Origin of the sequence: Streptomyces sp. NPDC019531 (assembly GCF_044903305.1) — a bacterium.
In the GTDB taxonomy this organism is placed as follows: Bacteria; Actinomycetota; Actinomycetes; order Streptomycetales; family Streptomycetaceae; genus Streptomyces.
On record NZ_JBJDQL010000001.1, the window covers coordinates 119,085 to 175,098 of the forward strand.

General features: G+C 69.5%; 54 protein-coding genes, 2 tRNA genes, 4 pseudogenes and 1 riboswitch (2 of these 61 only partly in view). Of the genes and pseudogenes, 30 read left to right on the forward strand and 30 right to left on the reverse strand.

The genetic code is table 11. The features are described 5' to 3' along the window. On the forward strand, nt 1-572 hold the 3' portion of the coding sequence (locus tag ACI2L1_RS00610) for an N-acetylmuramoyl-L-alanine amidase (RefSeq protein ID WP_404737117.1). Its footprint begins 19 nt before the window's first position; the window shows 572 of its 591 coding nt (coding positions 20-591); the start codon falls outside the window, past its left edge; its stop codon occupies nt 570-572. A gap of 22 nt (nt 573-594) precedes the next feature. Then, nucleotides 595-1,491, forward strand: a complete 897-nt coding sequence (locus ACI2L1_RS00615; protein WP_404737118.1) for a 1-aminocyclopropane-1-carboxylate deaminase/D-cysteine desulfhydrase — start codon at nt 595-597, stop codon at nt 1,489-1,491. 8 nt (nt 1,492-1,499) lie between these two features. On the opposite strand, the gene ACI2L1_RS00620 is transcribed toward ACI2L1_RS00615, so the two are convergent. Further along, a complete protein-coding gene (locus ACI2L1_RS00620) occupies nt 1,500-3,095 on the reverse strand; it encodes a Na+/H+ antiporter (protein WP_404737119.1) in 1,596 nt (531 codons plus the stop codon). Nucleotides 3,096-3,182: 87 nt separating this feature from the next. Between ACI2L1_RS00620 and ACI2L1_RS00625 the strand changes: the two genes are divergently transcribed. The 3 genes from ACI2L1_RS00625 (at nt 3,183) to ACI2L1_RS00635 (ending at nt 5,280) form a co-directional block, all read left to right on the forward strand. Then, nucleotides 3,183-3,443, forward strand: a complete 261-nt coding sequence (locus ACI2L1_RS00625) for a UBP-type zinc finger domain-containing protein (RefSeq protein ID WP_404737120.1) — start codon at nt 3,183-3,185, stop codon at nt 3,441-3,443. Nucleotides 3,444-3,703: 260 nt separating this feature from the next. Further along, on the forward strand, nt 3,704-4,117 hold the full coding sequence (locus ACI2L1_RS00630; protein WP_404737121.1) for an anti-sigma regulatory factor: 414 nt from the start codon (nt 3,704-3,706) through the stop codon (nt 4,115-4,117). Between the two features lie 17 nt (nt 4,118-4,134). Next, nucleotides 4,135-5,280, forward strand: coding sequence for an RNA polymerase sigma factor SigF (locus ACI2L1_RS00635; protein WP_404737122.1), 1,146 nt, complete (start codon nt 4,135-4,137; stop codon nt 5,278-5,280). Nucleotides 5,281-5,825: 545 nt separating this feature from the next. Here ACI2L1_RS00635 and ACI2L1_RS00640 read toward each other — a convergent pair. After that, nucleotides 5,826-6,275, reverse strand: coding sequence for a hypothetical protein (locus ACI2L1_RS00640; protein ID WP_404737123.1), 450 nt, complete (start codon nt 6,273-6,275; stop codon nt 5,826-5,828). Nucleotides 6,276-6,445: 170 nt separating this feature from the next. On the opposite strand from ACI2L1_RS00640, the gene ACI2L1_RS00645 reads away from it, so the two are divergent. Both ACI2L1_RS00645 and ACI2L1_RS00650 read left to right on the forward strand, forming a co-directional pair. Then, nucleotides 6,446-7,414 (forward strand): diacylglycerol/lipid kinase family protein, encoded by a 969-nt coding sequence (locus ACI2L1_RS00645; RefSeq protein WP_404737124.1) that lies wholly within the window; start codon nt 6,446-6,448, stop codon nt 7,412-7,414. A 321-nt stretch (nt 7,415-7,735) separates the two neighbouring features. Beyond that, complete coding sequence (locus ACI2L1_RS00650) at nt 7,736-7,993, forward strand: WhiB family transcriptional regulator (protein ID WP_006142322.1); 258 nt, start codon at nt 7,736-7,738, stop codon at nt 7,991-7,993. 179 nt (nt 7,994-8,172) lie between these two features. On the opposite strand, the gene ACI2L1_RS00655 is transcribed toward ACI2L1_RS00650, so the two are convergent. Together ACI2L1_RS00655 and ACI2L1_RS00660 are read right to left on the reverse strand one after the other, a co-directional pair. Next, complete coding sequence (locus ACI2L1_RS00655; RefSeq protein ID WP_404737403.1) at nt 8,173-9,639, reverse strand: sensor histidine kinase; 1,467 nt, start codon at nt 9,637-9,639, stop codon at nt 8,173-8,175. A gap of 390 nt (nt 9,640-10,029) precedes the next feature. Continuing rightward, nucleotides 10,030-10,224: pseudogene (locus ACI2L1_RS00660) on the reverse strand (TetR/AcrR family transcriptional regulator); the annotation flags it as partial. Nucleotides 10,225-10,507: 283 nt separating this feature from the next. Here ACI2L1_RS00660 and nagB point away from each other — a divergent pair. Further along, on the forward strand, nt 10,508-11,293 hold the full coding sequence (nagB, locus tag ACI2L1_RS00665; protein ID WP_404737125.1) for a glucosamine-6-phosphate deaminase: 786 nt from the start codon (nt 10,508-10,510) through the stop codon (nt 11,291-11,293). A 137-nt stretch (nt 11,294-11,430) separates the two neighbouring features. Here nagB and ACI2L1_RS00670 read toward each other — a convergent pair whose 3' ends face one another. The 4 genes from ACI2L1_RS00670 to ACI2L1_RS00685 all read right to left on the reverse strand — a co-directional run bounded on the left by ACI2L1_RS00670 (nt 11,431) and on the right by ACI2L1_RS00685 (nt 16,228). Continuing rightward, nucleotides 11,431-12,915, reverse strand: coding sequence for a glycoside hydrolase family 3 protein (locus ACI2L1_RS00670; RefSeq protein ID WP_404737126.1), 1,485 nt, complete (start codon nt 12,913-12,915; stop codon nt 11,431-11,433). An 8-nt stretch (nt 12,916-12,923) separates the two neighbouring features. Next, entirely contained in the window at nt 12,924-13,763 is an 840-nt protein-coding gene (locus ACI2L1_RS00675; RefSeq protein ID WP_404737127.1) for a carbohydrate ABC transporter permease, read from the reverse strand. After that, nucleotides 13,760-14,740 (reverse strand): carbohydrate ABC transporter permease, encoded by a 981-nt coding sequence (locus tag ACI2L1_RS00680; RefSeq protein ID WP_404737128.1) that lies wholly within the window; start codon nt 14,738-14,740, stop codon nt 13,760-13,762. Before ACI2L1_RS00680 ends, ACI2L1_RS00675 begins: the two co-directional genes overlap by 4 nt. A 204-nt stretch (nt 14,741-14,944) precedes the next feature. Continuing rightward, nucleotides 14,945-16,228, reverse strand: coding sequence for an extracellular solute-binding protein (locus ACI2L1_RS00685; RefSeq protein WP_404737129.1), 1,284 nt, complete (start codon nt 16,226-16,228; stop codon nt 14,945-14,947). Between the two features lie 306 nt (nt 16,229-16,534). Between ACI2L1_RS00685 and ACI2L1_RS00690 the strand changes: the two genes are divergently transcribed. From ACI2L1_RS00690 to ACI2L1_RS00730, 9 genes and pseudogenes are all read left to right on the forward strand, one after another. Continuing rightward, nucleotides 16,535-17,299, forward strand: a complete 765-nt coding sequence (locus ACI2L1_RS00690; RefSeq protein WP_404737130.1) for a GntR family transcriptional regulator — start codon at nt 16,535-16,537, stop codon at nt 17,297-17,299. 90 nt (nt 17,300-17,389) lie between these two features. Beyond that, nucleotides 17,390-17,602 (forward strand): annotated as a pseudogene (locus ACI2L1_RS00695) (hypothetical protein); the annotation flags it as partial. Beyond that, a pseudogene (locus tag ACI2L1_RS00700) lies at nt 17,550-17,747 on the forward strand (YbdD/YjiX family protein); the annotation flags it as partial. The pseudogenes ACI2L1_RS00695 and ACI2L1_RS00700, both read left to right, overlap by 53 nt. Nucleotides 17,748-17,880: 133 nt before the next feature. Next, on the forward strand, nt 17,881-18,132 hold the full coding sequence (locus tag ACI2L1_RS00705) for a DUF3311 domain-containing protein (protein ID WP_404737131.1): 252 nt from the start codon (nt 17,881-17,883) through the stop codon (nt 18,130-18,132). Beyond that, nucleotides 18,129-19,754 carry a monocarboxylate uptake permease MctP gene (gene mctP, locus ACI2L1_RS00710; RefSeq protein ID WP_404737132.1) on the forward strand — a complete coding sequence of 542 codons (1,626 nt, stop codon included), beginning with the start codon at nt 18,129-18,131 and terminating at the stop codon, nt 19,752-19,754. Before ACI2L1_RS00705 ends, mctP begins: the two co-directional genes overlap by 4 nt. A 120-nt stretch (nt 19,755-19,874) precedes the next feature. Next, nucleotides 19,875-19,955: pseudogene (locus tag ACI2L1_RS00715) on the forward strand (GNAT family N-acetyltransferase); the annotation flags it as partial. Between the two features lie 46 nt (nt 19,956-20,001). Next, nucleotides 20,002-20,161: riboswitch (cobalamin riboswitch) on the forward strand. Between the two features lie 120 nt (nt 20,162-20,281). Continuing rightward, complete coding sequence (locus ACI2L1_RS00720) at nt 20,282-22,675, forward strand: ribonucleoside-diphosphate reductase subunit alpha (protein WP_404737133.1); 2,394 nt, start codon at nt 20,282-20,284, stop codon at nt 22,673-22,675. Beyond that, nucleotides 22,675-23,688 (forward strand): ribonucleotide-diphosphate reductase subunit beta, encoded by a 1,014-nt coding sequence (locus ACI2L1_RS00725; protein WP_404737134.1) that lies wholly within the window; start codon nt 22,675-22,677, stop codon nt 23,686-23,688. The genes ACI2L1_RS00720 and ACI2L1_RS00725 overlap by 1 nt, the downstream gene beginning before the upstream one ends. A gap of 70 nt (nt 23,689-23,758) precedes the next feature. Further along, complete coding sequence (locus ACI2L1_RS00730) at nt 23,759-24,232, forward strand: hypothetical protein (RefSeq protein WP_404737135.1); 474 nt, start codon at nt 23,759-23,761, stop codon at nt 24,230-24,232. Here the strand turns inward: ACI2L1_RS00730 and ACI2L1_RS00735 are convergent. Then, nucleotides 24,225-25,001 (reverse strand): hypothetical protein, encoded by a 777-nt coding sequence (locus ACI2L1_RS00735; protein WP_404737136.1) that lies wholly within the window; start codon nt 24,999-25,001, stop codon nt 24,225-24,227. The genes ACI2L1_RS00730 and ACI2L1_RS00735 overlap by 8 nt on opposite strands. 27 nt (nt 25,002-25,028) lie before the next feature. Then, the gene (locus tag ACI2L1_RS00740) at nt 25,029-25,199 is read right to left on the reverse strand and encodes a hypothetical protein (RefSeq protein WP_404737137.1); all 171 of its coding nucleotides are present in this window, start codon (nt 25,197-25,199) and stop codon (nt 25,029-25,031) included. A gap of 92 nt (nt 25,200-25,291) precedes the next feature. Between ACI2L1_RS00740 and ACI2L1_RS00745 the strand changes: the two genes are divergently transcribed. Further along, nucleotides 25,292-26,257: a GlxA family transcriptional regulator gene (locus ACI2L1_RS00745; RefSeq protein ID WP_404737138.1), complete on the forward strand. Its 966-nt coding sequence runs from the start codon at nt 25,292-25,294 to the stop codon at nt 26,255-26,257. Nucleotides 26,258-26,261: 4 nt separating this feature from the next. Here ACI2L1_RS00745 and ACI2L1_RS00750 read toward each other — a convergent pair whose 3' ends face one another. From ACI2L1_RS00750 to ACI2L1_RS00795, 10 genes are all read right to left on the reverse strand, one after another. Then, the gene (locus tag ACI2L1_RS00750; RefSeq protein WP_404737139.1) at nt 26,262-27,641 is read right to left on the reverse strand and encodes a cytochrome P450; all 1,380 of its coding nucleotides are present in this window, start codon (nt 27,639-27,641) and stop codon (nt 26,262-26,264) included. Further along, entirely contained in the window at nt 27,638-28,723 is a 1,086-nt protein-coding gene (gene cyc1, locus ACI2L1_RS00755) for an epi-isozizaene synthase (protein WP_404737140.1), read from the reverse strand. The genes ACI2L1_RS00750 and cyc1 overlap by 4 nt, the downstream gene beginning before the upstream one ends. A gap of 279 nt (nt 28,724-29,002) precedes the next feature. Next, nucleotides 29,003-29,653, reverse strand: a complete 651-nt coding sequence (gene def / locus ACI2L1_RS00760; protein WP_404737141.1) for a peptide deformylase — start codon at nt 29,651-29,653, stop codon at nt 29,003-29,005. A gap of 148 nt (nt 29,654-29,801) precedes the next feature. Then, entirely contained in the window at nt 29,802-30,782 is a 981-nt protein-coding gene (locus ACI2L1_RS00765) for a tetratricopeptide repeat protein (RefSeq protein ID WP_404737142.1), read from the reverse strand. A gap of 104 nt (nt 30,783-30,886) precedes the next feature. Then, complete coding sequence (locus tag ACI2L1_RS00770; protein ID WP_404737143.1) at nt 30,887-32,164, reverse strand: HD-GYP domain-containing protein; 1,278 nt, start codon at nt 32,162-32,164, stop codon at nt 30,887-30,889. After that, entirely contained in the window at nt 32,161-33,468 is a 1,308-nt protein-coding gene (locus ACI2L1_RS00775) for an HD-GYP domain-containing protein (protein WP_404737144.1), read from the reverse strand. Before ACI2L1_RS00775 ends, ACI2L1_RS00770 begins: the two co-directional genes overlap by 4 nt. Nucleotides 33,469-33,713: 245 nt before the next feature. Then, the gene (rsrA, locus tag ACI2L1_RS00780; protein ID WP_404737145.1) at nt 33,714-34,025 is read right to left on the reverse strand and encodes a mycothiol system anti-sigma-R factor; all 312 of its coding nucleotides are present in this window, start codon (nt 34,023-34,025) and stop codon (nt 33,714-33,716) included. Further along, nucleotides 34,022-34,705, reverse strand: coding sequence for an RNA polymerase sigma factor SigR (sigR, locus tag ACI2L1_RS00785; RefSeq protein WP_404737146.1), 684 nt, complete (start codon nt 34,703-34,705; stop codon nt 34,022-34,024). The genes rsrA and sigR overlap by 4 nt, the downstream gene beginning before the upstream one ends. 257 nt (nt 34,706-34,962) lie before the next feature. Beyond that, the gene (locus tag ACI2L1_RS00790; RefSeq protein ID WP_404737147.1) at nt 34,963-35,592 is read right to left on the reverse strand and encodes an alpha/beta family hydrolase; all 630 of its coding nucleotides are present in this window, start codon (nt 35,590-35,592) and stop codon (nt 34,963-34,965) included. Between the two features lies 1 nt (nt 35,593). Further along, complete coding sequence (locus ACI2L1_RS00795) at nt 35,594-36,409, reverse strand: SOS response-associated peptidase (protein ID WP_404737148.1); 816 nt, start codon at nt 36,407-36,409, stop codon at nt 35,594-35,596. A 50-nt stretch (nt 36,410-36,459) separates the two neighbouring features. Here ACI2L1_RS00795 and ACI2L1_RS00800 point away from each other — a divergent pair, with 50 nt between their 5' ends. The 4 genes from ACI2L1_RS00800 to ACI2L1_RS00815 all read left to right on the forward strand — a co-directional run bounded on the left by ACI2L1_RS00800 (nt 36,460) and on the right by ACI2L1_RS00815 (nt 40,045). Beyond that, nucleotides 36,460-37,173, forward strand: coding sequence for a M50 family metallopeptidase (locus ACI2L1_RS00800; protein WP_404737149.1), 714 nt, complete (start codon nt 36,460-36,462; stop codon nt 37,171-37,173). A gap of 123 nt (nt 37,174-37,296) precedes the next feature. Continuing rightward, nucleotides 37,297-38,622 (forward strand): 3-phosphoshikimate 1-carboxyvinyltransferase, encoded by a 1,326-nt coding sequence (gene aroA, locus ACI2L1_RS00805; RefSeq protein WP_404737150.1) that lies wholly within the window; start codon nt 37,297-37,299, stop codon nt 38,620-38,622. Nucleotides 38,623-38,634: 12 nt separating this feature from the next. Beyond that, complete coding sequence (gene rsgA, locus ACI2L1_RS00810) at nt 38,635-39,645, forward strand: ribosome small subunit-dependent GTPase A (RefSeq protein WP_404737151.1); 1,011 nt, start codon at nt 38,635-38,637, stop codon at nt 39,643-39,645. 76 nt (nt 39,646-39,721) lie between these two features. After that, nucleotides 39,722-40,045, forward strand: coding sequence for a multidrug efflux SMR transporter (locus ACI2L1_RS00815; protein ID WP_007384590.1), 324 nt, complete (start codon nt 39,722-39,724; stop codon nt 40,043-40,045). An 18-nt stretch (nt 40,046-40,063) separates the two neighbouring features. Here ACI2L1_RS00815 and ACI2L1_RS00820 read toward each other — a convergent pair whose 3' ends face one another. Both ACI2L1_RS00820 and ACI2L1_RS00825 read right to left on the reverse strand, forming a co-directional pair. Continuing rightward, nucleotides 40,064-40,315, reverse strand: a complete 252-nt coding sequence (locus ACI2L1_RS00820) for a hypothetical protein (protein ID WP_404737152.1) — start codon at nt 40,313-40,315, stop codon at nt 40,064-40,066. Between the two features lie 10 nt (nt 40,316-40,325). Beyond that, nucleotides 40,326-40,934: a TetR/AcrR family transcriptional regulator gene (locus ACI2L1_RS00825; RefSeq protein ID WP_404737153.1), complete on the reverse strand. Its 609-nt coding sequence runs from the start codon at nt 40,932-40,934 to the stop codon at nt 40,326-40,328. Between the two features lie 280 nt (nt 40,935-41,214). Between ACI2L1_RS00825 and hisN the strand changes: the two genes are divergently transcribed. The 6 genes from hisN to ACI2L1_RS00855 all read left to right on the forward strand — a co-directional run bounded on the left by hisN (nt 41,215) and on the right by ACI2L1_RS00855 (nt 46,220). After that, nucleotides 41,215-42,015: a histidinol-phosphatase gene (gene hisN, locus ACI2L1_RS00830; protein ID WP_404737154.1), complete on the forward strand. Its 801-nt coding sequence runs from the start codon at nt 41,215-41,217 to the stop codon at nt 42,013-42,015. 213 nt (nt 42,016-42,228) lie between these two features. Next, nucleotides 42,229-42,621, forward strand: a complete 393-nt coding sequence (locus tag ACI2L1_RS00835) for a cyclic nucleotide-binding/CBS domain-containing protein (RefSeq protein WP_404737155.1) — start codon at nt 42,229-42,231, stop codon at nt 42,619-42,621. A 206-nt stretch (nt 42,622-42,827) separates the two neighbouring features. Next, on the forward strand, nt 42,828-43,244 hold the full coding sequence (locus tag ACI2L1_RS00840; protein ID WP_404737156.1) for a Fur family transcriptional regulator: 417 nt from the start codon (nt 42,828-42,830) through the stop codon (nt 43,242-43,244). Nucleotides 43,245-43,489: 245 nt separating this feature from the next. Further along, entirely contained in the window at nt 43,490-44,221 is a 732-nt protein-coding gene (locus ACI2L1_RS00845; RefSeq protein ID WP_404737404.1) for an ABC transporter ATP-binding protein, read from the forward strand. Further along, the gene (locus tag ACI2L1_RS00850; RefSeq protein WP_404737157.1) at nt 44,218-45,078 is read left to right on the forward strand and encodes an ABC transporter permease; all 861 of its coding nucleotides are present in this window, start codon (nt 44,218-44,220) and stop codon (nt 45,076-45,078) included. The genes ACI2L1_RS00845 and ACI2L1_RS00850 overlap by 4 nt, the downstream gene beginning before the upstream one ends. After that, nucleotides 45,075-46,220 carry an ABC transporter substrate-binding protein gene (locus tag ACI2L1_RS00855; RefSeq protein WP_404737158.1) on the forward strand — a complete coding sequence of 382 codons (1,146 nt, stop codon included), beginning with the start codon at nt 45,075-45,077 and terminating at the stop codon, nt 46,218-46,220. Before ACI2L1_RS00850 ends, ACI2L1_RS00855 begins: the two co-directional genes overlap by 4 nt. Before the next feature lie 50 nt (nt 46,221-46,270). Here the strand turns inward: ACI2L1_RS00855 and ACI2L1_RS00860 are convergent. The 4 genes from ACI2L1_RS00860 to ACI2L1_RS00875 form a co-directional block, all read right to left on the reverse strand. After that, a tRNA-Met gene (locus ACI2L1_RS00860) sits at nt 46,271-46,344 on the reverse strand. 167 nt (nt 46,345-46,511) lie between these two features. Then, nucleotides 46,512-48,347 (reverse strand): tetratricopeptide repeat protein, encoded by a 1,836-nt coding sequence (locus ACI2L1_RS00865; protein WP_404737159.1) that lies wholly within the window; start codon nt 48,345-48,347, stop codon nt 46,512-46,514. 206 nt (nt 48,348-48,553) lie between these two features. Continuing rightward, nucleotides 48,554-48,627 (reverse strand) — tRNA-Met (locus ACI2L1_RS00870). 41 nt (nt 48,628-48,668) lie between these two features. Next, on the reverse strand, nt 48,669-51,578 hold the full coding sequence (locus ACI2L1_RS00875) for a UPF0182 family protein (protein WP_404737160.1): 2,910 nt from the start codon (nt 51,576-51,578) through the stop codon (nt 48,669-48,671). Between the two features lie 201 nt (nt 51,579-51,779). On the opposite strand from ACI2L1_RS00875, the gene ACI2L1_RS00880 reads away from it, so the two are divergent. Beyond that, the gene (locus tag ACI2L1_RS00880; RefSeq protein WP_404737161.1) at nt 51,780-52,322 is read left to right on the forward strand and encodes a PPA1309 family protein; all 543 of its coding nucleotides are present in this window, start codon (nt 51,780-51,782) and stop codon (nt 52,320-52,322) included. Nucleotides 52,323-52,331: 9 nt separating this feature from the next. Here ACI2L1_RS00880 and ACI2L1_RS00885 read toward each other — a convergent pair whose 3' ends face one another. The 4 genes from ACI2L1_RS00885 to ACI2L1_RS00900 form a co-directional block, all read right to left on the reverse strand. Then, a complete protein-coding gene (locus tag ACI2L1_RS00885; protein WP_404737162.1) occupies nt 52,332-53,426 on the reverse strand; it encodes a PDZ domain-containing protein in 1,095 nt (364 codons plus the stop codon). Nucleotides 53,427-53,462: 36 nt separating this feature from the next. Beyond that, entirely contained in the window at nt 53,463-53,705 is a 243-nt protein-coding gene (locus tag ACI2L1_RS00890) for a hypothetical protein (RefSeq protein ID WP_404737425.1), read from the reverse strand. A 55-nt stretch (nt 53,706-53,760) separates the two neighbouring features. After that, the gene (locus ACI2L1_RS00895) at nt 53,761-54,222 is read right to left on the reverse strand and encodes a molybdenum cofactor biosynthesis protein MoaE (RefSeq protein WP_404737163.1); all 462 of its coding nucleotides are present in this window, start codon (nt 54,220-54,222) and stop codon (nt 53,761-53,763) included. Nucleotides 54,223-54,441: 219 nt separating this feature from the next. Beyond that, the gene (locus tag ACI2L1_RS00900; protein WP_404737164.1) at nt 54,442-55,557 is read right to left on the reverse strand and encodes an SDR family oxidoreductase; all 1,116 of its coding nucleotides are present in this window, start codon (nt 55,555-55,557) and stop codon (nt 54,442-54,444) included. Between the two features lie 193 nt (nt 55,558-55,750). Between ACI2L1_RS00900 and ACI2L1_RS00905 the strand changes: the two genes are divergently transcribed. Beyond that, nucleotides 55,751-56,014 carry the 5' portion of a zinc-dependent metalloprotease gene (locus ACI2L1_RS00905; RefSeq protein ID WP_404737165.1) on the forward strand. It continues 1,164 nt past the right edge of the window, so the window shows 264 of its 1,428 coding nt (coding positions 1-264); the start codon lies at nt 55,751-55,753; its stop codon lies beyond the right edge, outside the window.

The following is a 56,014-nucleotide window of genomic DNA, read 5'->3' on the forward strand; positions in this document are numbered from 1 at the left end:
CGGGCAGATTCCTGGCCGTTCTGCGGGCGGAGGGTGCCACCGTCGTCGAGGTCGGCGACTGGGAGCACCACAACCGCAACCACGTCGGCGCCTGGGGGCCGGTGCACGGCGTGATGATCCATCACACGGTGACCAAGGGAAGCGCCGCGACGGTGGAACTGTGCCGCAAGGGCTACACCGGTCTGCCCGGCCCCCTGTGCCACGGTGTCATCACCAAGGACGGCACCGTCCACCTGGTCGGCTACGGCCGCGCCAACCACGCCGGCCTCGGCGACGACGACGTCCTGCGCGCCGTGATCGCGGAGAAGGCCCTCCCTCTCGACAACGAGGCCAACACCGACGGCAACCGCCACTTCTACGGCTTCGAGTGCGAGAACCTCGGCGACGGCGAGGACCCCTGGCCCGCGGCCCAGCTGGCGGCGATCGAGAAGGTCTCCGCGGCGGTGTGCCGCCACCACGGCTGGACGGAACGGTCGGTCATCGGCCACCTGGAGTGGCAACCGGGGAAGGTGGATCCCCGGGGCTTCACCATGGCGTGGCTGCGGGGCCGGATCCGGGCGCGTCTGAAGTGACACCTCGGGCCACAATGGGGGCGTGACCGGCCTCGACACCCTGCACCCCCGCCTCCCCTCACCCCTGCAGGAGCTGTCGGACCCCCGCTTCGCCCGTCACGGCCTGCGCCTTCTCCTCAAGCGCGACGACCTGATCCACCCCGAACTCATCGGCAACAAGTGGCGCAAACTCGCGCCGAACCTCACCGCCGCGGCCGGCCGTACCGTCCTCACCTTCGGCGGCGCCTACTCCAACCACCTGCGCGCCACGGCGGCCGCCGGACGCCTCCTCGGCCTGTCCACGGTCGGTGTGGTCCGCGGCCAGGAACTGGCCGACCGCCCCCTCAACCCCTCGCTGGCCCGGTGCGCGGCCGACGGCATGCGACTGCACTTCGTCGACAGGTCGACGTACCGCCACAAGACCGAACCGGACACCCTCGCGCGCGTGCTGCGCGCGGCACACGCCGAGGACGCGTACGTCCTCCCGGAGGGCGGCAGCAACACGCTCGCCGTACGGGGGTGCCGCGTGCTCGGCGAGGAGTTGTCCGGCCGGGCCGACGTGGTCGCGATCGCCTGCGGCACCGGCGGCACGCTGGCGGGCCTTGCGGCCGGACTGGCCCCGGGCCAGCGCTGCCTGGGCGTCCCCGTCCTCAAGGGCGGCTTCCTGACCGCCGACATAGAGTCCCTGCAACGCCGTGCCTTCGGTGTCCGCCGCGGCGACTGGACGCTCGACGACCGCTTCCACTTCGGCGGCTACGCCCGCAGCACGGCCGAACTGGACGCCTTCGCCGAGGGCTTCGAGGACCGCCACGGACTGCCCGTGGAACGTCTCTATGTCGCCAAGTTGCTGTACGGACTCAGCACCCTCGCGGACGAGGGCGCGTTCACCCCTGGGACGAGGGTCGCGGCGGTGATCACCGGCGCACCCCTCGTGGAGTGACGCCGCGGTCAGGCCGCCTCCCGGTAAGCCGCCGCCTCCTCCAGGTCCAGCCTGCGCAGCAGGGTGCGCAGCATCTCGTCGTCGATGTACCGCCCGTCCCGCAGCTTCACGAACACCGTGCGTTCGGCGCCGATCATCTCCCGGGACAGCCTGCGGTAGGTGTCGTCGACGGTCTCGCCGGTGAGCGGGTTGGCCTGGCCGAGGCGCTCCCAGACGGCGTTGCGGCGGCGCTCCAGGACCATACGCAGGCGGTCGGCGAGAGGGGGCGGGAGGGCGTTGCGTTCATCGGAGAGGAGTTCGTCCAGGCGTCGTTCGGCGGCCCGGGAGGCCTGTGCCTGGGCGTTGGCCTCGGCGAGCGTCTCGGCCTGCTGGTCACGGCCGGGGAGCCTCAGCATGCGGATCAGCGGGGGCAGGGTGACGCCCTGGACGACGAGGGTGCCGATGACCGTGGTGAAGGTGAGGAACAGGATCAGGTTGCGGCCGGGAAAGGGCTCGCCGCCGTGCAGGTGCTCGGGGATCGAGAAGGCGATGGCCAGCGAGACCACGCCCCGCATCCCGGCCCAGGCGATGACGAACGGCCCCTTCCAGGTGGGGTTGTCCTCACGCGCGCGGATCCGCGCGGAGAAGATGCGCGGCAGGAAGGTCGCCGGATAGACCCACACGAACCTCGACACGACGACCACGAGGAAGACGGCGACCGCGTACCAGGCGGCGCGGGCGCCCTCGTACTCCCCGAGGCCCTTCAGTACGACGGGCAGTTGCAGCCCGATGAGGGCGAACACCGACGACTCCAGGACGAAGGCAACCATTTTCCACACGGCATCCTCCTGGAGGCGCGTCGCGAAGTCGACCTCCCACGCGCGGTGTCCGAGGAAGAGCGCCACCACGACGACCGCGAGCACCCCGGACGCGTGGAACTGCTCGGCCGCCGCGTAGGCGACGAAGGGGATCAGCAGGGAGAGCGTGTTCTGGAGCAGCGGCTCCTTGAGGTGTGTGCGCAGCCAGTGGAGCGGCACCATCAGCACCAGGCCGACCGCGACCCCGCCCACCGCCGCGAGCAGGAACTCGCCGATGCCGCCCGCCCAGGTGGCGCCCTCCCCGACCGCGGCCGCGAGCGCGACCCGGTAGGCGGTGATCGCGGTCGCGTCGTTCACCAGGGACTCGCCCTGGAGGATGGTGGTGACCCGGGAGGGCAGCCCCACGCGGCGTGCCACAGCCGTCGCCGCGACCGCGTCCGGCGGCGCCACCACCGCGCCCAGCACGAGCGCCCCGGTCAGCGAGAGCCCGGGCACGATCCGGTACGCCGCCCAGCCGACGACGAAGGTCGCGAAGAGCACGTATCCCACCGACAGCAGCGCCACGGGCCGCATTTGGGCCCGCAGGTCGAGATAGGAGCTGTCGGTCGCCGCGGAGTGCAGCAACGGCGGCAGGATGATCGGCAGCACCACGTCCGGGTCCAGTGTGTACTCCGGGACCCCGGGCAGGTACGAGATCACGAGCCCGGCCGCGACCAGCAGCAGCGGGGCCGGCACCGGGGTGCGCCGGGCGGCCGCGGCGATCGCCGCGCTCCCCGCCACCAGCAACACCAGTGGCATCACGTCCATGGTCCTCGCCCGCCCTCGCTCATCGTCGTGCGCCCGCCCTCGGTTTTTCCGCGCCGCCTGCGGCGCGCCCGTCGTAACCTGGCAATCATGAAACAGTGCACGCACGCCGACGCGCTGCCGCACCCGGAGCCCGAGCCTCTCAGCGAGACGTGTCCGGAGTGCCTGAGAGACGGCACCCACCCGGTACAACTGCGTCTGTGTCTCGCCTGCGGTCACGTCGGCTGCTGCGACTCCTCGCCGGGACAGCACGCGACGAAGCACCACAAGGACACCGACCACCCGATCATGCGGACCCATGAACCGGGTGAGAACTGGCGTTGGTGCTTCGTGGACCACGTCCTTGTGTGACCCTTGACCCTCGGGTTCCCAGGACGGTTCGACCGTCTGACGTCTGGGTACGTCAACCCGGCGCGCGTTCTTCCCAATTGGAGCCGCAAACCCCTAGACACGGAGCGTGTCCACAGTTTTACTGTGAGTGACGGCAAGGGGTTGGGGTCCCGGGGACAGGAAAGTCGAGAGCGCGATAGCGTCACCGCTGAACCACACGTCGCGTTACTCCGGGGGGCGACCCTCGGCCCCGAAAAGCTTGTACCACCTTGGAGGTGAGGGTGTCCCAGATCGCAGGCGAGCCCGCGACCCAGGACTTCGTGGAAGTCCGGCTGCCGGCCGCGGGTGCCTACCTGTCGGTGCTGCGGACGGCCACGGCCGGCCTCGCGGCCCGTTTGGACTTCACCCTCGACGAGATCGAGGACCTGCGCATCGCGGTGGACGAGGCCTGCGCGATCCTGCTCCAGCAGGCCGTGCCCGGCTCGGTGCTCAGCTGTGTCTTCCGACTCGTCGACGACTCCCTGGAGGTCACCGTCTCGGCCCCGACCACGGACGGTCACGCACCGGCGCGGGACACCTTCGCCTGGACCGTCCTGTCGGCCCTCGCGGGCAAGGTCTCGTCGGCCGTGGACAAGGACAAGACCGTTTCGATCAGCCTCTACAAACAGCGCGGCGCGGGACCCGGGCCGGCGTGAGGAACGGGGACGGGCCGGTGCGGGACGAAGAGCGCGGCACACGGGAGCTGCCGGCCGAGGGTGGACACCGCCCTCCGTGCCCGAGCGGCGCCGACAGCCTGGGCGACGACGGCCCCGGCGGTTCCCGACGCATGGCGGACGGCATCGACGGCATCCCCGAGCAGGCCCGGCCGCACCCGGAGGAGGACGCCGGCGACACGACGGCGGCCGACCTCCTGGACGACGGCCGGCATGATCGGAAAGGTGCCGCGCAGGGCGCGCCTCCGACAGGGCGGACCGGGGTCTTCCCGGTGCGGACGGAGGCGAAGGCTCGTGGAAGGGCGACGGGCGGGACGATGAGCGAGCACGAGCGAAACGCAGAGGACGGCGCGGCGGGCGCGAACAACACTCCCGTCCCGCAGCACGATCCACAGGACCGCAGCGGGGCACGCGCGCTGTTCGTCGAGCTGCGCACGCTGAAGGACGGCAGCCCGGAGTACGCGGAGCTGCGCAACAGGCTGGTCCGGATGCACCTGCCGCTCGTCGAGCACCTCGCGCGCCGCTTCCGCAACCGCGGCGAGCCGCTGGACGACCTCACCCAGGTCGCCACGATCGGCCTGATCAAGTCGGTCGACCGCTTCGACCCGGACCGCGGCGTCGAGTTCTCGACCTACGCGACCCCGACGGTCGTCGGCGAGATCAAGCGCCACTTCCGCGACAAGGGCTGGGCCGTGCGCGTCCCCCGCCGCCTGCAGGAGCTGCGCCTGGCTCTTACGACGGCCACGGCGGAGCTCTCCCAGCAGCACGGGCGTTCCCCCACGGTCCATGAGCTGGCCGAGAAGCTGGCCATCTCGGAGGAAGAGGTCCTGGAGGGCCTGGAGTCCGCCAACGCGTACTCCACGCTGTCCCTGGACGTCCCCGACACGGACGACGAGTCCCCGGCGGTGGCGGACACCCTCGGCGCGGAGGACGAGGCGCTGGAGGGCGTCGAGTACCGGGAGTCCCTGAAGCCGCTCCTGGAGGACCTCCCGCCCCGCGAGAAGCGAATCCTTCTGCTCCGCTTCTTCGGCAACATGACCCAGTCGCAGATCGCGCAGGAGGTCGGCATCTCCCAGATGCACGTCTCCCGCCTGCTGGCCCGCACCCTGGCCCAGCTCCGCGAGAAGCTCCTGGTGGAGGAGTAGGCCTCGGGCCCGGTCCGAGCGATGGTCCCGAGGTCCACGACGGCAGCTTCGGCCCTACGGCCCCTGGTTGCCGCCGGGAAACCCCGGGGCCTGGGCCGAAGACCAGACCGGAAGCGGCGATCCGCACGTCCGGCCCAGCAGTCGCCACCTCCCACCCGCCCGCAGCTGCAACCGCGCAGCGGGTTCGCCGAGGGCCACCCGGCCTCCGGCTGTCACCAGCCGTTCGACTTTGCGGCCACCAGGGCCTGCCATACGGTTGCCGCCCAATCGGCCTCCCGAGAGCGACCCCGACCTCGGGCCATACGGCTATCGCCGGCCGCGCACCCCCAAAGCCCCGGAACCCCTGCCATACCGCTACTCCCCGCCGGCCCCCCGAGAGCCACCCCGGCATCCGCCCATACGGCTACCGCCAGCCCCACGCCCGCGGAACCCCTGCCCTGCCGTCACTCCCCCACCGGCCCCCGAAAGCCACCCCCGCCTCCGGCCATACGGCTACCGCCGCCCCGGCGGCCCGGGTGTCGCTGCTTCTCTCGGCCCCTACGGCTCTACTGCTTGCCGTCCTGTGTGCGGCCCGGTCCCCTGATGCCGAGGGCCTGGGTCGTCGCCGGGTTGATCAGGAGGATCAGCGCGGCCACCGCGACGACTGCGAGGGCGATGCCCGCCGGGATCGCCACGCTGTCGGCCTGGAGCAGGTTGTAGGCGACGGGCAGGGCCATGATCTGCGTGATGACGGCCGGGCCACGGCTCCAGCTGCGCAGGCCGAGCAACCCGCGCGCGGCGAGCAGCGGCAGCAGCGCGAGGACGATCAGTGTGATGCCCCCGGTGACTGCCGACTGGCGGTCGTCGGGCTCACCGGCGAGGCCCTCCACGAGCATCCAGGCGCCCCCCACGACGAGCGCGAGCCCTTCCAGTCCGGTCAGGGCGGCGGCGTACATCAGGCGCCTCGGGCGCGGACCGACGGTCTCGGGGGTGGAGGGGATCTGCTCGCTGCTCACCCCTGAAGCGTAGCCCTCGCCCCCGGCCGCCCAGGCGGCGAGGAGCGGGCAACGCACATCGCCCCTCGCGGGTTGACTCCCGCCCCCGTGGCGAGGTTCACGCACCGAAGTCTTACGTGATCCCTACCTCGATCTGTGCCCGGTACCACCCAGTAGGTACGCTGCAACCCATGCGTGCACTTCTCGTGGTCAATCCGGCGGCAACCACCACAAGCGCACGTACGCGCGATGTCCTGATCCACGCGCTCGCGAGCGAGATGAAACTGGAAGCGGTCACCACCGAGTACCGCGGCCACGCGCGCGACCTGGGCCGGCAGGCGGCGGAGAGCAAGGACATCGACCTCGTCGTGGCCCTGGGCGGCGACGGCACGGTCAACGAGGTCGTCAACGGCCTCCTGCACGCCGGCCCCGCCCCCGAGCACCTCCCCGGCCTCGCCGTGGTCCCGGGCGGCTCCACCAACGTCTTCGCCCGCGCCCTGGGTCTACCCAACGACGCCGTGGAGGCCACCGGCGCACTCCTGGACGCCCTGCGCGAGGGCAGTGAGCGCACCGTCGGTCTGGGTCTGACCACGGGCACACCCGGCACCGAGGACGAGGCCGTGCCGGGACGCTGGTTCACCTTCAACGCGGGTCTCGGATTCGACGCCGGCGTGGTCGGCCGGGTCGAGCAGCAGCGTGAGCGCGGCAGGAAATCCACACACGCTCTCTACGTGCGCCAGGCACTGCGCCAGTTCCTCGGCGAGGCGCACCGCCGCCACGGGACGATCACCCTGGAGCGTCCGGACGCTGAGCCGGTGACCGATCTGGTCCTTTCCATAGTCTCGAACACCTCTCCGTGGACCTTCCTCGGCAATCACCCGATGTACGCGTCACCTAAGGCCTCGTTCGATAAAGGCCTCGACGTACTCGGCCTCAGCCGTATGACGACGCCCGCGATCACCCGATATGGCACCCAGTTGCTCACTTCGTCCCCCGAACGTGGCCCTCATGGCAAGCACGCCGTGTCCTTGCACGACCTGGACCAGTTCACCTTGCATTCGAAGGCGCCCCTGCCCCTTCAGATGGACGGCGACCACCTCGGACTGCGTACGAGCGTGACGTTCACAGGCGTACGCCGTGCACTGCGTGTGATTGTGTGAGCAGAAGGGGCTAAAGTCCTTTCACTCGAACGTTTAGACCAGGGTCCACCCCATGGAAGTACGGCTGTGACCTAGTCGACACCGAGGAATCAAAAAAAACTTTCCGGAAGGGGTTGTATCCGCCGCTGAGGTTTGCGAGTCTCTACGTGGCGGTCGGGACAGCCCGCAACACCAGCGTCCACAGACCACCGGAACCCCTCTTCAATCCACAGGACCACGCCGGGGAAGACTCGGCGGGCGGCCCTTCACTTGTTGAGGGATTCGTGAAAGCGTTCACATTCACAAGCAACTTGCAAGTAATACCAAGGAGAGGTAGCAGCCATGGACTGGCGTCACAACGCCGTTTGCCGCGAGGAAGACCCCGAGCTCTTCTTCCCCATCGGCAACACCGGTCCTGCGCTGCTGCAGATCGAGGAAGCCAAGGCCGTCTGCCGTCGCTGCCCCGTTATGGATCAGTGTCTGCAGTGGGCGCTCGAGTCCGGCCAGGACTCCGGCGTCTGGGGTGGTCTCAGCGAGGACGAGCGTCGCGCCATGAAGCGCCGTGCCGCCCGCAACCGGGCCCGTCAGGCTTCTGCCTGACACACCCGCCCCGCAAAACAGCCTGAGCTTGGCGGCGCGTACACCGCGTACGCTTCTCCCGCCCCCGAGCCGCAGCGCGCAGTACCCCCGATGCGCAGCAAACGCTGGCAACGAGCACTTGAGCCCCGGACCCCTGAACGGTCCGGGGCTTTTTGCTGTCCACAACCCCTGCGCACGGCCTACTTGTGCGCCTGCACCGGCACATCCAGGATCACCCGGGTCCCGCCCCCCGGTGCCGGGACCATGTCGAACGTACCGCCCAACTCGCCCTCCACCAGGGTCCGTACGATCTGCAGGCCCAGGTTGCCTGCGGTGTGCGGGTCGAAGCCCTCGGGCAGTCCGGCGCCGTCGTCCTGGACGGTGACGAGGAGACGGGCCTCCTTGGTGGTGCCGCCGCGGACAGCGGAGACCTCGACCGTGCCGGTGTCACCCTCGCGGAAGCCGTGTTCCAGGGCGTTCTGGAGGATCTCGGTCAGGACCATCGACAGCGGGGTGGCGACCTCGGCGTCCAGGATGCCGAAGCGCCCGCTGCGCCGTCCGGTGACCTTGCCCGGCGAGATCTCCGCGACCATCGCGAGCACCCGGTCGGCGATCTCGTCGAACTCCACGCGCTCGTCCAGGTTCTGGGACAGCGTCTCGTGCACGATCGCGATCGAACCGACCCGTCGTACCGCCTCCTCCAGCGCCTCTCGGCCGCGGTCCGACTCGATGCGCCGGGCCTGGAGACGGAGCAGGGCGGCGACCGTCTGGAGGTTGTTCTTCACCCGGTGGTGGATCTCCCGGATGGTGGCGTCCTTGGTGATCAACTCGCGCTCGCGGCGGCGCAGTTCCGTCACGTCCCGGAGCAGGACCAGCGAACCGATGCGAGTGCCCTTGGGCTTGAGCGGGATCGCCCTGAACTGGATGACCCCGTCGCGCGCCTCGATCTCGAACTCGCGGGGCGCCCAGCCGCTGGCGACCTTGGCGAGCGCCTCGTCCACCGGCCCCCGGGTGGGGGCGAGTTCGGCGGTGGTCTGGCCCAGGGGCTGGCCGACGAGGTCGGAGGCGAGGCCCATGCGGTGGTACGCGGACAGGGCGTTCGGGGAGGCGTACTGGACGATGCCGTCCGCGTCGAGCCGGATCAGGCCGTCGCCGACGCGCGGGGCCGCGTCCATGTCCATCTGCTGGTTGGGGAACGGGAAGGAGCCGGCCGCGATCATCTGTGCCAGGTCCGAGGCGCTCTGCAGATAGGTCAGTTCGAGACGGCTCGGGGTGCGCACGGTGAGGAGGTTCGTGTTGCGCGCGATGACACCGAGGACGCGCCCCTCCCGTCGTACCGGAATCGACTCGACGCGGACCGGGACCTCCTCGCGCCACTCCGGGTCGCCCTCGCGCACGATCCGGCCCTCGTCGAGCGCCGCGTCCAGCAGAGGGCGGCGGCCTCGCGGGACGAGGTGGCCGACCATGTCGTCCTGGTACGAGGTGGGGCCCGTGTTGGGCCGCATCTGGGCGACGGAGACATAGCGGGTGCCGTCGCGGGTGGGGACCCACAGGACGAGGTCGGCGAAGGAGAGGTCGGAGAGCAGCTGCCACTCCGAGACCAGCAGATGGAGCCACTCGAGGTCGGAGTCGTCGAGGGCGGTGTGCTGGCGGACCAGTTCGTTCATGGAGGGCACGGGTGCGAGCGTACCTGGCGGTATGTGGGTGGCCTAAAAACACCCTGTGCCGACGGGAGCGGCAGGCCCCGAAAACACCCGCGGGCCGCGGCGCCTGGGAAGGACCCTCAGCCTTCCCGGCACCGCAGCCCGGAGCAATATCGGCCGTGGGGTGTGCGGTCCCGGTCGGCCGAAGGATGAGGACCCGGGGCAGTCAGGGCAGAGAGCTCCGGTTCCTCGGTCCGTCTTCCTGTGCGGGGAAGACGGAAGTCGCGCTTCAATTGTGGACTAGACCACTAGGTGTGTCCATGCGTTGGAGCCTGTTTGTTGTTGGAGCTTTCCCGCACGGGAGCCGACTAGTCGGACGTCCTGCGCCCATCAGGCAGCCTAACGTGTGTGGGTTCATGTGCGGGGCCAGATCGCCATGGCAATTTCCGCGACCGCCTCCAACTCCTCGTGGCTCGCGCCGCCGCGCGCTTGCCGGGACATGCCGTGGACGACCGCGCCGCGGTGCCCGGCGAGTGCGCGGGCGTCAGCGCCGGAGAGAAGCTCGCCTGCGGCGATGTCGGCCCTGATACGGCCCTCGAAGGCGTCGATCATGACTCGGGTGAGATCGGAAACGGCAGTGGCCCCGTATCCGCGCTCCCAGAACACCGGTTCTTTCCCTGGCGGCCGCTGGGGAACAGGGAAGGGGGTGCCGGGGAACGGAATGGCGCTCCTCCTCGATGTGGCCCAGTGTTGGCTTGGGGGACCTGGGCCGTGGGACCCGATTCTGTTAGATTGGTCTAAACCACATGGGCTGCACCGGGTCCGGTCGAGCCCCGCTTGGTTCAGACCGTTTCTCCAGATCAGATCGTTTCCTCAGATCGGCAGGCCCAGCGTGGAAGTTGTCATCGTTCCGGATGCCAAGGCGGGTGGCGAGCTCATCGCCGAGGCCATGGCCCAGCTGCTCCGGCGCAAGCCCGACGCCCTGCTCGGTGTGGCCACCGGCTCGACCCCGCTGCCCGTCTACGAGGCGCTGGCGGCAAAGGTGGGGGCCGGCGACGTGGACGCCTCGCGGGCGCGGATAGCCCAGCTCGACGAGTACGTGGGGCTGCCCGCCGAGCATCCGGAGTCGTACCGGTCGGTGCTGCGGCGCGAGGTGCTGGAGCCGCTGGGGATCGCGATGTCCTCCTTCATGGGACCGGACGGGACGGCGGAGGACATCCTCGGGGCGTGTGCGGCGTACGACGCGGCGCTGGCGTCGGCCGGGGGTGTGGATCTGCAGTTGCTGGGGATCGGGACGGACGGGCACATCGGGTTCAACGAGCCGTGTTCCTCGCTGGTGTCGCGGACGCGGATCAAGACGTTGACGGAGCAGACGCGGGTGGACAACGCGCGGTTCTTCGACGGGGACATCGAGCAGGTGCCGCATCACGTCATCACGCAGGGGATCGGGACGATCCTGGAGGCTCGGCATCTGGTCCTGCTCGCCACGGGCGAGGGGAAGGCGGATGCGGTCGCGGCGACCGTGGAGGGGCCGGTTGCCGCGGTGTGTCCTGCGTCGGCGCTGCAGTTGCATCCGCATGCGACGGTGGTCGTGGACGAGGGGGCTGCTTCCAAGTTGAAGCTGGCGGATTACTTTCGGCACACGTTTGTCAACAAGCCTGACTGGCAGGGGATTTAAGGGCGTTCTCGTCTGCGGGGGGCTGTTTTGTGCCGGGTGCGGGTCGTCTGTGGCTGGTCGCGCAGTTCCCCGCGCCCCTGACGAAGACAGGTGCCGGTTCCCTTCGAAGGGAACCGGCACCTGTCTTGTCGTAGGACCTACTCCCCCGCTATGACCTCCGCCGCCGCCCTGCCGCACACCCTTGCCGCGCCGTGGGTCGCGATGTGCAGGGCTCCCCTGGGAGGGGACTGGGGGAGGCCCATCTCGATGACGATGGTGTCGGGGCGGGTTCTGAGGACGGTGTCCAGGGCCGCCCCCATCCAGGGGTGGCGGTGTTCGTCGCGGACCACGGCCACGATGCGGCGGGGGCCGGCCGCGGCCAGGGTGGCGAGGCCCGCGTCCTCCCCGGCGAAGCTGCCCGTTTCCGTGCCCGGGAGCAGCCGGGCGAGTTCGGCGGCGACGCCCCAGGGCGTCTCGTCGCCGACGGCCACGTTGGCCACCGGGGTGAAGGCGGCGACGTAGGGCGCCGTGGTGAGGGGGGTGAAGCCGTCCGCGCCGGTGATGCGCAACGCCCTTCGGGCCGCCCGCAGTCCCACCTCCTCGTCGGCGGGCAGCTGTGCGTCGGCCGCGCCGGCCGCCGTCCAGTGGGCCAGCGTGCGGACGCGTTCCGCCGCTTCCGCGAGCCGCTCCTCGGGGAGTTCGCCCGCGCGGACCGCCGAGACCAGGGCGTCGCGCAGGCGCCGTACCGTCTCGTCGTCGGCCAGGCCGCCGCCCACGCAGATCGCGTCGGCGCCCGCGGCGATGGCCAGAACGCTGCCGCGCTCGATGCCGTAGGTGCCGGCGATGGCCTGCATCTCCATGCCGTCGGTGACGATCAGTCCGTCGTAGCGGAGTTCGCCTCGCAGCAACTCCGTCAGCACACTCGGGGACAGTGTTGCCGGGCGGTCCGGATCCAGGGCCGGCACCAGGATATGGGCCGTCATCACGGCCCGGGTGCCGGCGGCGATGGCCGCGCGGAACGGGGAGAGTTCGCGGGACGACAGCAGAGCGGTGTCCGCGTCGATGCGCGGGAGCGCGTGGTGGGAGTCGACCGCCGTGTCGCCGTGGCCCGGGAAGTGCTTGGTGCAGGCCGCCACGCCCGCCGACTGGAGGCCGGTGACATAGGCGGCGGTGTGGCGGGCGACCAATTCCGGGGAGGCTCCGAAGGAGCGGACACCGATCACCGGGTTGGACGGGTTCGAGTTCACGTCCGCCGACGGGGCCCAGTTGAGGTTGACCCCGCAGGCCGCGAGACGGCGGCCGAGCTCCGCGGCCACCTCCCTCGTCAACTCCACGTCGTCCACCGCGCCGAGGGCGTTGTTGCCGGGGAAGGACGAGCCGGTCCGCACCTCAAGGCGGGTGACGTCGCCGCCCTCCTCGTCGATGGCGACCAGGACGTCCTCGCGTTCGGCGCGCAACTGGGCCGTAAGGGCGGCAAGTTGCTCCGGTGAGGCGATGTTGCGGCCGAACAGGCCGACCGAGGCGAGGCCCTCGCCGAGGCGGCGCAGCAGCCAGTCGGGGGCGGTGGTGCCGGTGAAGCCGGGCTGGAGGACGGTGAGGGCGTCCCGTGTGAGGGTGTCTGTGCCGCTGGCGAATGTCGTCATCGGGGGCGTTATCCCTTCACGGCGCCCGCGGTGAGGCCCGCGGCCATCTTGCGCTGGACGAGGAGGAAGAGGACCACGATCGGCACGGCCATCATGGTGGAACCGGCCATCATCGGGGCGTATTCGGTGCCGTGTTTGGTGGTGAAGTTGCCGAGCCAGACGGTCGCGGTCTGGTTCTTCTGGCTGAGCAGCATGAGGGCGTAGAGGTACTCGTTCCAGGCCTGGACGAAGGCGTAGACCGAGGTGGCGACCATGCCGGGGGCCAGCAGCGGGAAGACCACCCGCAGGAAGGCGCCGGTGGGCGAGCAGCCGTCGACCATCGCCGCCTCCTCCAGTTCCTTCGGGATGTTGACGATGAAGCCGCGCAGCGTCCACACCGTGAAGGGGAGGATGAAGGTCAGATACGTGATGATCAGGCCCGACAGCTTGTCGTACTGGTCGAGGTCGTTCAGGAGCAGGAAGACCGGGATGATCATCGCGATCAGGGGGACCATCTGGACCGCGAGGATGCCCACGATCACGACCTTGCGGCCGCGGAAGGCGAAGCGGGAGATGGCGAGGGCGGCCAGGGTGCCGACCACGATGCCGATCGCCACGACCGAGAGGGAGACGATCAGGCTGCGGCCGACCGGGCCCCAGAAGTCGGCGATGTCCAGCGCGCGGCTGAAGTTGCCCAGCGTCAGCCCCGTCGGCAGCAGGCTCGGGTCCGGGTCGATGGCGTCCTTCGCCGGCTTGAACGCCGTGTTCAGCATCCAGTAGACGGGGAAACCCGCGGTGGCGAAGACGAGGAGGCCGAGGAGGTTCCAGCCCAGCTTCGACCTGCGGCCCCCTGGAGCGAGCGTGCTCATTCGACCTCTCCGATCTTCAGCATCTGGCGCATGTACACGGCGACCACCCCGAGCAGCAGGAGCACGGTGATGAGAGCGATCGCCGAGCCCTGCCCGTAGTCATTGACCACGAACGCGCGGTCGTACGAATAGGTCGGCAGGATCTGGAACTCCGGCTCCGGGTGGCCGCCCCGCATCACGAACACCTGGGGGAAGACGCCCATGTCCCAGATGACCGAGAGGGTCGTGAGCATCACGATGATCGGCTTGAGGATCGGCAGGGTGACATGCCGGAAGACGCCCCAGGCGCCCGCGCCGTCCAGGCGGGCCGCCTCCTCCAACTCGGCGGGGACCTGGGTGAGTCCGGCGCTCAGGGTGATCACGACGAAGGGCACGGCGCCCCAGACCACGAGCAGCATGATCACGGCCAGGCCCTGGGGTCCGCTGGCGAACCAGTTGTGGCCGATCATCTCGACCCCGGGCAGCTTGCTGAGCAGCGCGTTGAGGATGCCGTAGTCCGCGTCGAACAGCCACTTGAAGACCGTGGTGGCGACGATGATCGGCATGCCCCAGCTGGCCACCAGGGCGATGTTGACGAGGGTCTTCACCCAGCCGGAGACCCGCTGGAGGAGCAGGGCGATGAGCATGCCGGCGACCATCGTGAAGATCACGCAGCCGCCCGCGAAGACGATCGTCCGGACGACGACCGCCCAGAACTCGCCGTCGCTGAGGACCCCGGTGAAGTTGTCGAAGCCGACCCACTCGGCGGGCTGGAAGCCCCACAGCTGGGACTGCCCGAAGTTCTGGAAGGACAGGGTGACCAGGCGGACCAGTGGATAGCCCATGACCAGGGCGAGGACGAGCAGGCAGGGCGCGAGCAGCAGCCAGGGGGTGGCGCCGGAACTCCGCCTCTTTCTGGGCGCCATCGGCGTGGGCGGCGGCGGTACCGACATCGGCGGCGGCACCTCGGTGGGCGTGGTGGTGTCTGCGGCACTCATGGCGCGCTCCTCAGCGGTCCCTCTGGTCGTACGAAAGCGAAGCCGCACGGCCGTACGAAAGCGAAGTCCGTACGGCCCGTACGGATGGCGAAGCCCGCACGGCCCGTTCGAAAGGCGAAGCCCGCACGGTCGTACGGGAGGCGAAGCCCGCACGGTCGTACGGGAAGCAGGGCCCCGCCGGTCCGGGCGGGGCCCTGCCTGCGGTCACTTGGTGTTGATGACCTTGTCGATCGCCGTGTCGGCCTCCTTGGCCGCCGCCTCGACGGACTTCTTGCCGGTGCCGATGTTCTGCAGCATGGTCTGCAGGACCTGGGCCTTCTCGACCTGGCCCCAGCCGGGGGCCATCGGGACGAACCAGTTGGACTCGGCCGCAGTGGCCGGGACCGCGGTCGCCGGGTCGTTCTTCAGGGTGGCGAGGTCGGTCTTGTTGTTGGGCAGGTTGCCCTTGGCGATCAGGCCCTTCTGACCGGAGGGACCGGTGAAGGCGTTGATCCACTCGGCGGCGACGGCCTGCGCCTTCGACTTCACCGGTACGGCCAGGTCCGAACCGCCCAGGAAGACGGGCATGTTCTTGCCGGACGGACCCGGCATCACGAAGTTCTCGAGGTTGTCCTTGAGCTTGCCGGTCTTGTCGTTCTTCGGGTCGGCGGAGGTCGCGCCCTCCCAGGCCGCGCCGAAGATCATGCCGGACTTTCCCTGGCCGTAGACGATGTAGCGGTCGGACTCGTCCTTGGTCTTGTCACCGTGCATGTACTTGTCGACGACGCTCTTGAACTCGGTGAGGCCCTTGACCGACTCGGGCGAGGAGAGGTTGGCCTTCCACTGGCCGCCCGACTCGACGGCGATCGAACCGCCGGCGTCGTAGACGAAGGACATGGCCGCGTACCAGTCACGGGTGGGCTGGTACCAGGCGGAGAACTTGTCGCCCTCCTTCTTCTGGACCTTGTCGAGGGCGGCGGTCAGCTCCGCGTAGGTCTTCGGCGTGGACTTGACGCCGACCGAGGCGAAGAGGTCCTTGCGCCAGTTGCCGACGCGGCCGCCGGCGTAGTACGGGACGCCGTAGGTCTTGCCGTCGTAGGTCACCGAGGCCTTGAGGCCGTCGAGCCAGGCGTCCGAGTTGGTGAACTTCGAGGCGTCGAGAGGCGCGAAGGCCCCCTTGACCATGTAGCCCAGCATCTCGGTGTTGCCCATCTCGACCACGTCGGGGGCCTTGTCGGTGGCGAGGACCGCGTCGAGCTTGGTGTTCTTGTCCGGCCAGCCGTAGTACTCGTGGTTGATCTTGATGCCGGGGTGCTTCTTCTGGACCGCGGCGTCCGCGGCCTTCACCAGCTCGGGCCAGTTGTTCTGGGCGTCGACGGTGAGCCAGACGGTCAGCTCCTTGGCGTCCGCACCGCTGTTGTCCGAACTTCCGCTGTCGCTGCCCCCACACGCCGCGACGGTGACCACCATGCCCGCGATACCGATCGCGGCTATCAGCTTGCGCTTCACGCCACCCTCCTCAGGGATGCCCACACCTCCCGCCCACAGGCCGGGACCTGGACCAATGGTGTAGACCAGTAGGGGGAGCTTGGACCAGACCAGGAGGCCTGTCAAGGGTGCTAGAAACGGCCCTGACCAGCCGTTATGCGACCTACATATGCAGGGACCATTAGTAAAGAAGCCAGCGAAAACAGCGGCACCGGAGTACTCTCGTCCGCTATACCACTCACCTCTGTGGACTAGACCAAAAGAGGCAGCGACGGTATACAGAAGGGATCACGCAGTGACCCGCATCCGGAGCCGGGAAGGCAGACCATGAGCAGCGACGTCAGCAGTGCCGAGACAGAGGGCGGGGCAGGCGTCCGTATCGCGCGCGTGCCCAAGTACTACCGCCTGAAGAAGCACCTGCTGGACATGACGGAGACCCAGTCGCCCGGCACCCCGGTACCGCCCGAGCGCACGCTCGCCGCCGAGTTCGACACCTCCCGCACGACCGTGCGCCAGGCGCTTCAGGAGCTGGTGGTCGAGGGACGGCTCGAACGGATCCAGGGCAAGGGCACGTTCGTCGCCAAGCCGAAGGTCTCGCAGGCCCTCCAACTCACCTCGTACACCGAGGACATGCGCGCCCAGGGCCTCGAACCCACCTCGCAGCTCCTCGACATCGGCTACATCACCGCCGACGACCGGCTCGCCGAGCTCCTCGACATCACGGCCGGCGGCCGGGTGCTGCGCATCGAGCGGCTGCGCATGGCCAACGCCGAGCCGATGGCCATCGAGACGACCCATCTCTCCGCCAAGCGCTTCCCGGCCCTGCGCAGGTCGCTCGTCAAGTACACGTCCCTCTACACGGCGCTCGCCGAGGTCTACGACGTCCATCTCGCCGAGGCCGAGGAGACCATCGAGACCTCCCTGGCCACCCCGCGCGAGGCCGGCCTCCTCGGCACCGACGTGGGCCTGCCGATGCTGATGCTGTCCCGCCACTCACTGGACCGCGCGGGCCAGCCGGTGGAGTGGGTGCGGTCGGTGTACCGGGGGGACCGGTACAAGTTCGTGGCCCGCCTCAAGCGGCCGGTGGAGTAAGGCTCGGGCGCGAGCGGGATCGGCTGCCCCCCGGGGCAAAGCAGCGTGGCCCGCCTCAAGCGGCCCGTCGATTGATGCACACCCTGTAGCGCAACCACGCTCATGGTGGTGATCGCCGACGCTCTGCGGGTCTGCGTCCGGCACACACGCCGTCCCGCGCTGTCCACGCTCAGCGAGGTGCCGTACGTCGAGTCGAGGATCGTCGCCCCGGCCGGCCTGATCCCGACCCGTGAGGAGAAGGAGGAGGCGCGTGACGCGGTCACTGCGGCGCGTTCCCAGAGGTGTGCGCTGGTACGTGCGTGAGCTGACCGACGAGTCGGCGTACGACCGCCATGTCGCGCACGTGCGCAAGGACCACCCTCAGGCTCCGGTGCCGACCCGGAGGGCCCTCGAACGTATGCGGACGGACCGTCAGGAAGGGGACCCACGACAGGGCTTCCGCTGCTGCCGAGACGCCCCTGAAGGGACTGCTTCACAGAATCGACATACCGATATGCGGACGAGGCCTTCCACATGCACGACGCCCTCGCCTAGATTGCCTGCGCATTACACAGGTGATCGTGAGGGGACGGAGTCGCGGAATGTCGGATGCGCCTGAAGTGAGACCACCGGTTGTGACGCCGGTGAGGGTGGTCATCGCCCTCTGTCTCGTCGCCCCGTTCGTGGCGATGCTGTGGGTCGGCTCGTACGCCAAGGTGGACCCCAGCTTCATCGGGATCCCCTTCTTCTACTGGTACCAGATGCTGTGGGTGGTGATCTCCACCGTGCTGACGATGATCGCGTACCAGCTCTGGCGGCGTGACCAGCGCGCCCGTCACGGAGGTGCCAAGTGAACGACGGCGTCAACGGCGTGGCACTGACCGTCTTCATCATCTTCTTCCTGGCCGTCACGGTCATGGGCTTCCTGGCCGCGCGCTGGCGCAGGGCCGAGAGCGACAGTCTCGACGAATGGGGGTTGGGCGGCCGCTCGTTCGGCACCTGGATCACCTGGTTCCTGCTCGGCGGCGACCTCTACACGGCGTACACCTTCGTCGCCGTCCCGGCGGCGATCTACGCGGCGGGCGCGGCCGGCTTCTTCGCGGTGCCGTACACCATCCTCGTGTACCCGCTGATCTTCACGTTCCTGCCCCGTCTGTGGTCGGTCTCCCACAAGCACGGATACGTGACGACCTCGGACTTCGTGCGCGGCCGCTTCGGCTCCAAGGGCCTGTCGCTGGCGGTGGCGGTCACCGGCATCCTCGCGACCATGCCGTACATCGCGCTCCAACTGGTCGGCATACAGGCGGTGCTCGACGTGATGGGCGTGGGCGGCGGCGAGAACACCAACTGGTTCGTGAAGGACCTCCCGCTGCTGATCGCGTTCGGCGTCCTCGCGGCCTACACGTACTCCTCAGGCCTGCGGGCCCCCGCACTGATCGCGTTCGTGAAGGACACGCTGATCTACATCGTCATCGCGGTGGCGATCATCTACATCCCGATCAAGCTGGGCGGGTTCGACGACATCTTCGCGAAGGCGGGCGAGGCGTTCAGCCAGACCAACCCTGCGACCGGGAAGCCGCGCGGCGCCCTGACCCCCGCCGAGCCGGGTCAATGGACGTACGCGACACTGGCGTTGGGCTCCGCGCTGGCGCTGTTCATGTACCCGCACTCCATCACCGCGACGCTCTCCTCCAAGAGCCGTGAGGTGATCCGCCGCAACACCACGATCCTGCCGCTGTACTCGCTGATGCTCGGCCTGCTGGCCCTGCTCGGCTTCATGGCGATCGCGGCCGGCGTGAAGGTCACCAATGGCCAGCTCGCCATCCCCCAGCTGTTCGAGAACATGTTCCCGGCGTGGTTCGCGGGCGTGGCCTTCGCGGCGATCGGCATCGGCGCCCTCGTCCCCGCGGCCATCATGTCCATCGCGGCCGCGAACCTCTTCACCCGCAACATCTACAAGGACTTCATCAAGCCGGACGCGACACCGCAACAGGAGACGAAGGTCTCCAAGCTGGTGTCCCTGCTGGTGAAGGTCGGCGCGCTGGTCTTCGTCCTGACCATGGACAAGACGGTGGCCATCAACTTCCAGCTCCTGGGCGGCATCTGGATCCTGCAGACCTTCCCGGCTCTGGTCGGCGGCCTCTTCACCCGCTGGTTCCACCGCTGGGCGCTGCTCGCCGGCTGGGCGGTCGGCATGATCTACGGCACGGTCGCCGCGTACGGCGTCGCCTCGCCGACCCAGAAGCACTTCGGCGGCTCGGCGAAGGAGATACCGGGCATCGGCGAGATCGGTTACATCGGCCTCACCGCGTTCGTGCTCAACGTCGTCGTCACGGTGGTCCTGACCTTCGTACTGAAGGCAGCGAAGGCCCCCGAGGGCGTGGACGAGACCAGCCCGGAGGACTACACGGCGGACGCGGGCGACCCGGGTGTGCAGGTGGAGCTTCCGCCGGCGACCGCAGGAACCTCGCACTAAGGGCCTTCAGGGGCGCGGGGCCGTGTCGATTTTGCGGCTCCGCCGGGTGGGCGCGACCAGCCACGACGAACCCGCAGCGGGCCACCGAGGGCAAGCCCCTCGGTGGCCCGCTTTCGTGCCTTCGGTGACGACGACCGGTACCTCGCCGAACTCAAGGACGTGGCCAAGAGAGCATCCGCCGCAGAAGTCCTCGTGGCCGTTCTCACCTACAAGTTGACACTCCGAAACCGCCGCGACACAACATCTGGTGGTGTCACCGGAACCCGGCACAAGATGTATGCTCATGCTCGCTGTCGCCGCAGGGGAATCCGGTGCGAATCCGGAACTGTCCCGCAACGGTGTACTCATGCGTGCGTATGCGCATATGAGAGTCAGTCCGAGGACCTGCCGACAGTACGCCCGGCCGCCGTGGCCCGGGTGTCATGACGTCCGGGCCTCGTGGAATGGGCCGGTGGACGCGACGCCGTGCGCGCTCGTGTGCTGCCCCCTGCCCTCAAGGCCCCGTGCCCAGCGAGGGAGAGCCCCACGTGACCATCGCGCCAGCCGACCCGGCTTCAGCGATCGAGCGGACCGAGCAGGAGAACGACGGCCCCGGTGCCGCGCTGCTGCGGACCCTGACCGCGCTGACCGCCGACCTTCCCGACGCCGACCCCGGCCGGGTCGCCGCCGCCGCGCTCCGTGGCCGGTCCTCGCGTGAGGCCTCCCCCGAGATGGTCGTGGAGTTGCGCGAGCTGGCCACCGAGGCGGCGGCCGGTCTCATCTCCGAGGACCCGGCGTACAGCAGGTTGGCCGCCCGGCTGCTGACCATCTCCATCGCCGCCGAGGCCGCCTCGCAGGGCGTCACCTCGTTCACCGGCTCGGTCGCCGTCGGACACCGCGAGGGCCTGATCGCCGACCGGACCGCGGAGTTCGTGCGCGTCCACGCCGAGAAGCTCGACGCGCTGGTCGACACCGAAGCCGACGACCGCTTCGGCTACTTCGGCCTGCGCACCCTCCACAGCCGCTATCTCCTCCGGCACCCGATCACCCGCAGGGTCATCGAGACGCCCCAGCACTTCATGCTCCGGGTCGCGTCCGGGCTCGCCGAGGACACTGTGCTCAATTCAGAAGCGGGCCGCCGCGCCCTGGACGAAGTCGCCGCGCTCTACGCCCTCATGAGCCGCCTCGACTACCTCCCCTCCTCCCCCACCCTCTTCAACTCCGGCACCCGGCACCCCCAGATGTCGTCCTGCTACCTCCTCGACTCCCCGATCGACGAGCTGGACTCCATCTACGACCGCTACCACCAGGTCGCCCGTCTCTCGAAGCACGCCGGTGGCATCGGGCTGTCGTACTCCCGTATCCGCTCGCGCGGTTCGCTCATCCGCGGCACCAACGGGCACTCCAATGGCATCGTCCCGTTCCTGAAGACGCTCGACGCCTCCGTCGCCGCCGTGAACCAGGGCGGCCGGCGCAAGGGCGCGGCCGCGGTCTACCTGGAGACCTGGCACTCCGACATCGAGGAGTTCCTGGAGCTCCGGGACAACACCGGTGAGGACGCCCGCCGTACGCACAACCTGAACCTCGCGCACTGGATCCCGGACGAGTTCATGCGCCGGGTGAACGCCGACGCCGAGTGGTCCCTCTTCTCTCCCGCCGACGTGCCCGAGCTGGTCGATCTCTGGGGCGAGGAGTTCGACGCGGCGTACCGGAAGGCCGAAGAGCAGGGCCTCGCGCGAAAGACCATCCCGGCCCGTGACCTCTACGGCCGCATGATGCGCACCCTCGCGCAGACCGGCAACGGCTGGATGACCTTCAAGGACGCCGCCAACCGGACCGCCAACCAGACGGCGCTGCCGGGCCATGTCGTCCACTCCTCCAACCTCTGCACGGAGATCCTGGAGGTCACGGACGACGGGGAGACCGCGGTCTGCAACCTGGGATCGGTGAACCTCGGCGCGTTCGTCGACACCACGACCGGCGACATCGACTGGGAGCGGCTGGACGCCACCGTCCGCACCGCCGTCACCTTCCTCGACCGGGTCGTCGACATCAACTTCTATCCGACCGAGCAGGCCGGTCGCTCCAACGCGAAGTGGCGTCCCGTGGGTCTCGGTGCGATGGGTCTCCAGGACGTCTTCTTCAAGCTGCGTCTGCCCTTCGACTCCCAGGAGGCCCGGGATCTCTCCACCCGGATCGCCGAGCGCATGATGCTCGCCGCCTACGAGGCCTCCGCCGACCTCGCCGAGCGGGGCGGCCCGCTGCCGGCCTGGGAGAAGACCCGTACGGCGAAGGGTGTCCTGCACCCCGACCACTTCCCGACCGCCCAACTGACCTGGCCGGAGCGGTGGGCGGCCCTGCGCGGCCGTATCGCCGCCACCGGACTGCGCAACTCCCTGCTCCTCGCCATCGCGCCCACCGCCACCATCGCCTCGATCGCCGGGGTGTACGAGTGCATCGAGCCGCAGGTCTCCAACCTGTTCAAGCGCGAGACGCTGTCCGGTGAGTTCCTCCAGGTCAACTCGTATCTGGTGAACGACCTCAAGGCACTGGGCGTCTGGGACGCCCGCACTCGTGAGGCGCTGCGCGATTCCAACGGCTCGGTGCAGGGCTTCGCGTGGATCCCGGAGGACGTACGGGCGTTGTACCGCACCGCGTGGGAGATCCCGCAGCGTGGCCTGATCGACATGGCGGCGGCGCGGACGCCGTTCCTCGACCAGTCGCAGTCCCTGAACCTCTTCCTGGAGACGCCGACCATCGGCAAGCTCTCCTCGATGTACGCGTACGCCTGGAAGTCCGGGCTGAAGACGACGTACTACCTGCGCTCGCGCCCGGCGACCCGTATCGCCCGCGCCGCTCAGGCGACGATCCCCGTGCAACAAGAGACGGATGCCGTCGCCTGCTCCCTGGAAAACCCCGAGTCCTGCGAGGCCTGCCAGTAATGACCACCCGTAACCAGAACCTGCTCGACCCGGGCTTCGAACTGACTCTCCGCCCCATGCGCTACCCGGACTTCTACGAGCGCTACCGGGACGCGATCAAGAACACCTGGACCGTCGAGGAGGTCGACCTCCACTCGGACGTCTCCGACCTCGCCAAGCTCAGCCCCGCCGAACAGCACCTCATCGGCCGTCTGGTGGCGTTCTTCGCGACGGGCGACTCGATCGTGGCGAACAACCTGGTGCTGACGCTGTACAAGCACATCAACTCCCCCGAGGCGAGGCTCTACCTGAGCCGGCAGCTCTTCGAGGAGGCGGTGCATGTGCAGTTCTATCTGACGCTGCTCGACACCTACCTCCCCGACCCGGAGGACCGGACCGCGGCCTTCGACGCCGTCGAGAGCATCCCCTCCATCCGCGAGAAGGCGGAGTTCTGCTTCAGGTGGATCAACGAGGTCGAGAAGCTGGACCGCCTGGAGTCGCAAGCCGACCGCCGCCGCTTCCTGCTGAACCTGATCTGCTTCGCCGCGTGCATCGAGGGCCTCTTCTTCTACGGCGCCTTCGCCTACGTCTACTGGTTCCGCAGCCGGGGTCTGCTGCACGGCCTCGCGACCGGCACCAACTGGGTGTTCCGCGACGAGACCATGCACATGTCCTTCGCCTTCGAGGTGGTCGACACCGTCCGCAAGGAGGAGCCGGAGCTCTTCGACGAGCACCTCCAGCAGCAGGTCACCGACATGCTGGCGGAGGCGGTCGAGGCGGAGCTGCAGTTCGCGCGGGACCTGTGCGGCGACGGGCTGCCGGGCATGAACACCGAGTCGATGCGGCAGTACCTGGAGTGCGTCGCCGACCAGCGCCTCACGCGCCTCGGCTTCGCCCCGGTGTACGGCTCGGAGAACCCGTTCTCCTTCATGGAGCTGCAGGGTGTCCAGGAGCTGACCAACTTCTTCGAGCGGCGTCCGTCCGCGTACCAGGTGGCGGTGGAGGGCACGGTCGACCTGGACGAGGACTTCTGACAGAACACCTTCAAGAATGGGTGGATCCGGGTACGCGTGTGGCACGTCTCATCCACGAGGAGGCCACCCCATGCGCCCTACGACCCACCGCACCGCCCTCGCCCTCGCGGCACTGACGTTGCTGCTCGCGGGGTGCGGGACCGAGGCTGGAAGCCAAGGGGGCGACGGTGACACCGTGTCACCGTCGCCCTCTTCGTCATCCCCGCCCCCGTCCGCGTCGTCCTCGCCCGGCTGTACCCACGCCTCGGAGCTCGACGCCGGCGACAGCGGCAGCACGGTCTGCCTCGCGGTCGGCGACACCATCCGCATCTCGCTGGACGGGACGAAGAGCCGCCCCTGGAAACCGGTCACCACCGAGGGTGGCGGACTGGAGGCCACCAACAGCGGCATCGTCCTGCTGCCCGGTGACGCGAGCTCCGCCTACAAAGCGGTCTCGGCGGGCACCGTACGGCTGAGTTCCACCCGTCCGCTGTGCGCCACCGAGACCGGCAAGGTGTCCTGCAAGGGCATTCAGGAGTGGCGGGTCACCGTGCTGGTCACCTGAGCTTGACCGCGTCCCCGGCGGACACCTTCAACGAGGTCGTCGTGGTGCCGGGGAAGTACCAGCGCCAGCTGCCCGCCGACGTGGCGGTCACCTTGGTGCTGAGCCGGCCCACGTTGTCCGTCTTCACGGTCTTGACCGTGCTGTAGTGGGCAGCGCCGGCCGCGCGGAACTGGAGCTTCACCGCCTGGCCCGGGTAGCCGTGGTACTTCAGGTCCTCCCAGTTGGCCCGGGAGAGCTTGCCCTTGACGGTGAGCTGGGCGCCCTTGGCGACGGGTTCGGGGGTCGCGTCCGTGGTGAGCTGAGCGGCGCGCTTGACCTTGTACTGGGCGATGTTGTCGTAGATCCAGTAGTCGCCGTCGTTGGCTTTGACGGTGGCGGCGACCACCCAGACACCGGCGAGCTTGTTGCTGTCGATGTCGTCGCTGTCGGCGATCCAGGCGGGGTCGACCGTCATCGTGCCTGTGCACACCGACGTCGTCGAGCTCTTCCTCACACAGGACGAGTCGCCGTTCCAGGTGAAGAAGCCGTAGGGGGTGGACCTGTTGAACGTGCTGAGATGCGTGATCTTCTTGGCTCCCGAGTCGTCCTTGATGGTGACCGCGATCGGGAATGTGATGGTCTGCGCCGTACCGACGATGACGTTGTTGCCCTTGTTCACGACGGTCTTGGTGACCCTGATGTCACCCTCGCCCTCGGCATGGGCACCGGTGGCCGTGAGCAGGGTCAGGGCTGCCGCCCCGCCTGCCACGGCCCACAGTCTGTGTCTCATGTTCCTCCCCTGTTGATCCAGGAGAGATTAGACCGTTCGGGTCGCCCCGTGTGCGGTCCGGTACTCGTGCGCCTTCCGGATCTGGCGGTCGACGCGCTTGTCGTGGACGATCCCGATCACCGACGGGAGGATCAGGAGGACGAGGATGGCGAAAACAGTCAGCATGGCGATCAGTCCTTCTGTCTGCGCTGAAGTCATGTCACTACTCTCGTGCCGTTGACTGCTGACAAACAGTGGCAGGACTGCCGCACACCCTCGATTTACTGCCAAGCCTGAGGCACACTGGCAGCATGCTGAAGAACGTCGCGGCCGTCGTCCTGGACGGTGTGAACCCCTTCGAACTCGGTGTCGTCTGCGAGGTCTTCGGCACCGACCGCAGTGACGACGGACTGCCCGTGTACGACTTCGCCGTCGCGTCGGCCGAGGGCCCGAGGCTGACCTCGCGGGCGGGCTTCGCCCTGCATGTCGAGCACGGCCTGGAGCGGCTGGAGTCGGCCGACCTGATCGCCGTGCCGGCCGGCGCCTGCTACGAGACGCGGGAGTTCCCGCCGGAGCTCCTGGAGGCCCTGCGGCGCGGGGTCGAACGCGGGGCCCGGGTGCTCAGCGTGTGCTCCGGCGTCTTCGTGCTCGCCGCGGCCGGGCTGCTCGACGGCCGGCGCTCCGCCGTGCACTGGCGGCATGTGGACGAGCTGACCCGGACGTACCCACGGCTGACCGTCGAACCCGACGTCCTGTACGTCGACGAGGACCCGGTGATCACCTCCGCGGGCACGGCGGCAGGCATCGACGCGTGTCTGCACATCGTGCGCAAGGAGCAGGGCACCGAGGTCGCCAACAAGATCGCCCGCCGGATGGTCGTACCGCCGCACCGGGACGGCGGCCAGGCGCAGTACATCGAGCGGCCGCTGCCCCGGTCGAGGTGCGACACCGTCGGCGAGGTGCTCGTGTGGATGGAGCGGCACCTCGACGAGGACGTCACCGTGGAGCAGCTCGCCGAGCGCGCGCACATGTCCCCGCGCACGTTCGCCCGCCGCTTCCAGCAGGAGACGGGTACGACTCCCTACCGCTGGATCCTGCGCCAGCGTGTGCTGCTGGCCCAGCGGCTGCTGGAGGCGACGGACGAGACGGTGGACACGATCGCCGGTCGAACGGGGTTCGGCACCGCGGCCGCGCTGCGCCACCAGTTCCTGCGCGCGGTGGGCACCACCCCGAACGCCTACCGGCGCACGTTCCAGGGTCCGGAGGCGGTGGCCTGACCCGTCACCTGGGCACGGGTTTCACCAGGAGCCGGTTCGGCCGCAGGGTGATGCCGGGCCGGGGGGTGTCGTCGGACCCGGGCACCTGCTCGAAGCGGTACTTCCGGGCCAGCGCCGCCGTGAGCAGCGTCAGCTGGGCCATCGAGAAGTGGTCGCTCGGGCACTTCCGGTTGCCGGTGCTGAACGGGCTCATGGCGTGTTTCGGAACCGACCCGGCCCGTTCCGGACTCCAGCGCAGAGGGTCGAACTCCGCGCTGTCGCCGAAGGACTTCGCATCGCGCTGGATCGCGTACGGACTGTGGACGATGTCGGACCCGGCCGGAATGCGATAGCCACCGAGTTCGGTGTCCCGTACCGCCCGCCGCGTCAATATCCATACCGCGGGCCACAACCGCATGGTCTCGACCACCACATAGTTCGTGTACCTGAGCGACCGGACGTCCTCGAATGCCACAGGACGGCCACCGGTGACCGATTCGACTTCCGCACACACTTTGTCGGCGTGTTCCGGGTGTTCGGCGAGCACCTGAAGCAGCCACATGATCGTGGACGCGACGGTTTCGCCGCCGGGGGTGAGTATCGCGACGACCTGGTCGTGGATCTCCTGTTCCCCGATGGGGTCGCCATTCGCGTCCTTCGCCGTCAGCAATGCCGTCAGCAAATCGTCCGGCTTTTGACCGGATGCCCGGCGCTCGGCGACGATCTCGTCGACCACGAGATGCAGATCGGCCAACGCACGGTTGAATGCGAGGTTGGCCGGCAGGGGCAGCTTGTACAGCGGCCCCGCGGGTATCACCATCCGCCGGTACATGCCCCGGAAGACGGTCGTGAGCGCGACGCACAGCCGCTCGGCGCGCTCGTCCATGCAGTCGCCGCGCAGCAGACAGCGGGCCGCGATACGCACGGCGACCCGGAAGGACTCCAGGGTGCAGTCGACCGTCTCACCGGGCCGCCAGCGCTCGGCCAGCGCCTGTGCCTCCTCCTCCATGATGGGCCCGTACGCCGGTATCGCGTCGAGCCGGAAGGCGGGCTGGATGGTGCGCCGTTGACGCCGGTGCTGCGGGCCGTTGGCGGTGGCCACGCCCTCCTTGCCGACCAGGCCCTCCAGGGACTCCCAGAGCGGACCGGCGATGATGAAGTCGGGGTTGAGCGCCACCGCCCCGGTCAGTTCCGGGGTGGTGGGCGCGTACACCGTCTTGGGGCCGAGCTTGAGGCGTACGACGTCGCCGTGCGCCCGGAGTCCGGACAGGAACGTCAGCGGGTCGCGCGCGAGCCGGAGACCGTGCCCGAGGAGCGGCACCCGGCCGCCGGCGATCGGGGGCCGCCCCTTGTCGTCCGGCTCCTGGACCACGGGAGGTTCGGGCTTCACCGAGTCGAGAGTCATTGCTCACCTGCCGCTTCGTTGTCGATGTACGGGGGTGTGGACCGGTCGTCCCAGCTGTCGACCAGGTAGCGGCCGGACTCGTGGTGGAACCAGTAGACGGCGCTGAACCAGTTGCGCATGTTGCGGACACAGGACCGTACGGCGGCGCTCATTTCCTTTCCCCGCACGGTGCCGTCATCGAGACCGTCGGCGAAACACTGGGCGTCCCTTTCGGCGACGAGGAACGCGTCCACACATTTCTCGACGCGCCGCCTCAGTTCCCGGATCGCCTCTTCGAGGGTCAGCCCCTCGTGGGTGATGAGACTGATTCCGAGATTGTGGACCTCGTCGCCCGCGATTTCCTTGGGCAATGAGCAGAGGTCGTTGTACCAGGCGGCGAATTCCTGGCTCAGCAGAGCCGCCCGCCGATACGCCGGATTTTTCCTTACGGCGTCCGGGAGTTCACAGCCCGCGCCCGCCTCAAGGAGATCCGTCCAGATCCAGTGCGCGAAGGTGAGGCGGCGCAGCGCCAGGTATTCCGCGACCGGCGGGATGATTCCCTCGGTGCGATTGCGGAATTCCCGGTCGTAGGCCTCGATCACCTCGTGGAAGTGCCGGGCGAACCGGGCGTTCCACGTCCGCGGCAGGAACGCGTACAGCCGCACCATGGTGTCCGCGAAGGCGGCGACCAGGGGATCCTCGTGGTGCAGATGGTCGCGTGGCGAGTCGAGCGCGGCGTGCAACCGGAACCTGAGCCGCCGCCACGCCACCGGGCGGTGGTGGACGATGTCGCGGTCGTGCCGGTCGTCCCAGACGAAGAACCACGCGCTGTAGTCCGCTATCGCCTGGAGGACCTCGTCGGGGGCGCCGAGGTAGTACCCCGCCATCAGGTCCGTATAGCACAGTCCGTCGGCATATTCCTCCACCTTGTCCGCAGGCATGAGCCGCTTTTCCAGAAGCCAGGTGCGGGTCTTCTCCTGGAGCCTCGGCCAATATGGATGCAGTTGCCTGGGAAACGCTGCCTCGATCACCGGGAGAGAGAGCGACGGTGGAACCGCGATCGCCGTCGGCGTCGATGTGGTGCCGTGTGGGAAAGCAGGCACGAACAAACCCCTTCCAGCCGCCAGTTGACGCACGCCCCTCGCTGAACCGGGCGTGCGCCGTTGCGTATCCCCGCACTTCCCATTCAGCACCACAACTGACCGCCCTGAGAACGGATCTGCTCCATTCACTACCCCTGCGCGCCTGGATTCTCCCCTCATGCCACACGAATCGGATCACTGCATGAGCACATCCGATCGAACGTGCGACGCACATGCGAACGGCGCCTGTTCAGGAGGTGATTCCTGAACAGACGCCGTCCGTACGGGGGTTGCGGGACGTCAGTCGTTGGCGACCACGGGGTAGCGGGGCTCGTTCTCGGCCATCTGCCGCAGCGCGTCCTTGCGTTCGCGCTTGGAGAGCCTGTCGATGTAGAGGTAGCCGTACAGGTGGTCGGTCTCGTGCTGCAGACACCGGGCGAAGTAGCCGGTGCCACGGACCTTGACGGGGTGGCCCTTCTCGTCCTGCCCGGTGACCTCGGCGTAGTCCGGGCGAGCGAGCGGCGCGTACGCCGTGGGCACCGACAGGCAGCCCTCGTTGCTGTCGTCGAGCCGGCGCCGGTCGGCGGGCAGGTCCACGACCTTCGGGTTGCAGACGACACCCACGTGCCGCCGCCCCTCGTCGTCCTGGCAGTCGTACACGAAGACCTTCAGATCGACACCGATCTGGTTGGCGGCGAGACCCACGCCCTCGGCGGTGCGCTGGCTGGCGAACATGTCCGCGACCAGCTGGTCCAGCTCTGCGCCGAACTCTGTGACGTCCTTGCACTCCTTGTGCAGCACCGGGTTCCCTACGACGGTGATGGGCCGCGAGGTGCCGCGCTCACGCCAGGCGTTCTCCCGCTCCTCGGTCTCCTCGGTGTCGATGACGAACCCGTCGTCATCGACGGGGAGCACGCCCGCGTGCTGCTGATCGGTGTCCTGCTGGGCCATGACCTACGTATGCCTTCCTCAAACAAACATGGGGTGAAGCTGCTGATACAGGGTACGGGGAACGCGCCCCACAGGGGCGCGGGTGTCAACCTGCGGCTTCGCCACGTGGGCGCGACCAGCCACAGCGGTCCAGCAGCCGAAGAACGACCTAACAGACCTCTTCCAAGTCCCGCCAGTCGCGAGAATCCGGACTGTCCGCGACCCACCCGTCCAGTAGGCCCCGTACCAGTGAGGCAGGGGCGGCGACGCCACATTCACGCTCCGGCACCCACAACTGCCCGTCCGTCCGATGCCCCAGCGGCCCAGGATGCCCCGGCTCACTGTGATCGTGGGGATCAAGATGCTCCCCCTCGCCCTCATCGGACGGCATCCGCGACTCGGAACACATCCGACAGAGCAACCGCACCGACGAGGACCAGTCCTCCGCCGCGAACCCGGCATCGGCGGCCAGCTGCTCCAGCGCGTCCCGGTCGGCCTCGGTGGCGGCTTCCAGCAGCACCACCCACGTAGGCACCGGCGAAGGCGCCCACAGCTCGATCTCGTCGAACACGGGGTACGCATGGCCCGACGTCGTCGTCCGCTCCCCGTGCGGCACCCCGTCGTGCAGCACGACCTCACCCCACCGCCGCCCCGAGGACGGCAACGGAATGGACAGCACCTCGATACGGGCGGGATCGAGCCGCCGCCCCCAGACCACCTCGGCCTCCCCCTCGGGAGACAGCCGTACGGCAGCGCTGCCCAGGTCCATCCCCAGCGGCTCACCCGAAGCCGTGGCACCCCCCGGCACCCGCAGCCCGTACGCCTGCCAGGCCCGCCGGGCCAGCGGCCAGTCCTGGAGCGCGGTCGCGGCGATGCCGACGTTCCACCAGTCGGGCGCCCCGGTCTCCCGGTCGAGCAGCGCGACGGCCCGAAGGCCCGCGGCCCGCGCCTGCTCCCAGTCGTGCCGGAACTTGTGGAGCAGGGCGAGGTTGAACCAGGACTCGGACAGCCACGGCTCCAGGTCCGCGGCACGTGTCAGCAGCGCGCCCGCGTCCTCATAGCGACCGTCGCCGATCAGCGTGAACGCGCGGTCCGTGGCCTGCCGCCAGGAGGCGGAGGGCCGGTGCCGTCCCTTGCCGAAGATCCTCACGATTCCCGCCTGCCAGTTCCGTCGAGTGGGCTGGCTGTGCCCCCGGACACCCTCTCTCTCGCATCCAACCACGTGTGCTTGGAAGGGCGCTCATTACCCATGGGTTACCCCGTCACGGGGGAGGTCAGACAGTCTCTTGACAGGACCCTGGCCAGCGCCTCCACGACGTCCGGAGCGTAGTCCCCCGCGGTGCCCAGGCGCAGCTCCTCCAGCGCGGTCAGGGGACCGCCGGGCCCGGTGTCGCGTGCCTTCTCCTCGTACGCGTTCACCGTCCGGACGATCCGTGCGGCGAGCGGCTGCTCCCGGAAAGGGTCCGCCTGCCGTTCCACGACCACGGCGACGGCCGCGTCGACGCCCGTCTGCCGTACGACGGCCCCGCCGAGCAGCGCGATACGGCGCTGTTCGGCGACGGGCAGCCCGGCGGTGGCACCGGCGGGCACGGGGTCGACGAGGCTCAGCTGACCGATGTCGTGCATGAGGGCGGCGTACTCCAGGACGGTGAGTTCGGGCCGGGACAGTCCCAGGTCGCGCCCGACCTCCCGGCTCAGCGCGGCGACCCGCCGGGCGTGTCCTGCGGGCGTGTATCCGGCTATCTCGGTGGCGCGGGCGAGGGAGGCGATGGTCTGCCGGTTGGTGGCGCGGACGGCGGCGTACCGGCGGACGGAGAGCTGGGTGAGCAGCAGCGGCACGGAGAAGACGGGCAGCGCCCACAGTCCTACGACGGCCACCGCGAGCGCCATCACGGCCCCGGTCGCGACGACGGCGGAGCCGATCCCGAGCAGGGCCCGCAGTTCGTCCCTGAGCAGCGGACCGAAGGGCCACCGGGTGCGGGAGTGGGCCAGGGCGGCCGCGAGCACGGCGTCGCACAGCGCGGTGAGGGAGAGCAGCGCGAGCAGCAGCACGGCGTACGCGGGGCCGCCCCACTTGGTGAACGTGCCCTGGTTGTAGAGGGGTTGGAAACACACGGCGGCGAACCCGACGGTGAGGACACGGCGGGCCCGTTGGTCGGCGGTGGGCCCCTGACCGCGCCCGACGTGCGGCACGCTGCCGACGAGAGAGGCGGCGAGTACGACGGTGACAACCTGGGCGGCGCCGTGGTGGGTGGGCGCACCGGCGTTCTCGCCGAGCAGGGCGTACGACAGCGCCCCGGCGGCCCCGAGGGGCGCGGCCTCCCTGACATGCGGCCCGCTGCGCCGGTTCAGCTCACCCACGGTGATCAGCACCCCGAAGGCGAGAGCGGTACCGCGCTCCTCAAGACCGCTCCAGAGGACGAAGCCGAGGGAGCCGAGGGCCAGAAGGGCGCCGGAGCCGTGGACGAGGGTGAGCAGGAGGGCCGGCCGGGAGGGGCTCGGCGAACCCCGGCACGGCTCACGCCCGGTCACCGGCGCACTCCCAGCCGCCCCACGACCCCCGGCCGGGGACGCGGCACACCGGGCTCGTCCGCCGTGACCGCCGGGTGCCAGCCGTGCCGGGCCAGCGCGCGGACGAGGGCCGTCACCATCCGCGGGTCGAACTGGCTGCCCGCGCACCGCTCCAGCTCCTCCAGCGCGGCGTCCACCGGCCGGGCCCGCCGGTAGGACCGGGTGGACGTCATCGCGTCGAAGGCGTCGGCGACGGCCACCACCCGTGCCGACTCCGGGATCTGGCCCCCCATCAGTCCGTACGGATATCCGCTTCCGTCCAGCCGTTCGTGGTGGTGCAGTACGGCGGCCCTGGCCTCCCCGAGGAAGGAGATGCCCCGCACGATCTCGTGTCCGTACTCGGGATGCAGCTCGATGACCCGCCGCTCCTGCGGAGTCAGGGGCCCGTCCTTCCTGAGCAGCCGTGTCGGCACCCCGAGCTTCCCCACGTCGTGCAGAATCCCGGCGAACCGCAAGACCTCGACGCGGGCGTCATCCATGCCGAGCTCCCGCGCGATCATCATCGACGCCTGCCCGACCCGCTCGCTGTGCCCGCGCGTGTACTCGTCCTTGATGTCGACGGCCTGCACCAGCGCCCGGATCGTGGCCTGATGCGCGGCCCGCTCCCGGTGGTACTGCGCGAACACCCACCACGACACACACATCGGCAGCAGCACGAGCAACGCGGCGACCGGGCCGTAGGGACTGCGCCACAGCACGGCCATCATCAGCCCGACGAGCCCATGTACGGCGACGGGGGCGAGGGAGCGGAGGAAGAGCCCGCGCCGGGCCCGCCGTACGGGAGTCCGGTCGGCGAGCGCCAGGATCCCTCCGTCCAGCGCGCTCAGGACGAGGCAGAACGTGAGCACCGCGGCCCCGGCCGGGACCAGCGCGTACGGGAAGTCGGAGGCCACGACCGCGTCCCGGCCGTCCATCGCCCAGTGCACCCGCGCGGCCGCCCACACACCCACCGCGAGCTGCGCGGCCCGCCAGATCCGCCGTAGCCACCGCGGGCGCTGCTCGACCGGGGACAGCAGAGCGCCCGGCAGCACCACCAGGGCGGCGGCGGGGGGCGGCAGCAGAAAGGCTCCGGCCAGCAGGACGGGGTGGAAGGTGCCGGCGAACCGCCACCGGGCGGCGGCCTGCTCGCATCCCGCGTACAGCGCGGCGAGCAGGGCGACCGCCGACCACGGGGTGCGCACGGCCGGCAGCGGCAGCAGACAGAGCAGTGCGGCTACGGCGACACAGGCGACGTACGCGCGCGCCCGAGCCGGTACCGCCTCCACGCCAACGCCCTCCCCGGCCAAGCCTGTTCCGGCTCCGGAGCCTAGAACCCGGGGTGGGCCGTGCGAGCCGCTATGGGGGAATCCGCGAGCATACGGCCTCAGGATTAGCCCGTTCGAGTGACCGGCGGGCGAACGTTCCTGCGTGCGGCTGTGCGGCCCGTCTCTGGCCTGGAGATCTGATCCCGCGGTACTCCGCAAGCCCGGTCCGCACGGCGGCCGGTGCGGCACGACGGCCGGCGGCGCGCTCAGGACTCCTGCGGCGTCACCGGCTCGGCGGTCACGTCGTGGTCCGGCACGGCCTGTCCGGAGCGGATCAGGTCGAGCCGCCCCAGAACCTTGGCGCGCAGGTCGGTCGGCACGTCGTCCTGACCGCAGCACCGCTTGACGAGCTTCTTCACGGCCTCTTCCAGGCCGTACTTCTCCAGGCACGGCGAGCACTCCGTGAAGTGCTGCTTGAACTTGGCGCGATCGACGTCCGGCATCTCACTGTCGAGGAACTCGTAGAGATGATCGAGGACTTCACTGCAGTCCGTCTCGTGCGGCTCTCCGCAGCTCATGAGCCCGAGCCTTTCGCTTCGTTCGACTCTCCGGCACCGGCCGGGACGAGCCCGCGCTCACGCGCGTAGTCCTCCAGCATGCCGCGCAGTTGACGGCGGCCGCGGTGCAGGCGGGACATCACCGTACCGATGGGTGTCCCCATGATGTCCGCGATCTCCTTGTACGCAAAGCCCTCGACGTCGGCGAGATAGACGGCGATGCGGAATTCCTCGGGGATCGCCTGGAGTGCTTCCTTCACGTCCGAGTCGGGCAGGTGGTCGAGCGCCTGCGACTCGGCGGAGCGCAGACCGGTCGACATGTGCGACTCGGCACGCGCGAGCTGCCAGTCCTCGATCTCCTCGGCCGCGGAGCGCTGGGGTTCGCGCTGCTTCTTGCGGTACGAGTTGATGAACGTGTTGGTGAGGATCCGGTACAGCCACGCCTTGAGGTTGGTCCCCTCACGGAACTGGTGGAAGGACGCGTACGCCTTGGCGTACGTCTCCTGCACCAGGTCCTCGGCGTCGGCCGGGTTGCGCGTCATGCGCAGGGCGGCCGAGTACATCTGGTCGAGGAATTCGAGCGCGTCCCGCTCGAAGCGCGCGCTGCGCTCCGACGTGGACTCCGTGCTCGTGCCCTGGCCCTCGGGCTGCTCCGCCTGACCGTTGTCGGTCCCTGCGTCGATCCCAGTGACCGGACCCACCTCCTCAAGATTCCGGGCAGCATCGAAACCGGTGCCACCGGAATTGGAGGATAGACGACTACCCGCCCCGGCCGCCCCTCGAATAGGGGTGGTCTTGGTCGCGTGCAGCACCGTCCAGTCCAGGTCAGCGCGGCTGCTGCGGCTCGGGCAGAAGGTCGAACCCATGCGGCGGACTTCCTCTCTACGACGGTCGGTGCTGGGTCTTCAGCACTTCTGTCCGCCTCAACAGAGGTCCGCGGCTCAACATTCCCGGGCCTTCACCCCAGTGACCCGGTCCACTTCACGACCGCGTCCGTGATGACCGTCACGGCCTCCTCCGCGGTGATCTCCGCCCGCTTCGGCACCGCGAAGCCATGATCGCCGTACGGCACCTCGACCAGCTCGAAGGCCCCGTCCGGGAACTCCTCCGGCTTCCCGAACGGGTCGTTGCCGCCCTGGACGACCAGGGTGGGCACCCCCGATCCGAGCAGCTCGTCGGCGCGCGACTTCTCCGGCCTGCCGGGCGGGTGCAGCGGGAAGCTGAGGGCGAGGACGGCGGCGGCGCCCAGCTCCACGGCCGTACGGCAGGCGACGCGGGCCCCGGCGCTGCGCCCGCCGGAGATCACCGGCAGGCCGGCCGCGGCCAGCCGGGGCCAGATGCCCCGCCATCCCACGTCGAGCCTCTTCGGCGCGGGCGCGAGCTTCTTGCCGGCCACCCGCCAGGGCTGCTCCACCAGGGCGACGGTCACCCCGTGGCCGGGGAGCACCCGAGCGAGCGCCTGGAGGTCCCGTGCCTCGATGCCACCGCCGGCGCCATGGCTCACGGCCATCACGAGCCGCGCCTTCCTCGCCTTGTGCCAGGTGATACGGGCGTCACCCGCGTCCGTGCCGATGAACTCGAAGGTCATGTCAGAAGAGTGTGCCCTCTTCGGGTCCTTCGAGTTCCTTCAGCAGCTCCGGCCCGTTGTTGCGGACGTTGCTGACGGCCGTGGAGACCGGATAGGCGCGCATGAGCCCCTCGGGCGGGGGCGCCAGCAGCGAGCGCAGGTCCTCCACGTCCGTGCGGGACGGGTCGAGCCAGGTGTCCCAGCGGTCGGCAGTGAGCATGAGCGGCATCCGCGGGTGGATGTCAACGAGCGTGCGCGGACCGTCGGCCGGCGAGACGGCCAGCGGGCCGGTCTCCGCTTCGGTGGTGATCACGGAGCAGGTCACCCACCAGGCCTGCGGGTGGTCGTCGGGCAGGGCCTTGTCCCGCCAGAACTCGTACAGCCCGGCCATCGCGAACACCGAACCGTCGGCGGGCAGCACGAAGTAGGGCTGCTTGCGCGGCCGCTTCTTCTTCCCCTCGACCTCCAGATCGCGCTCCTGCGTGCCGGTGACCCACTCGTAGTAGCCGTCGGCCGGGATGATGCAGCGGCGGCTGGAGAAGGCCCTCTTGTACGACGGCTTCTCGTGCACGGTCTCCGCGCGGGCGTTGATCATCCGGGCGGCGCCCTCGGGAGTCTTGGACCAGCTCGGGACCAGTCCCCACTTGAGCTTGCGCAGCTGTCGAACCGGCCGCGGGTCGGCCACGTCCTTAAGAGGACGGTCGAGGACGGCGTAGACCTCCTTGGTCGGGGCCACGTTGTAGTCGGGTTCCAAGGTCTCCTCGGGTTCCCACTTCTCAACCTCAAAGATTCCTGCGAGATCCTCGGGCCTACGACTCGCTGCATACCGTCCGCACATACGTGCCACACTGCCAGACTCCGTACGAGGAGAGGGAGCCACCGGGAAACATGGACACCAGCACAGCGACCTCTCTGTGGGACGAGCTCATCGGAACCCAGCCCGATCCCGATCTGTGGGTGGTGCTGGCCACCATGGTGGCGGCGCTCGCCATAGTGATCCCGCACCAGCTGTGGCGGGTCTCGCGCAACGCGATCACCATCGCCCACGAGGGCGGCCACGGGCTGGTCGCCCTGTGCACCGGCCGCCAGCTCACCGGCATACGGCTGCACTCCGACACCAGCGGTCTCACGGTCAGCCGGGGCAAGCCGCACGGCATCGGCATGATCCTCACCGCGGCGGCCGGCTACACCGCTCCCCCGCTGCTCGGCCTGGGCGGCGCCGCCCTGCTGGCCGCCGGCCGCATCACCCTGCTGCTGTGGGCGGCGACGATCCTGCTGATCGCCCTGCTGGTGATGATCCGCAACGCGTACGGGGCTCTGACGGTGGTCGTCACCGGCGGCACCTTCGTGGTGGTGTCCTGGCTCGCCGGGCCCCAGGTGCAGGCGGCGTTCGCGTACGCGGTGGTGTGGTTCCTGCTGCTCGGCGGAGTACGTCCCGCTTTCGAGCTACAGGCGAAGAGGTCGAGGGGCGGGGCGGGCGACTCGGACGCGGATCAGTTGTCCCGCCTGACTCACGTTCCGGCGGGGCTGTGGCTGTTCCTGTTCCACGCGGTGAGCCTGTGCTCCTTGATAGGTGGGGGCAGGTGGCTTCTGGAGGTGTGATGCAGCCCCGAAGGGGCGCATCACACAGGGGCGCGGGGCGGTGACATCAGCGGCTCCATCGCGGGGCGCGGCCGGCCACGATGGCGCGGCACCCGAAAGACGACCCCCGACTAAAGTAAACGCATGGCTTTGAACCCCGCAGACAACACCCTCTGGCCCGCCCCCCACGCGAGCGGAGCCGTCGACGCAACGGTCCACGTCCCAGGGTCGAAGTCAGTCACCAACCGCGCCCTCGTACTGGCAGCCCTCGCCTCGGAACCGGGCTGGCTCCGCCGCCCCCTCCGCTCCCGGGACACCCTCCTCATGGCGGCGGCTCTCCGCGAGATGGGCGTAGGCATCGAAGAAGGCGTCGGCCCCGACGGCACGGGAGAGACCTGGCGCGTCCTGCCCGCGGGCCTCCGAGGCCCCGCCACAGTGGACGTCGGCAACGCCGGCACCGTCATGCGCTTCCTCCCTCCCGTCGCCGCCCTCGCCGACGGCCCGATCCGCTTCGACGGCGACCCGAGGTCGTACGAGCGCCCCCTGCACGGCGTGATCGACGCCCTGCGCGTCCTCGGCGCCCGGATCGACGACGACGCCCGCGGCGCGCTGCCGCTCACCGTGCACGGCGGGGGCGCCCTGGACGGCGGCCCGGTCGAGATCGACGCGTCGAGCTCGTCCCAGTTCGTCTCCGCGCTGCTGCTCTCCGGCCCGCGCTTCAACCAGGGTGTCGAGGTCCGCCACATCGGCAGCTCGCTCCCCTCCCTCCCGCACATCCGTATGACCGTGGACATGTTGCGCGCGGTCGGCGCCCAGGTGGACACCCCGGAGTCGGGCGGCGAGCCGAACGTCTGGCGGGTCACGCCGGGCGCCCTGCTGGGCCGGGACCTGACCGTCGAGCCCGATCTCTCCAACGCCCAGCCGTTCCTGGCGGCGGCCCTGGTGACCGGCGGCAAGGTCGTGATCCCTGACTGGCCGGCCCGCACCACCCAGCCCGGTGACCGGCTGCGCGAGATCTTCACCGAGATGGGCGGTTCCTGCGAACTCACCGAGTACGGCCTGGTGTTCACCGGTTCGGGTGGCATCCACGGCATCGATGTCGACCTGGGTGAGGTCGGCGAGCTGACTCCCGGCATCGCGGCGGTCGCGGCCCTCGCGGACTCCCCTTCGACGCTGCGCGGGGTGGCCCATCTGCGCCTGCACGAGACTGACCGGCTGGCCGCGCTCACCAAGGAGATCAACGAACTCGGCGGTGACGTCACCGAGACCGCCGACGGTCTGCACATCCGCCCGCGCCCGCTGCACGGCGGGATCTTCCACACCTACGAGGACCACCGCATGGCCACGGCCGGCGCGATCATCGGCCTCGCGGTGGAGGGCGTGCGGATCGAGAACGTCGCGACGACGGCCAAGACTCTGCCGGACTTCCCCGACCTGTGGGCCGGGATGCTCGGGAGCGACGGAGCGTAGGGGCACGAGGAGATGCGCCGCTACGGCAAGCACACCGACGAGGACGACATCCGCAGCCGCCCCAACCGCAAGGGCAACCGGCCGCGTACGAACATCCGCCCCAAGCATGAGGAAGCCGTCGAGGGCATGGTCCTCACCGTCGACCGGGGCCGTCTGACCTGTCTGGTCGACGGCAGGGTCGTCATGGCGATGAAGGCCCGCGAACTGGGCCGCAAGGCCGCGGTCGTCGGAGACCGGGTGGCCATCGTCGGCGACCTCTCCGGCGAGAAGGACACCCTGGCCCGCATCGTCCGCATCGCGCCGCGCACCTCGGTCCTGCGCCGCACGGCGGACGACGACGATCCGTACGAGCGCGTGGTCGTCGCCAACGCCGACCAGCTCGCCATCGTCACGGCCCTCGCCGACCCGGAACCCCGCCCCCGTCTGATCGACCGCTGCCTGGTGGCCGCCTTCGACGGCGGTCTGACCCCCCTCCTGGTCCTGACGAAGTCGGACCTGGCCCAGCCCGACAAGCTGCTGGAGCTGTACGGCCACCTGGACATCCCGTACGCCGTCACCAGCCGCGAGGAGTTGGAGAGCGGGGGCGCGGCGGACGTGGTGCGCGAGCACCTCGACGGCAAGATCACGGCCTTCGTCGGTCACTCGGGCGTGGGCAAGACGACCTTGGTCAACACACTGGTCCCGGTGGAGCAGCGCCGGGTGACGGGTCATGTGAACGCGGTGACCGGCCGCGGCCGCCACACCACGACCTCGGCACTGGCGCTTCCCCTGGCGGGCGACGCCGGCTGGGTGATCGACACCCCGGGCGTACGGTCCTTCGGCCTCCACCACGTGGACCCGTCCCGCGTGATCCTCGCGTTTCCCGATCTGGTACCGGGAACCGAGGGCTGTCCGCGCGCGTGCAGTCATGATGAGCCGGACTGCGCGCTGGACGCGTGGGTGGCGGAGGGGCACGCCGATCCCGCCCGGCTGTACTCCCTGCGGCGACTGCTCGCGACACGGGAGCGGACTGAGGGGGACTGACCTCCGCGTTGTTTGGCTGTACGCGAGTTCGGTAAGTGCATAATCGCACCGAGCCGGACATACGGGAGGACAGCACATGGCGTGGCTGCTGGTGGTGGTGGCCGGGTTGCTGGAGACCGGTTTCGCCGTGTGCCTGAAGCTCTCCCACGGTTTCACCCGGCTGTGGCCGACGGTCGCGTTCTGCATCTTCGCGCTCGGCAGCTTCGGCCTGCTGACCCTGTCCCTGAAGAAGCTCGACGTGGGCCCCGCCTACGCGGTGTGGACCGGCATCGGCGCGGCGGGGACGGCGATCTACGGGATGATCTTCCTCGACGACCTGGTGTCAACTCTGAAGATCGTCTCGATCAGCCTGGTGATCATCGGGGTGATCGGACTCCAGCTCTCGGGCTCGCAGCACTAGGGCGCGGTCGGACTCCGGCTATCGGGCCCGCGGCACAAGGGCGCGGTCGGACTCCAGCCATCGGCCCCGCGCCACCAGGGCGCGGTCGGACTCCAGCCATCGGGCCCGCGGCACAAGGGCGCGGTCGGACTCCAGCCATCGGCCCCGCGCCACCAGGGCGCGGTCGGACTCCAGCCATCGGGCCCGCGGCACAAGGGCGCGGTCGGACTCCAGCCATCGGCCCCGCGCCACCAGGGCGCGGTCGGACTCCAGCCATCGGGCCCGCGGCACCAGGCGCTGTTCACGCCGGCTGTCGGTGCAGCGCGCTCCGCACCAGGTCCGCGACCCCGCCCTCACCCGGCGGGGCCGCCACGCAGGACAGGGCGAGCCGGACGGCCAGTTCGCAGGAGCGGGCGAGGTCGGCGGCGTCCGACTTGTGCACGCCGGGTCCGGCGAGCACGGTCACGGCGCGGTCGCGTACCAGCGCCACGAAGTCGCCGGGCGACGGCAGCGGTCCGTCGGCCCGGCGCTGTGCCGGTACGGCGGAGGAGGACGGCACGGCGGAGAGCGTCGGGGAGGGCAGCCGCTCGCTCCAGCAGCCGGTGAGCATGGCCCGTACGAGCGAGTTCTCCCGGGCGGACGCGGTGGTCCACTCGGCGGTCGCGGTCAGGCGCTCCCGGGCGTCGCCGTGCGCGGTGAGCGCCCGCTCGACGCCGACGAGATACCCGTCGGCCTCTCTCCTGACGAGAGCGCGGGCCAGCCCTTCCTTGCTGCCGAACTCGTTGTACAACGTCTGCCGGGACACCCCGGCCGCCGCCGCGACGTCCACCATCCTCACGGCGGACCACGGCCGACGCGCCAACGCCGTATAAGCGGCATCCAGCAGCGATTCCCGCGCAGCAGGCATCATCGCCTCCCAGGGAGCAAGCAGCTCTGCGCCCAGATTTGACGCGCACGGGGGCACTGTCAAGGGTTCGCGTGAGCATGCGGAAGCGCGCGAACTTCTTGAGCGCGTCAGCCGCACTCACCCAAAAGGGGCGCGGGGCTGTGACATCAGCGGCTCCGCCGCGGGGCGCGATCAACCACGACGCACCCGCTGCCGCCGCGCAACCCGATCCGGCACTCTCCTGGGCAGTCCACACTCCGACCCCCATAGCACCGTACCGACGTGGACAGATACCGTTCGCCACATGCCGGACTACCTTGACGACCTCCGCTTCGCCCACGTGCTAGCAGACGCGGCCGACGCGACCACCATGGACCGCTTCAAGGCAATGGACCTCAAGGTCGAGACCAAACCGGACATGACCCCGGTCAGCGAAGCCGACAAGGCGGCCGAGGAACTCATCCGCGGCCACCTCCAACGCGCCCGCCCGAGGGACGCCATCCTCGGCGAGGAGTACGGCGTACAGGGCACCGGCCCCCGCCGCTGGGTCATCGATCCGATCGACGGCACCAAGAACTACGTACGGGGCGTCCCCGTCTGGGCCACCCTGATCTCCCTGACGGAGGCGTCGGAGGGCGGCTTCCAGCCCGTCGTCGGCCTGGTCTCCGCCCCTGCCCTCGGCCGCCGCTGGTGGGCCGCGAAGGGGCACGGCGCGTTCACCGGCCGCAGCCTCTCCTCCGCCTCCCGCCTCCACGTGTCCCGCGTCGGCAAGCTCTCGGACGCCTCCTTCGCGTACTCCTCGCTGACCGGCTGGGAGGACCAGGGCCGTCTGGGCGGCTTTCTGGACCTGACCCGCGAGGTCTGGCGCACGCGCGCGTACGGCGACTTCTGGCCGTACATGATGGTCGCCGAGGGTTCGATCGACATCTGCGCGGAACCGGAGCTCTCCCTCTGGGACATGGCCGCGAACGCGATCGTCGTCACGGAGGCCGGCGGCACCTTCACCGGCCTCGACGGCCGCCCCGGCCCGCACAGCGGCAACGCGGCCGCGTCCAACGGTCTGCTCCACGACGAACTGCTCGGGTATCTGAACGAGCGCTACTAGCTCGGGTATCTGAACGAGCGCTACTAGCTCGGGTATCCGAACGAGCGCCACCAGGGAGCACAAGGAAGCACATCTGAGCGCGCACGCTCTCAATCGGCCGCGCGCGCCCTCTTGTTGACCCTCGCTTTACCTGCGACTCTGAGAGGACCCTCATTTGTGAACTTGTGAACCGATGAACTAACTCATCGGCTCCCAGGAGGTGACTCCCAACCCATGCTCGTCCGCGACGCCATGAGCACGGTGGTCCTCACCATCGGCCCCGCCCACACCCTCCGCCAGGCCGCCGCCCTGATGTCCGCCCGCCGGGTGGGCGCGGCCGTGGTCCTCGATCCCGACGGCACCGGCATCGGCATTCTGACCGAGCGCGACATCCTCAACTCCGTGGGCCTGGGCCAGAGCCCGGACACGGAGCACGCCCACGCCCACACCACCACCGACGTCGTCTTCGCCGCCCCGACCTGGACCCTGGAGGAGGCCGCGCACGCGATGGCCCACGGCGGCTTCCGGCACCTCATCGTCCTCGACGGCGGCGAGCCCACGGGCATCGTCTCGGTCCGCGACATCATCCGCTGCTGGGCGCCGACGCGACAGCGCGTGCCGGCCTAGGAGAAAGCCGGGTCCGCCCCGGGAACAGAGCAGGCTACGACAAGCGGTCCAGTGCTGGAGTCGATCCACGAAGGGCCTGATACCGCGGGCCTCCAGCCGCCTGTCGTAGCCTGCCTCTCAGCCCATATTAGACTTAATCCAATTCAAGTAGGGCTCCAAACTCACACCTGTTCGGATTCTGGTCCCCAGCTGTTAAGCTGATACGCATGAGCGACCTTTTGGAACGACTGCGCGGCCGCGGATGGCGGATGACCGCGCAGCGGCGCGTCGTGGCCGAGGTCCTCGACGGCGAGCACGTCCATCTGACGGCCGACGAGGTCCACGCACGCGCCGTGGCCAAGCTGCCCGAGATCTCCCGGGCGACCGTCTACAACACGCTGGGCGAACTGGTGACCCTCGGCGAGGTGCTCGAGGTCGCCACGGACAAGCGCGCCAAGAGGTACGACCCCAACGCCCACCAGCCGCACCACCACCTGGTCTGCGCCCAGTGCGGCGCCATCCGGGACGTCCACCCCACCGGCAACCCGCTGGCCGACCTCCCCGACTCGGAGCGCTTCGGCTTCGCCGTCTCGGACGTCGAGGTGACGTACCGGGGCGTATGCCCCAACTGCGCGGCGGCGTAAGCATCGACGACTTCCGGAGCCCCGGCACCTCATGGGTGCCGGGGCTCCGTGCTGCGTACAGGCATTGGTGCGGCCTGCGGGCTTCCCGAATCTGACGGGCCGTCATATCGTCGTGCGGCCACCCCTCTCCGTACCGAACTCCGCAAGGAGCAACCGTGGGAGATCCGCACCCCGAGACCACCGCGGGAGAACCGCCGCCCAGGGCCGCCTCGGAACATCCGCACCCCAAACTCCACGCCACCGGCCTGACCCGCACCTTCGGCCGTCCGCCCCGCTCCGTCGACGCCCTCGGCCCCCTCGACCTCAGCGTCGCCCCCGGCGAGTTCGTCTGCCTGGTCGGCCCCTCGGGCTGCGGCAAGTCGACGCTGCTGCGCATCGCCGCGGGCCTGCTCCGCCCGAGCACCGGCTCCCTGGAGATCCGCACTGCCGAGGCCCGCCCGGCTGCCATGATCTTCCAGGACTACGGCATCTACGACTGGAAATCCGTCCGCGCGAACGTCCGCTTCGGCCTGGACATCCAGCGTGTCCCGCGCCGCGAGGCGAACCGACGGGCCGACGAGTGGCTGGCCCGTATGGGCCTCACGGACTTCGCCGACGCCTACCCGGCCACCCTCTCCGGCGGCATGCGCCAACGCGTGGCGATCGCCCGCGCCCTGGCGGTCGAGCCCGAACTCCTCCTGATGGACGAGCCGTTCGCCGCCCTGGACGCCCAACTCCGCACGATCCTCCAGGACGAACTGCTCGACCTCACCCAGACCCTGCGCACCACCACCCTCTTCATCACCCACAGCCTGGAGGAGGCGATCGTGCTCGGCGACCGTGTCCTGGTGATGTCCGCCCGTCCCGGCCGCCTCATCGCCGAACACCGCCCGCCGTTCCCCCGCCCGCGCACGGGCGACATCCGCTCGGCGCCCGAATTCACGTCCCTGAAGAGCGAGTTGTGGGACCTGCTGCGCAAGGAGGCGGTGCCGGCATGACGACGGTGGCTCCCGGCAAGGAATCCGTTCTCGTACGCCGCCCGGGCCCGGAGGAGTTGCACCCCGTACGCACCCACCGCCGCAGGCGCGCCCTGGAGCTGGCCCTGGCGGTGGCCGTCCCGCTGCTCCTGGTCCTTCTGTGGCAACTGGCCGCCGCCCAGGCCTGGATAGACGAGCGCGTCTACCCGGCCCCCTCCACGATCCTGGCCGACGGCTGGGATCGGGCAGCCGCCGGCGATCTGTGGCCGGACGTCTGGGCGACCCTGAAGCGCGTCCTGGCGGGCTACGCGATCGGCACCGCCACGGGCTACGCGCTGGGCCTGCTGATGGGCTCGCTGTCCCTGGTGAGGGCGGCCCTGGAACCCCTCCTGGACGCCCTGTACGTCGTCCCGAAACTGGCCCTGCTCCCCGTCTTCCTGAACATGTTCGGCCTGGGCGAGGGCCCCCAGGTCGCCCTGGTCGCGGCGACGGTTTTCTTCTTCGTGTGGATCCAGACGATGTCGGCGGTGATGTCGATCCCCTCGGGCCACCGGGACGCGGGCCAGGTCTTCGGCGCCTCACCGTGGCAGATGTTCCGCCACGTCCTGTTGCCCGCCTCCCTCCCCTCGGTCCTGGTCGGCGCGCGCATCGCGGCGGGCGTGGCGGTCCTGGTGATCGTCGCCTCGGAACAGATAGCCGCGACCAACGGCCTGGGCCACCTGATCTTCGACGCACGCGCCCTGTTCCAGAACGACGTCATGTTCGTCGGCATCGTCTGCGTGGCCGTCCTCGGAGTCGCGTTCTCCGAACTGGTCCGCATCGCAGGCAGGTTGCTCACCCCGTGGGCACCGCGGGACCGCGGAAGGGGCCAGTCATGAAAACACGCGTGTACGGCGCAGTACTGACCGCAGCAGCCCTGCTGACGTCGACAGCCTGCACGGCGTCCCAGAATCCCGGGAGCCCGGAGTCAGGGGCGAGCGGGGGTGGGCCACGGACCGTCCGCCCGGTTGCGGGCTGCGGCGCTGACTCCTGGACCGACCCGTCGGACCTCTCCCCGACCCGCACCCCGGCCCGCTGCGACACCGGCGCCCCCGCGCCCCGGCCCCTGTCGAAGCCCCGCAAACTGACGATCGCGACGGGCACGCTGAGCGCGGAGTACGTGGCACCGCTCCAAGTGGCACTGGACAAGGGCGAGTTCAAGAAGGAGGGCCTGGACGTCACCCTGAAGGTGCTGCCGACCCCGGACTCGTTGCCGTTGCTCGCCAAGGGGGACATCGACGCGCTGTGGGCGGCACCCGAGGCTGCGGTGATGAACGGCATCAGGGGCGGCTTCGACATCCGCTGGGTCGCGGCGAACTTCGCACCCGACGCGAAGTCGAAGAGTGGCCTGTGGGTGAGGCTGAAGGACGGAGAGACCGCGGACGACGTGACCATGGCCGGCCGCAGGATGGGCACGATGATCGGCAAGGGTTCGGTGATCGCGTACCCCATGGAGAAGGCCCTCGAAAAGCACGGCGGCGGCCTCGACCGGATCCAGTACCAGCAGCTCGGCTCGGCGGACGTCCTCACGGCACTCCAGAACGGCGGCGTCGACTCGGCCTGGCTCCTGGACCCGGTCTGGCGCAACGTCGACGGCAAGCCCGGCTACGCCTTCCTGGGCGGCCAGCCCCTCGGCGAGCCACTGGGCGGCATGCTCTACGGCCCCGGCCTCCTGAACGACGACGTGGACGCGGGGGTCGCCCTGCTGCGGGCGTACATCCGCACGGTGAACACCTACTTCACGGCCGACTACAAGTCGGATGCGACCTTCGTCACCTACTTGGCGAAGCTCCTGAAGACCGACGAGGAGATCCTGAAATCCACCCCGCCGCTGCGCATGGACTGGGAGATCCGCGCAGGCACGACGGACCGGCTGCAGGCGGCGTACAAGGCACAGGGCGTGGCAGGAGGCGAGCCGCTACCGGAGTCGCAGACAGTGGACCGCTCCCTGTACGAGGAATCCGTGGGCCACAAGCCCTGAAAACACCGAGGGCCGGAACCCTTGATCGGATTCCGGCCCTCGGCCTTCAGTAGCGGGGACAGGATTTGAACCTGCGACCTCTGGGTTATGAGCCCAGCGAGCTACCGAGCTGCTCCACCCCGCGTCGATGAATGCAACGTTACGTGAAGTGGGAGACCAGAAGCAAATCGTCTAACTGCACCCACCAAGGGGCGCGGGGCTGTATCAATGTGCGGCTCCGCCGCGCGGGCGCGACAAGCCACATCGGACCCGCAAGCCGCCACACGACCTGACGCGGCACCCCGCGGAGCGCTACGCCGACAGCTCCTCACGCAACGCATCCCGCAACCGAGCCGCCCGCTCAGAAACCTCCGCAGGCCCCAGCGCAACCGCCCGATCCGCCCACCCCTGCCCCTCCGCCAGCTCCCCCCGACGCGCGTAGACCAGGGCCAGGCGCAACGCCGCCCGCCCGTGCCCCGCATCGGCCGCACGGGTCCACCACACGGCGGCCTCCGGCTCACTCCCCTCCCGGGCAAGCAGCAGGCCCAGATTGAAGGCCCCGTTCCGAGATCCCGCCTCGGCGGCCTCCCGGTACCACCGAGCCGCCTCCACGACATCGCCCCGCGAAGCGGCCAGCATCCCCACCCGCACCTGAGCACGCCGATGCCCCTGAGTGGCAGCCCGTTCGTACCACTCCTCGCACTCGCTCTTCTCCAAGTGCGCGGACTCCCCGAGCGAGTGCGCGGGCACGGGCGGCCGCCTGGCGTCGAGGACGGTCGCCAGCCGATACGCGGCCTCCGCGCTGCCACCCCCCGCCGCACATCGCAGATGCTGCTCGGCGCCGGGCTCGTCACCGTCCCGCAGCCGGGCGATGCCGACCTGCAGCGCCGCCTCCGTGTGCCCGGCGGCGGCCGCCCGCTCGTACCACCGCAGCGCGACCGGCTCCTCGCCCCGCCCCGCGAACAGGATCCCGAGATTGAACGCGGCATCCACGCTCCCGGCCTCCGCGGCCTTGGAGAACCACGGCTCGGCGCCGGCCGTGTCGCCGCCCTGCAGCAGCAGAATGGCGAGCGCGTTGGCCGCCTCCCGGTGTCCCGCGTAGGCGGCCCGCCGGTACCACTGCTCGGCCTGCGCGGTCCGTCCCTGCTCCGCGCAGAGCAGCCCGAGGTTGTACGCGCCGTTGTCGTCGCCGGCGTCCATCGCCGCGCGGTACCACCGCTCGGCGGTCTGCGGCTCCCCGCGCTCGGCATGCAGGGCGCCCAGCGCGTTGGCCGCGTTGCCGTCCCCGTCCTGGGCGGCGCGCAGCCACCACACGGCGGCGCTCTCGGTGTCGCCCGCGTCCCGCAGCAGGAACCCGAGGGCGCAGGCGGCCCGCGCCTCCCCGTCCTTGGCGGAGGTCAGATACCAGCGCCCGGCCTCCTTGAGTGCTCCGCGCCGCTCCAGGATCGCCCCGAGGTGCAGCGCCGCCCGCCGGTGCCCGCGCGCGGCGGCCTGCCGGTACCACTGCTCGGCCTCGGCCCCGGCACCGTCGTCGTCCCCGGCGTCCCCCTCGGGCCTCAACCGGCGGTCAAGCGCACGGGCGAGCCGGTACGCCGCCTCCCGGTGCCCCCGCTCGGCCGCGGTACGCATCCACTGCTCGGCACCCGTATCCCCACGGTGCTCCAGCAGGTCGGCGAGCGCGTAGGCGCCCAGCGCGTGCCCCTGCTCGGCGGACTGGCGCAGCCAGTACTCGGCGGCGGGTTCGTCGCCCCTCTCACGGTGGTGGCGTCCCAGCGCGTGCGCGGCCGCGGCGGACCCGGCGACGGCGGCGATCCGCCACCAGCCTGCCGCGTCGTCGGCGTATCCGCGCTGGTGCAGCAGGACACCCAGGTTGTTGGCGGCGGCCCGGTCGCCCGCGGCGGTGGCGGCACGCAGATGGGGTTCGGCTCCGTCGAGGTCCCCGCGGCGCAGCAGCAGGGCGCCGAGGACGCTCATCGCCTCGACGTCACCGGTCTCCGCGGCCAGGCGCTGACGTGCCTCCTCGGCAGCCTCACCGGTCTCGTCCCGGTCCATGGGCTGCGACAAGTCGCCCGTCGACTCCGAAAAATCGACAGGCTGCACAAAACGCCCTGTCTCCAACAGAGTTGTCTTGTCCCCCATAACGTCCATCGTCGCACCACCTGCAACCTGGGTACACCTGGTATACCGCAGCCAGTGAGGTCACTTCAGCGTTTTGTCGACATGCCCACAGAACGACAAGTGAAACACAGTTCCCCCCAACTGCCGTCGGCGGCACGGCCGCCACTTCCCCGGCACATGCGTTCGCACATCACGAAGGCCCGGATCCTGAAAAGGATCCGGGCCTTCGATTCCAGTAGCGGGGACAGGATTTGAACCTGCGACCTCTGGGTTATGAGCCCAGCGAGCTACCGAGCTGCTCCACCCCGCGCCGTTGTGACGCAACCGTATCACGGCGCGGGGGGCATTTGATCAGCCGCTGGGACTGCTGCTCGGACTTGGACTGCCACTGGCGCTCGGGCTGCTGCTGGGCTTCGCGCTGCTGCCGCTCTTGTCCGCCGCCGCCTGGGCGTCCTCGGCCCGCTTGAGCGCGTCCTGGAGATCCTCCTGGGCCCGGCCGTACGCCTCCCAGTCGCCCTTCTTCAGGGCTTCCTGGCCGGCGTCGAAGGCCTTCTGGGCGTCTTTCAGCGCCTGTTGGACCGTCGGATCGCTGGATGTCGGCGGCGGAGTGGTCGTGTCGCCTCCGTCGTCGGCCGGTGGCTGGGTGGTCGAGGCGTCCGCTCCGAAGACCTTGTTGAGGGCCTCGTCGAGGGTGTCCTCGAAGGCGGTGTTGCCTCCGTAGGTCACCAACACCTTCCGCAGCAAGGGGTACTTCAGTCCACCACCGCGTACGTAGACCGGCTCCACGTAGAGCAGTCCGCCGTCGAGCGGCACCGTCAGGAGGTTGCCGTACTCCACGTTGGAATCGCCTCTGTTGAGGAGGCTGATGGTCTCGGCGATGTCCTGTTCGGAGTTGAACTGGCTCTGCACCTGTTTGGGCCCGTTGACCGTGGTGTTGGTCGGCAGTTTCAGGATTCTGATCTTGCCGTAGTCAGGGGTGCCCGCCTCGGCGTCGACCGTCATGAACGCACTGAGGTTGTCCCGGCCGTTGGGCGTGAACGTCGTCGTGAGCGAGAACGCCTGCGACGACTGGTCCGGCATCTTCATGCTCAGGTAGTACGGCGGCACCGCGTCGCCCGACTTGTTGGTCGGGTCGTCCGGCACCTGCCACACCTCGCTGCCGCTGAGGAAGGTGTCTGCGTCCTCGACGTGGTAGCGGGCCAGCAGCTCACGCTGGACCTTGAACAGGTCCTGCGGGTACCGCAGATGGGCCATCAGGTCGGTGGAGATGTCCTTCTTCGGCTCCACCGTGCCCGGGAACGCCTTCATCCAGGTCTTGAGGACCGGGTCCTTGGTGTCCCACTGGTAGAGCTTGACCTCGCCGGTGTACGCGTCGACGGTCGCCTTCACCGAGTTGCGGATGTAGTTGACCTGGTTCTGCTGGGCCACGACCGCGCGCTGGTTGTTCGTCGCGGTCAGCGAGTCGGCCGTGGTGTCACCGAGGGTCGTACGCGAGGAGTACGGGTAGCCGTTCGTCGTCGTGTACGCGTCGACGATCCACTGGATCTTGCCGTTCACCACCGCCGGATACGCGTCGCCGTCGATGGTCAGCCAGGGCGCGACCGCTTCGACGCGCTGCTTGGGTGTGCGGTTGTACAGGATCCGCGAACCCTCGCCGATCGCTCCGGAGTAGAGGATCTGCGGCTCGCTGAACGCCACCGCGTACGCGGCCCGGTTGATCGGGTTGGAGAGGTTGACCCCGCTCTTGGCCTCGTAGCTGTAGGTCTTCTCACCGTCGTCGTCGGAGTAGTCGATCTCCTTCTGGGGACCGCCGACGATCGAGTATTCCGTGGTCTTCTCGCCGTAGTAGACCCGCTGCTGGTACGTCCCGAGATCGCCCTGCGAAGGCAGGTTGGACTCGGTGAAGACCGGGCGGCCCTCGCTGTCGGCCTCGGTGCCCTTCGCGGCGACCACGCCGTAGCCGTGGGTGTAGCGGAAGTGGTCGTTGATCCAGTTGTTCTTCGGGATACCGGCCAGGTTCAGCTCACGCAGACCGATGACCGTGTCCTGGTCCTTGCCGTCCTTGGTGTAGCGGTCGACGTCCAGGTTGGTCGGGAACGCGTAGTAGTTACGCATCTGCTGGAGCTGCTGGAACGTCGGCGAGACGACGTTGGGGTCCACGACCCGGATGCTCGCCGTGGCGTCGACGTCGTCGCGCAGCTTGGTCTTGTCCGTGGTGGTGGCCTTGCCGGAGTACTCGGTCACCGAGGCGTCGTCGATGCCGTACGCCTCACGCGTCGCCTTGAGGTTCTTCTCGACGTACGGCGCTTCCTTGGCCTGCTCGTTCGGCTGGACCTGGAACTTCTGGACGATCGCCGGGTAGAGGCCGCCGATGAGGATCGCCGAGAGCACCATCAGGCCGAAGCCGATCACGGGCAGCTGCCAGGTGCGCCGCCACAGCGTGGCGAAGAACAGCAGCGCGCAGATGACGGCGATGCAGAACAGGATCGTCTTGGCCGGCAGGTAGGCGTTCGCGTCGACGTACCTGAGGCCGGTCCAGCTGTCGGTCGCCTTGAAGTCGCTGGACTTGACCGCGAGGCCGTACCGGTCGAGCCAGTACGCGACGGCCTTCAGGGCGACGAAGACACCGAGCAGCACCGACAGGTGCCCGGTCGCGGCGGCCGTGGCCCGCGCGCCGGGAGAGGTGATGCGCAGACCGCCGTACAGGTAATGGGTCAGCGCGGCGGCGATCACCGAGAGGATCGCGGCGGCGAAGCCGAAGCCGAGCAGGAACCGGTACCAGGGCAGGTCGAAGGTGTAGAAGGAGATGTCGAGGTGGAACTGCGGGTCCTTCTGGCCGAAGGAGACGCCGTTGACCCACATCAGCCAGGTCCGCCACTGGCTGGAGGCGGAGGCACCGGCGATCAGGCCCACCAGGGAGACGAGCCCCAGCAGCAGCCACTTCTTGTACGGCGCGATGCCCATCCGGTAGCGGTCGAGGTTCTGCTGCTCCATCGACATGGCGCTCAGCGGCGGGCGCAGCCGGTGGGCCAGCCAGATGTTGAAGCCGACCGCGAGTGCCATCAGCAGACCGAAGACGAAGAACAGCCCGATCTTGGTCCACAGAGTGGTGGTGAACACGGACGAGTAGTTCACCGAGCGGTACCAGAGCCAGTCCGTCCAGAAGCCCGCGAACATGGTGAACGCCATGCCGAGAACAGCAAGGACGCCCAGCGTCATGAGCAGGGTCCGGGCGCGCCGGGACGGGCGGCCCACTCTCATCCGCGGTCCCGTCGGGCCTCCGCCGCGGTCCGGCATCTGGAAAGCCAAGGTGCGCCCCTCGAAGTTCGCTGTCGATCCGTCAGGCCCTCGTGTTCGCGAGCCCCTGGGTGGCCCCCCGTGATCGCGGGCCCACACCTATGCAACTTACTCACCGTTTACTCGGTTCCCGATTCCGGTGACTAACGAGGCAGGATTGTGACCATGTCCAACACCCCCATGGCGGCGAGCCCGCTCACCCGGGCCGTACTCGAGATCGACGAGTACGCCTCCGGCCTCGGCTGGGACCAGCCCGCTCGCCTCTTCGCCCTCGTAGACACCGCCCGGCTGCGAGTCCAGGAACCCGCTCTCGCGAGCCAGCTCGGTCTGGAGAACGCGCAGGAGTCCTCAGGCCTGACCCCTATCGAGCAGGACAAGATTCCCGCGGGCAAGGCGCTCGACGAGTTCCTCGGCACCATCGCCTGGCCCGACGCGGTCGTGGGCTGCGCGCTCACCGTGGAGCGCCTGATGCTGCCGCCGTCCGCCGAGGCGTCCGTGCCGCAGGGGCTGAGCGAGGCCAAGCTGGCGAAGTGGGTCGCCGAGCACCCGGACCGACAGGAGGTCCGGATGACGGTCGCGGTGCTGCGCGACGGCGCCCGCGACTCGGCCCTGCGCCTGCGCGAGAAGGACTCCCCGACGGAGGTCCTCACGGGCGGCGACCTGGTGCCGGGCCTGGCGGAGGCGCTGTCGGCCACGTTCGAGGAGTAGCCCTCGCGGCTATCCCTTCGTGCACTCCGGCAGGTCGGAGGTCTTGCCCTCGCGGATGTCCTTGAGCGCGCCGAGGGCGTCGTCGATGGTGCTCACCTTGATCAGGGTGAGCCCGTCGGGGGTGTCCTTGGCAGCGGCCGCGCAGTTGTCGGCGGGCGTCAGGAAGTACTGGGCGCCCTTGTCGCGCGCGCCGACCGTCTTCATCTCGATGCCGCCGATCGGGCCGACCTTGCCGTCGTCGTCGATCGTCCCGGTGCCGGCGACGAACTTTCCGCCGGTCAGGTCGCCCGGGGTGAGCTTGTCGTAGATGCCGAGCGCGAACATCAGGCCGGCGCTCGGCCCGCCGACGTCGGCGAGCTTGATGTCGATGGTGAACGGGAAGGTGTGGTCGGTGCCGGCGGCGATCCCGACGATGGCACGCTTCTCGCCCTCGTCGTCGGAGGTCCTGGTGGTGATCGTGATCTTCTCGGTCCTGGTCGCCGTCTTGTTGGCCTTCTCGGCGGCGGCCTGCTCCTTGGCGGGCACGACCGTGAAGACGACGTCCTCGCCGGGCTTGTGCTTCGTCACCAGTTTCGCGACATCGTCCGGCGCCTTCACCGTCGTACCGTCGACGGCCTTGATCACGTCACCGGCGTGCAGCTTGCCCTCGGCCGGGGAGTCCTTGACGACGGTCGAGACAATCACCCAGGACTGCACCGGGACGTCCAGCTCCTTCAGGGCGGCGACCTTGGCGCTCTCCTGGGACTGGCTGAACTCCTCGGCGTTCTCCTGGGTCGACTGCTCCTCGGTCTTGCCGTCCGGGTAGAGCGTGTCGTGCGGCACGACCTTGTTGTCGTGCGCGAGCCAACCGTAGACGGCCTCGACGAGGTTCATCTTGTAGTCGGCGCTGGTGACCCGGACAGTGGTCATGTTCAGGTGGCCGCTCGCCGGATACGTCTTGCGTCCCGAGATCTGCAGCACCGGCTCGCCGCCGTGGTCCCCGAGGGTGTTCACCGTGGGGCCCGGTGACATCTCGGCGTAAGGCACGTTGATGAAGACTCCCGCGCACAGGAGCGCGATCAGCATCAGGGTGGAGGCGAGCATCGTCGCGGTGCGGCGTGGCATGGCACGACAGTACGGGACGCTGCTGTCAGACCATCGTCAGGTACCGGAGTGGGGCTTCTCCATGGCGGCGCGGAAACGGGCGTACCCGTCGAGCTCGGGGCCGTCGTTGCGCACCTTGCGGGTCCGGCCGGCCCAACTGCCCCACAGCCCGGCGGCGACCGCGGCGACGAACGGAATCAACAACCAGACGAGCGCCCCCATGCCGACCTCCGACCCCGCACCGAGCGACCACTGAGCGACCGCGAAAAGCTGACTGATCAGCAGATTAACCATCCGCACTGACAACGCTCATGCCAGGGGTGCGGTTACGCAACCGGAGGGGTGAAGGAAGGGTTCAGCAGGCGCCGACCCATTCCTCCGTGCCGTCAGAAAACGTCTGGTGCTTCCAGATCGGCACCTCGTGTTTGAGATCGTCGATCAGCTTTCGGCAGGCCTCGAAGGCCTCCCCGCGATGGGGACAGGAAACGGCGACGACGACGGCGAGATCCCCGACTCCGAGATCCCCGACCCGATGCACGGCGGCGAGCGCCCGCACCGGGAACTCCGCGACGACCTTCTCGGCGACCCGCCGCATCTCGGCCTCGGCACTGGGATGACACGAATACCCGAGCTTGTCGACGTCGGCGCCGCCGTCATGATTCCGCACGGTCCCGACGAACACAGCGGTGCCCCCGGCCGCGTCGTCCCCGACGGCCCGGAAGACCTCGTCGAGGGAGAGCGGGGTCTCACGAACAGCGATGAGCTTGATGGGCTCGTCGGCGGTCTGCTCACCGGGGTGGTCGTAGGTGGGTGCCATACCTCCATCGTGCCGCACGCCGGGGACAACGGGGAATGGCGTGATCGTCCGGCACGCGTGCGTGGGGCTTTGGAGCGACCTACAGGCCATTCAGCCCCTCCGGCGTTTGAGGGGCGGGGGTCCAGGGCGGAGCCCCCTGAGGACGGGACGGGACGGGAGGGGTAGGGGTAGGGGTAGGGGTAGGGGCGGCGGGGGCGAGAAAACCCGGCCCCGGCACCCTCAGATCCGCCGCCGCGCCTTCCGAGCCCGCCGTACGACAGCAGCAGCACCCAGAAGAGCGACCGTCGCTCCAGCCGCTCCCGCAGCCGTCGCATCCTTCCGCCCGAGCCGCCGCCCGGCGACCGTGTGCCGCCCGGCGACCTCCTCCAGCAGCTCCGCGAGAACCTCCTCGTTGCTCCACTGCGGCCGCCACCCGGCGTCATGCAGCCGGCTCCCGCTCACCACCCAGGGGTACATCGTGTACGCGAGATCCCCCGCGGGAGACGGCGTCAGCCCGATCCGGTGCAGACGGGCCGCCGCCCCCAACGCCACCGCCGACGGCAGCTCCATCCGCCGGATCCCACTGAGCTCCTCGATCTCCTCCTGCTCCAGCCATCCGTCACACCCGACGGCCAGCTCCCCCTCGGCCTTCTCCAGGGCTGCGTACTCCAGAGCACTGCACAGATCCTCGACATGGCAGAACTGCCAGGCGGGCCGGGACCCGGCCACCACCAAGAGCCGCGGCGACTCGAAATACCTGGTCAGAGCGGTATCCGTGCCCCCGCCCACCAGCACGGCGGGCCGGACGACGGTGACGTTGAGCCCGGGATGCGCCCGAGGAGCCCGCCGCGCGAGCCGCTCGATCTCCAGCAGATCCCCGACCCCGGTCGCCTCGGCCGTGGCCCGCAGCTCGGCGTCCTCGGACAGCGGCAGCTCGTTGTCGGGGAGCGCCCCGTAGACCATCGCGGAAGTGCACAGCACGACCCGGTGGATGCCGGCGGCCGCCGCGGCGGTCAGCACGGTCTGCGTCCCGCGCACGTTGTACGCCGTACGCGCCGCCGGATCCGTCTCCAGATCGAGATCGAGCGCCAGATGGACCACGACGTCGGCCCCGCGCAGCTTCTCCGCGATGGCCGGATCCCGCACATCCAGGACGTGCCACTGCGCCGCCGCGCACTCACCGCGCCGCTCGTCCAGCGCGATGACCTGCTTGATCTCCTCCGAGGCGGCGAGCCGCTCGGTGAGCAGCGCTCCGATGCCGGAAGCGGCGCCGGTGACAGCGACGACTGGCCCGCGCGTGGCGGGATTGGTTGACTGGTTTCGCGCTGCGCGAACCTGCGGATCAGGGGAACTCACCGGGCGTCTCCAGCGGTTGTCTTCAGTAGGAACGCGAGTGACGCGTACGTACCAGGTGGCATCCATCCTGCCGCAGGCGGAGAGTCGGCGGAGCACCGAGGCCCTAACGGCCGTTGGTGTCTACGCTGGGTGGTGTTATCGGGCAGCCGCGCCGCCGGAGGGAAACCGGCGGCCTTACCAGCCGAGGAATCCCGTGAGTGACACCCCATTCGGATTCGGCCTTCCGCCGGAGGAGCCGGACGACGGCGACGAGGGCAAGAAGAAGGACCAGCAGAGCGGTGGTGGTCAGGGCCCGGCCAACCCGTTCGGTTTCGGCGGGCTGCCCGGAGCCGGCGGCTTCGGTGGCCCCGGAGCCGACAATCCGCTCGCTGCCATGTTCGGTTCCCTGAACCCCAACGACCTGGGCGCCGCCTTCCAGCAACTGGGCCAGATGCTCTCGTACGAGGGCGGCCCGGTG

Coding starts and splice junctions, on each gene's coding strand:
- ACI2L1_RS00620 (WP_404737119.1), bottom strand. CDS start 3,095: ATGGACGTGATGCCACTGGTGTTGCTGGTGGCGGGGAGCGCGGCGATC.
- ACI2L1_RS00800 (WP_404737149.1), top strand. CDS start 36,460: ATGGACACCAGCACAGCGACCTCTCTGTGGGACGAGCTCATCGGAACC.
- ACI2L1_RS00625 (WP_404737120.1), top strand. CDS start 3,183: ATGAAACAGTGCACGCACGCCGACGCGCTGCCGCACCCGGAGCCCGAG.
- ACI2L1_RS00645 (WP_404737124.1), top strand. CDS start 6,446: ATGCGTGCACTTCTCGTGGTCAATCCGGCGGCAACCACCACAAGCGCA.
- ACI2L1_RS00675 (WP_404737127.1), bottom strand. CDS start 13,763: ATGAGCACGCTCGCTCCAGGGGGCCGCAGGTCGAAGCTGGGCTGGAAC.
- ACI2L1_RS00865 (WP_404737159.1), bottom strand. CDS start 48,347: ATGGACGTTATGGGGGACAAGACAACTCTGTTGGAGACAGGGCGTTTT.
- ACI2L1_RS00650 (WP_006142322.1), top strand. CDS start 7,736: ATGGACTGGCGTCACAACGCCGTTTGCCGCGAGGAAGACCCCGAGCTC.
- ACI2L1_RS00840 (WP_404737156.1), top strand. CDS start 42,828: ATGAGCGACCTTTTGGAACGACTGCGCGGCCGCGGATGGCGGATGACC.
- ACI2L1_RS00725 (WP_404737134.1), top strand. CDS start 22,675: ATGACCACCCGTAACCAGAACCTGCTCGACCCGGGCTTCGAACTGACT.
- ACI2L1_RS00885 (WP_404737162.1), bottom strand. CDS start 53,426: ATGCCACGCCGCACCGCGACGATGCTCGCCTCCACCCTGATGCTGATC.
- ACI2L1_RS00855 (WP_404737158.1), top strand. CDS start 45,075: ATGAAAACACGCGTGTACGGCGCAGTACTGACCGCAGCAGCCCTGCTG.
- ACI2L1_RS00750 (WP_404737139.1), bottom strand. CDS start 27,641: ATGACTCTCGACTCGGTGAAGCCCGAACCTCCCGTGGTCCAGGAGCCG.
- ACI2L1_RS00670 (WP_404737126.1), bottom strand. CDS start 12,915: ATGACGACATTCGCCAGCGGCACAGACACCCTCACACGGGACGCCCTC.
- ACI2L1_RS00740 (WP_404737137.1), bottom strand. CDS start 25,199: ATGACTTCAGCGCAGACAGAAGGACTGATCGCCATGCTGACTGTTTTC.
- ACI2L1_RS00795 (WP_404737148.1), bottom strand. CDS start 36,409: ATGTGCGGACGGTATGCAGCGAGTCGTAGGCCCGAGGATCTCGCAGGA.
- def (WP_404737141.1), bottom strand. CDS start 29,653: ATGGCCCAGCAGGACACCGATCAGCAGCACGCGGGCGTGCTCCCCGTC.
- ACI2L1_RS00875 (WP_404737160.1), bottom strand. CDS start 51,578: ATGAGAGTGGGCCGCCCGTCCCGGCGCGCCCGGACCCTGCTCATGACG.
- rsgA (WP_404737151.1), top strand. CDS start 38,635: ATGCGCCGCTACGGCAAGCACACCGACGAGGACGACATCCGCAGCCGC.
- ACI2L1_RS00690 (WP_404737130.1), top strand. CDS start 16,535: ATGAGCAGCGACGTCAGCAGTGCCGAGACAGAGGGCGGGGCAGGCGTC.
- hisN (WP_404737154.1), top strand. CDS start 41,215: ATGCCGGACTACCTTGACGACCTCCGCTTCGCCCACGTGCTAGCAGAC.
- ACI2L1_RS00815 (WP_007384590.1), top strand. CDS start 39,722: ATGGCGTGGCTGCTGGTGGTGGTGGCCGGGTTGCTGGAGACCGGTTTC.
- ACI2L1_RS00735 (WP_404737136.1), bottom strand. CDS start 25,001: ATGAGACACAGACTGTGGGCCGTGGCAGGCGGGGCGGCAGCCCTGACC.
- ACI2L1_RS00730 (WP_404737135.1), top strand. CDS start 23,759: ATGCGCCCTACGACCCACCGCACCGCCCTCGCCCTCGCGGCACTGACG.
- ACI2L1_RS00895 (WP_404737163.1), bottom strand. CDS start 54,222: ATGGCACCCACCTACGACCACCCCGGTGAGCAGACCGCCGACGAGCCC.
- ACI2L1_RS00790 (WP_404737147.1), bottom strand. CDS start 35,592: ATGACCTTCGAGTTCATCGGCACGGACGCGGGTGACGCCCGTATCACC.
- ACI2L1_RS00850 (WP_404737157.1), top strand. CDS start 44,218: ATGACGACGGTGGCTCCCGGCAAGGAATCCGTTCTCGTACGCCGCCCG.
- ACI2L1_RS00835 (WP_404737155.1), top strand. CDS start 42,229: ATGCTCGTCCGCGACGCCATGAGCACGGTGGTCCTCACCATCGGCCCC.
- rsrA (WP_404737145.1), bottom strand. CDS start 34,025: ATGAGCTGCGGAGAGCCGCACGAGACGGACTGCAGTGAAGTCCTCGAT.
- ACI2L1_RS00880 (WP_404737161.1), top strand. CDS start 51,780: ATGTCCAACACCCCCATGGCGGCGAGCCCGCTCACCCGGGCCGTACTC.
- ACI2L1_RS00655 (WP_404737403.1), bottom strand. CDS start 9,639: ATGAACGAACTGGTCCGCCAGCACACCGCCCTCGACGACTCCGACCTC.
- ACI2L1_RS00745 (WP_404737138.1), top strand. CDS start 25,292: ATGCTGAAGAACGTCGCGGCCGTCGTCCTGGACGGTGTGAACCCCTTC.
- ACI2L1_RS00705 (WP_404737131.1), top strand. CDS start 17,881: ATGTCGGATGCGCCTGAAGTGAGACCACCGGTTGTGACGCCGGTGAGG.
- ACI2L1_RS00680 (WP_404737128.1), bottom strand. CDS start 14,740: ATGAGTGCCGCAGACACCACCACGCCCACCGAGGTGCCGCCGCCGATG.
- ACI2L1_RS00825 (WP_404737153.1), bottom strand. CDS start 40,934: ATGATGCCTGCTGCGCGGGAATCGCTGCTGGATGCCGCTTATACGGCG.
- aroA (WP_404737150.1), top strand. CDS start 37,297: ATGGCTTTGAACCCCGCAGACAACACCCTCTGGCCCGCCCCCCACGCG.